This window comes from Streptomyces lushanensis (genome assembly GCF_001700515.1).
Taxonomy (GTDB): Bacteria; Actinomycetota; Actinomycetes; order Streptomycetales; family Streptomycetaceae; genus Streptomyces; species Streptomyces lushanensis.
This window is the reverse complement of sequence record NZ_MAUD01000274.1, coordinates 1-49,198: the sequence shown is the minus strand read 5'-3', so window position 1 is coordinate 49,198 and position 49,198 is coordinate 1. Positions and strand designations below refer to the sequence as shown.

Here is a 49,198-nt window from a genome sequence, read left to right as displayed (position 1 = left end):
GCCGTCGCGACGGCGGACGCGGAGCGCCTAGGGACGGGCAGCGGCCCGGCCGTGGGGGGAGACGAACAAAGACAGGAGTGCTGCGGGGCGTTCGTGTGAGCGCCGGGTGGTCGTGGTGCTGTTGAGCGGTGTGGGTGTTACCGCGACGAAACACTTGGCTGGTTGGGCCGAGACATTAGGGCGACGCATGGGGACTGTCCAGAGGTTCGGATGAAATCTCCGGAACTTTCTCATGATCCGTCAAAAGATAGGCCGAGCGGGTGAAAAGCTGGCCGGTGGCGGACGCATGAGGTGGGGCCGGTGGGGTTTGGGACCGCAAGTGAGTTCCGGGGCCCTGCCGTTGGGCCTGACGGTGCCCGCGGCCGACGCAGGGCTGAGGAACGCGGTCCGCCTGGGTCCTGTCCGGCGGATCTTCGTGGATCGGGCCGCGGCGTCCGGTGGAGGGGGTACCTCCCGTGCCGTTCAGGCCACGGGGGAGCATCGCAAGGCGGAGGATCGGCGTCGTCGACGGCCCGGCCGTACTCGGGCGACTCCGACAACGCGGCGAGGTGCCGTGCCGGGCGTCGCGGACCCGCGAAGATCCGCCGGACAGGGCCTGATCGTTCATGCCGCCGATGGCGCCTGCGCGGACGCCGCGGGTGCACGCCCCTGGGCCGAGGGAAGAAACCGCACCCGGACCGCACCCGTCACCGCCCGATGTCCGCACGGCGTCTCCGTGCGACGCCTCCGGTGCGGGTACGGGCGGATGTGAGGACGGGGGGCGACGGAAACGGGCCCGTGGCCGGCGGGATTCGCCGGCCACGGGCCTCTCTCGCTTCAGCGCAACGGCGTCGAGGGGCCCTCGGCCGCGGCCCGGGCCTCCAGATGGCGCCACATCGCCGCGACCTGGAACGAGGCCCCCAGATCGGGCAGTTCGGCCAGGTCCTCGTCGCTCACCGGGCGCAGCGGCGCGCCGGCGCCGGCCACCGCGAGGGTCGTCCGCGCCGGCGAGTCCACCGCCGGCGCGCGGGTGACGGCGGTGGCGACGGCCTCGGCGGGATCCCCGCTGCCGACGGCGACCAGCCCGTGTCCCTCGAGCACCACCACGGATCGGTCGCCGAGCGCACCCGCCATCTGTTCGGCCAGGTCACGACGGCGGATCAGCGCCGAGCGCGGCCAGACGGGTATGCCGTCGTGCGCGAGTCGCGCGGCGGGGATGTCGTACGAGCCGACCAGAGGAAGCCAGGGGAGCCCGGCGGCCGACACGGCGACGACCGCGGGCGGATGCGCGTGCACGACCGCGGTGACATCGGGCCGGGCGCGCAGGATCCCGGTGTGGATGGGCAGTTCGTTGGGCGCCGCCCAGCCGTCGGAGCGCGCGTTTCCGGCGTGGTCTCCCCGGCCCTCGGCGCCGGTCCTGCGGCCGTCGAGGTCGACCTCCTGGACGTCCTCGACGACGGTGAAGGCCAGCCCTCGTTCGTGGGGGCCTCGTCCCCGTACCAGCAGGCTTCCCGGCCCGACCCGGGCGCTGACACGGCCGAAGGATGTGCTCGACCAGACCGGTGACGGCCAGCACACGGCACGCGACGGCGACCCGCTCACGCAGTGCTTCGTATGCGACCGGTGTCAGGTCACCCGGGACCGTGTCCCCTGGCAGGGGCCGGTCGGCCGCCCCGAGGTCGGTCATCAGGCGCTCTCCCGGAACGACGGGCTGGTATTTTGGTATGACCTTAAACCATTGCCTGGAGAGCCGTCAATCGAGCGCCCGGCCGTGGGACACTGTGCGCATGCCAACCCGACCCAGGAGCCGGCCTCCGGCAGTCAAGACCGGTGGCGAGACGCCTGCCGGGCGACTTCCCGTGCCCGAAGAGCTCTTCAAAACCGTTTCCTCCAGCCGTGTCTCCCAGGTCATCGTCGATCAGATCCGGCTTCTGCTGAAGGAGGAGCGTCTGAAGCCTGGCGACCGGCTGCCCAGTGAGCGCGAGCTGTGTGTGCACTTCGGTGTCAGCCGTGTGACCGTGCGCGAGGCGCTGCGCATCCTTGAGGCGAGCGGACTCGTGGAGATCCGGGTCGGCGCCCGCGGCGGTGCGTTCGTCACCACGCCGGACGCGCGGCAGGTGGGTGAGGGCCTCGCGACCCTGCTCTCCCTGTCGCCGCTGACGGCCGCCGAGGTCACCGAGGCGCGGCTCGTCGTCGAGCTGGGAATCGTCCCGCTGATCGTCGAGCGGGCCACCCAGGAGGACCTGGACGCGCTGCGGGTGATGTGCGACGAGCACACCGAGGCGCTGGAGCGCGGTGAGTACACCATGGAGCTGTCGGCGGACTTCCACACCCGGGTCGCGGCCTGTACGCACAACGCGGCGATCAAGATGCTGGTGGAGTCCTTCCACGGCCCGCTGCTGATGAGCCTGCGGCAGGCGCAGACCGTCGAACCGCAGATGGGCCGGCTCGGCTCCAAGGAGCACCGGGACTTCGTGGAGGCCGTCGCCGCGCGCGACCTCGATGCCGCGACGGCGACCATGAACGCCCATCTCCAGCGGACGGCGTCCCGGGTCAAGGAGGAGCACGCCGAAGGTGACACCGCCGGGTGACACCGGCCCCTCCGCGCGCAGCCCCTTGCTTTTCCCCTGACCCGCTGTCCCCGCTGTTCCTGACTCCACCGGCCGATGGGCCGGACGGCGCCCCACGACGGTTCTCCGTCGTGGGGCGCCGTGCTGTTTCCGGGAGGTTCGGTTCGTTCTGGTGCCGGTCCCTCCCAGGGGTTACCACTGACCCTCGCAGGTATTATGGTTAGACCATCGAATCTGACCTACTGCGTCACACACATGCCTGCACAGCACAGGAGGACCCATGGGCAAGAAAGGGCGCGTCTTCGTCCGCGGCCTGACGTCCGAGACCTACGGTCTGGACGATTTCCGCCGGCGGCAGCTCGCGGTGGACCGCGTACGTGACGACTCCGTGGTCGTCGACGACGCCAAGGTCGGCCACTCCGGCGACAGCGAGCAGTCCCGTACCTGGTGGCGGGTCGGCCCCGGCGACGAGGACTTCCTCACCCAGACGATCCAGGTCCACTTCGTGGAACTGCCGCCGGAGTCCAGCAACCACGGACACGGCCACCAGAACGAGGCGGCCTTCTACATCCTGCGCGGGCGCGGTTACGAGATCCATGACGACCAGCGCTACGACTGGGCCAAGGACGACCTCGTCTTCGTCCACACCGACTCCGTCCACCGCCACTTCAACCCGTACGACGAGACGGCGACCGCGCTGGTCGTCAAGGCCAAGAGCACCTGGATGTTCATGGGCCTGTGGCAGCAGGGCCGCAGCGGTCCGGTCAAGCGCGAGGCCGAGTTCGGGCCGCGCGAGGAGTGGTCCTCCGTGTGGACACCGGGTGTTCTGGACCGCAAGAAGGTCATCAGTGTGTCGGACACCAAGTGGGAGAACACCCCGCTCGGCCGGGTCCGCGTGATGTCCTCGCCGGAGCGCGCCGACGCCCGGATCTTCTCCATCGACGCCTTCGAACTCGACATCGCGGCCGGCGGCCGCTCGGGCAAGTACTGGAAGATGGCCGACGAGGTCCTCTATGTCCTCGAAGGCGGCGGCTACGCCCTTCAGTGGGAGGTCGAGGCCGAGATCGCCGAGAAGTACTACGCCCGGGTCGCTCTGGAGCCGACGCGGTACGAGATCACCCAGGGCGACACGCTCTATGTGCCGCAGAACCACATCTGCCAGCTCTTCGCGGCCGACGGCACACCGCTGCGTCTTCTCTCCGCGCAGAACCGTGTGTTCAAGCACCTCGGTTACGACAACGTCCACTTCCTGGAGGACGCGCCCGGGTACACCGAGCGCTGACCGCCGGACACCGCACAACGGACAAGGCCGCGTCCCCGCCCGGGACGCGGCCTCCTCCGTTGCTCTTCCGCTCGTACGACATCCCGCCACCGGAATCTCCCCGCTCAGGTCGGGAGGCCGTCCGCCGCGCTCTCCCGCGCCGCCGCGATCAGATCGTCGGCACCGAGCAGCGACGGATCGCGTGCCGTCTCCAGCCGCAGGGCGAGCGCGCCGTGCACCGTCTTGCGTATCCGCCGCCCGTCCAGACCGGTGAGCAGTCCTGCCATGCGCCGGTGCAGCGGGCCGTCCTCGGCCAGCGGACGCAACGCGGGCCACTGGGCGGCCAGTTCACGCAGCGAGTCGGCCACGATGAGCGGAATCACCGACCCGTCCGGCAGGGCGGTCCGTACGACGAGGTCGGCACGGGAGAGAAACGCCTCGTCGACCGCCTCGGCGAAGTTCGTCGTGACGACCAGCAGCGTGCCGGGACGCTCGGCCCGCAGCGCGTCCAGACCGCTGAGCACGGCGTCCGTCGCCCGGTGGACATCGACGGGGTTGGTGTCGAACGAGGCCGCCTGTCTGCGCACGGCCAGTGCCTCCACCTCGTCCACCAGGACCAGCGTGTGCGGACGGCGGGCGGCCAGTTCCGGCAGTGTCTCGCGGAAGAGCCGGGAGACCGAACGCTGGCTCTCGCCCAGCATCTCGCTGGGGAAGGCGTGCGGATCGACCTCGACCAGCGTGGTCGCGCCGTGCGGCGCGAGTGTGCGCGCGGCGGCCTGGGCCAGCCCTTGGGCGAGGGTCGTCTTGCCGGTGCCCGGCGGTCCCGCGAGCACCACGAGGCCGTGCGGGGCCACGGCGGAGCCCGCGAGCCGCGCCCCGTGCCGGAGCACGAGGACAGCGGTCGCGAGCAGCCGTTCCTTGATCCGCGGGTCGGTGATCACCGCGTCCCACGGACCGTCGTGGTGACCGGCGGGCAGCGCGTGGATTCCCGCCACACCATGGGGCAGTGCCGCGATCACCGTGTCCGCCCTCCGCTCATGGCCAGGTGGGCCGCTGGAGCTCCGGCCACTCGACGGTCGACGGGTCACCGGCCTGCGCGTCGCGGATGTGGTCCGGCGGCTCCTCGAAGAGCACCAGCGGATCGCACAGCGCCCGCATCGTCTCCAGCAGACTGTCGAACATATGGATACGGACGACCTTGGCCGTGTGCGAGGGATCGGTGTTGATGTGCTGATGCCACAGGAAGTGGTCGACGACGATGAGATCGCCCTTCTTCCACGGATGCCGCTCACCGCCCTCGGGCTCGGTGCCCAGATAGCTCTCGCCCGAGCCCTCCACCACATAGAGCCAGGCCTCGCCCGGGTGACGGTGCATCGACTGGGTCCGGCCCGGACCGATCTCGAACATGGCCATGGTGATGCCGGAGGCCTGGTATCCGATGGCCCGGTCCAGCAGGAAGGTGGTCCGGGTGCCGCGCGGAGTGTTGCGCAGTTCGAGTTCGTCCCAGCTCGTGTGCAGCCGGCCGGAGCGACGGGCCCGCTGGTCACGGGCGAGACGGCGCAGCCGCGCGGCGTACGGGTCGGCTCCGTCGCGTCCCTCGGAGAACGGCGGGCGCGGCGGGAGCTGCGCGCAGGGAGTGTCTCCCGCGTCCTCGACGAGGGCCATTCCCATGGTCTCCAGCAGCGGTTCGCTGGAGAACGTCAGATAACGCGCCGTGGTGTCACCGGAGTTGCCGCTGCGGTGCCAGGCCCACGCCGGGAAGTGCAGCGAGTCGCCCGGCCCCCAGTCGACCCGCTCCCCGTCGATCTCGGACCAGCCCCGCCCGGCCACCACGAACACCATGGCGTCCCAGGAGTGACGGTGTGCGGTGGTCGTCGCTCCCGGGTCGATCTCATGGGCGAGGGCGTCCATGGTACGGGTGGGCCGGTCGCCGTCGGCGCCCACGTACACACCGACACGGCTGCCCCGCGAGGTGGTGTGCATCTCGACGTCCTCATGTGCGACGACGGTGCGATGGTTGGCACGCCACTCCTCGATGAACTGGGCGCGCCGGCGTTTCTGCACGTGGTAGTGGGTGACTTCGGTGGTGGTGTGCGTACTCATACTGCCTCCCGGTGGTGGGTGGGCGGTTGTCGGTGTGAACGGAGAAGAAGGCCCCGTGCGGTGGGCCTCGGACGGGTCAGGTGGTGGCGGGCCGTGCCTTGCGTACGCTGTAGTCGCGGACCGTACGGCTGCGGGCGGCGCTCAGCGCGGACACGGCGGCCGGGACCAGGCCTCCGAGCGTGAGCGCGAGCACGGGACCCGTCACACCGGCGAGGGCGCCGATCGCCGTGTCGCCGATCGCCGGACCGCCCCGGGAACACATCTGGTAGACGGCGGAGACCCGTCCGCGCAGTGTGTCCGGTGTCTCCACCTGAACGGCCGCGTGCCGGACGGTGGTCGCGAGCGCGTCCGCGGCGCCGAGGGCGAGGGCCATGACGATCGCCACCGGGAAGACCCGCGACTGCGCGAGCCCCACCACGGCGAGACCGTACGCCGCCGTGCCCCACAGCACGAGATGGCCCGACCGTGCCGTACGGACCAGCTTGAAGACCCATACGGAACCGATCAGGGCTCCCGCCGACGGCGCGGCGGAGAGCAGACCGTAACCGGTGGCCCCGACACGCAGCACGTCCTCGGCGAACGCGGGCAGCAGCACCCGGTACGCGCCGAACACGGTGGCGGCCAGATCGAGGCCCATCAGCTGCCAGACCACGGGCCTGCGGCCGATGTGGCCGACGCCCTCGCGCAGGCTCGCCGACAGCGACCGCCGCTCCTCGTCCACGGCCAGTGGCGGAACCCGCAGCACCGCGAGAACGACGACGAGCACACCGTAGGTGACGGCGTCGAAGACATAGACCGCGCCGGGCCCGCCGGCCGCGATGAGCAGACCGGCGAGCGCGGGGCCGGTGAGCACCGCCAGCTCGCGCGAGGGATTGAGCAGCGCGAAGGCGTCGACGAGCCGCTCCTTGGGCACCATCGCGGGGATGAGCGCCTGGCGGGCCGGCTGGTCGAAGGTCGCCGCCGCCGTCGCCAGCAGTGAGGAGACGACGACGGTCCGGACGGTGGCGTCGCCGGCCAGTGTGAGGACGGCGAGTCCGGCCGCGACGACCAGGGCCACGCACTGGGTGACCTGCAACAGCCGCCGCCGGTCGAGCCGGTCCGCGTAGATCCCGCCGAGCGGCGAGAGCACCAGCAGGGCGACGGCCTGCGCGAGGCCGACGAGTCCCACCTGAGCGGTGGAACCGGTGAGTTGGTAGACCTGGTAGAGATTGGCGGCGACGGCTCCCCGTGTCCCGATCTGGGACAGGACCACGCCGCCCCAATAGAGGGTGAAGTCGCGATCGCGCAGCACCTCGGGTATCGCCATACGGAAACGGGGGCCTTTCTCCGGGACGTCCCGGTCGGCTCAGTCGACGGGGACGAGCGTGACCTTGTCCGGCGCGACGCTGAGATGCACCTCGGTGCCGGGCGGGATCGACACCGTGGGGTTGGAGCGGCTGCGGATCTCCAGATCCCCGACCCCGGTGATGTGATCGATGGCGTCACCGAGGAAGGCGCGCGTACGGACCTTCCCGGACCACTCGTTGGGCACATCGCCGCGCGGTGCGGTGGAGACGTCCACGGACTCCGGGCGGATGGAGAGCAGAACCGTGTCCCCGAGTGCGGGGGTCCTCGGACACTCCCGGGCGATCAGCCGTCCCTGTGTGGTCTCGACGGCCACCTCGCCGCCCGTCACCGACACCACCCTGGCCTCGATGAAGTTGGACGTGCCGATGAACTCGGCGACGAACCGGGTGGCGGGCCTGGTGTAGATCTCGCGCGGCTTGCCGATCTGCTCGATACGGCCCTCGTTCATCACGGCTATCCGGTTGGACATCACCAGTGCCTCGGACTGGTCGTGCGTCACATAGATCGCGGTGAGGTTCAGCTCCCGCTGGAGCCGCTTGAGTTCGAACCGCATGCTCTCGCGCAGCTTGGCGTCCAGATTGGACAGCGGTTCGTCGAGCAGCATCAGCTCCGGCCGGGTGACCAGCGCGCGGGCGAGCGCGAGACGCTGCTGCTGGCCGCCGGAGAGCTTGGTGGCGGGCCGTGAGGCGTACGCGCCCAGCTCGATCACGTCGAGCACCTGATGGACGCGCTCCTCGATCTCCTTGCGTCCCGGGCGCTTGCCACGGGGCATCACGTCCAGCGGGAACGAGACGTTCTTGAAGACCGACATGTGCGGCCAGATCGCGTACGACTGGAAGACCATGCCGAAGCCGCGCCGGTTGGCCCGGAGGTTGACGCCCCTCGCGGCGTCGAACAGCACCCGGTCCCCGAGGCGGACCCGGCCGGCCGTCGGCTGCTCCAGGCCCGCGATGGAGCGCAGTGTGGTGGTCTTGCCGCAGCCGGACGGGCCGAGCAGGGTGAACAGCTCACCGTCGCGGACGTCGAAGTCAACCCCGTCGACGGCGAAGACACGCGTGCTGTCGGCGGACTTGCGGCGGCGCGCCGCGCCCGCGGACGATTCATAGCTCTTGGCGAGGGATTCGACAGTCAGCATCCCTGGTGTCCCTTCGGGCAGGTGCTAGTTCGACGAGTCGCCCTGGAGCCCGAAGCGGGCTCCCAGGCGGTAGGCGATGGAGACGAGCAGAACGAGGATCAGGACCATGCAGACACCGAGGGCGGCGAGCGTGGTGAACTGGCCGTTCTCGAACTGCTCCCAGATCAGGACCGACAGCACCTCCTTGCCGGGGCTGTAGAGCAGGATCGTGCTCGACAGTTCACGGAAGGAGACGACGAGGATGTAGACCCAGCCGGCCAGGATGCCGCTGCTCATCAGCGGCAGCAGCACACGCCGGAAGGTCTGGAACCACGAGGCGCCCGAGACCGCCGCCGACTCCTCCAGCTCCGGTGACATCTGGGCCATCGCCGAGGAGGAGTAGCGCATCCCGTACGGCAGATAGCGCGTGCAGTAGGACACCAGCAGGATCAGCAGCGTGCCGTAGATCGGCAGCGGCATCCGCAGATAGACGAAGGAGAGCGCCAGACCGAGGACGAGTCCCGGGATCACGATGGGGGTGAAGGCGACCAGGTCCAGCACCCGCCGTCCCGGAGCCTTGGTCCGCAGCACCACCCAGGAGACGACCGAGGTGAGGAGCATGACCGCCGTGGCCGCGCCGACACCGACGATGAGCGAGTTCTTCAGCGCCGTGAAGGCGAGCGGCATGTGCAGGACCTCGCTGTAGTTCTCCAGCGACATCGAGCCGAGCGTCTTGCGTGAGGGCGCCGCGTAGTACTTCAGCAGGGACGCGTAGACGAGGACCGCCACCGGCAGGACCACCGTCACCAGGAAGTACACGATCACTCCGGCGCCGACCCAGGGCCGGGCCCGCCCGAGGTCCACCGGCCGGGGCCGGAAGGCCTTGCCGGTCACCGTCTGGAAGTTGCGCGAGGAGCGCTGGAGCCAGCCGGAGAGCAGCACACCGGCCGCCGCGATGAGCAGCAGTCCGATGGCCAGCGCGCCCGCGGCGCCGTAGTCGATCGGGTAGGCCCGCAGGACGAAGTAGATCCGGCTGGTGAAGACGTAGATACCGTTCTGCAGGCCCAGCAGACCCGGCACCTCGAAGCTCTCCAGCGACTGCACGAACATCAGCAGGGAGGCCGAGATCATCGCCGGGCGCAGCAGCGGGACGGTGATCCGTCGCAGGACGGTGCTCCGCCGGGCCCCCGACATGGCCGCGGACTCCTCCAGCGAGGGGTCCATCGCCCGGAAGGCGGCGACCATGAGCAGGAAGGTGACCGGGGCCAGATGCAGTCCCTGCACCCAGATCATGCCCCACACACTGAAGATGTTCACCGGTGCGGTGCCGAAGAGCGGTTTGAAGACGAGTGTGTTGATGACACCGCTCGACGGGTCGCCGAGGAAGATCCACGAGGTCGCGTAGAGGATGCCGGGCACGATGAGCGGGACCAGCGAGGCCGCGAAGAACAGACCCTTGAAGGGCGTGTCCGTGCGTACCTGGACATAGGCCAGCACCGTACCGAGCACCAGGGCGAGCGCCGCGGAACCCAGTGCGAAGCCCAGCGAGTTGAGCATCATCGAGCCGGCCTGCGAGTTGCCTCCGTAGGCGCGCGAGAACGCGCCGAGGGAGACCCCCGTGCCGGTGCTGTTCAGAAAGGTGTCATGGACGAGATAGCCCAGCGGTACGAGGGCGAGATAGCCGACGATCACCACGGCGCCGCCGACCAGGAGCCCCTGGAAGGAGAGCAGCCGCCGCAGCAGCGCCAGGAGCCGGCCGGGAGCGGTGGGCTCGGGGGAGGGGCCCGGACCGGGTGTCTCGTGGTCGCCGCCCCGCGGGGCGGTGGCGGTGGAGGCCAGTGCCATCGCCGGTCACCGCCCCACCGTGTCGGCGCCGCGCAGCAGCGCGTCGTACTTCTTGTCCCAGACGCTGTCGTCCTTGCTCAGGCCCTCGACGTCGAACGGTACGAGGGTGAGCCCGGCGACGCTGTTGTCGCCGGGGACCTTGGTGGACGGGGTGAGCCCGAGGTCCACGAGGGTCTTCTGGCCGTCGGTGAGCAGCCAGTCGCAGAACAGCCAGGCGGCGGCCGGGTGCTGGGCGCCCTTGATCATGCCGACTCCGTTGGGCCGGGCGAAGGCGGGGATGGTGGAGACCCCGCTCGCGGGCAGATGGGTCACGGGCGCGCCGTCCTCGGCGGCTCTGCTGGTGATGTACGTGTAGTTCATCGCCTCCATCGAGGTCTGGCCCGCGGTCAGGAACTGCATCATCGTGGTGTGTCCCTTGGCGACCTTGGAGTTGGCGGCGATCGCCTTCCAGAGGGAGTCCACCTCGGCCTGTGACTTTCCGTGTTCGAGCCAGTATTTGGTGACGTTCTCGAACCAGTCGCTGTCGCTGACCTCCACGGTGATCTTGCCCCGGTACTTGGGCAGGGCCAGGTCCTCCCAGCTCGTGGGCTCGTCACCGGGCTTGATCTTCGTGGTGTTCCAGGCGGGCTGGAAGACGTTGAAACGGGTGGCCGTCCAGTGGTCGAACTTCCCGGCGGCCTCGACCTTGTCGAGTCCCGAGCCGTTGTAGTCGGCCAGATGGCCCTTGCCGGCGAGGATGACCATCTCCGCGAAGTTGGTCTCGACGACATCGGCGCCCGGCCGGCCGGCCTCCTGCTCCTGGAGTGTCCGCTGGAGGACGGTCTCCGAGTTGCCGCGGAAGACGCTGACGCGGATGCCGTACTTCTTCTCGAAGGCCTCGGCTGTCGGAGTCGCGATGTCGGCGGTCATCGAGGTGTAGAGGGACAGGGTCTTGCCCTCCTCGCCCGCCAGCTCCTCCGCCCGCGCGCGTTGCTCGGTCCTGGCCAGCCCCTTCAGCCGGCCGTAGACCTCGCCCGCGTCGCTGTTGGAGGAGCCCGGCACGCCGCCGCCGCACCCCGCGACGAGCGTCGCGGCCAGCAGACCGGACACGGAGAAGGTCAAGTTACGGGTCCTCATACGGGTGCGCTCCTGTGGAGAGGTGCAAACGGTGAGTGGGTCAGCCGGCCTTGGGAACGCCACGCAGCAGGGCGTCATAGTCGGCGCTCCACTTGGTGCCGTCCATCTCGGCGGTCTTCGAGAGGCTGTAGGTGGTGGTGCCGGCCGGGATCGGGTCCTTGAAGCCCGGGACGGAGGAGGCCGCCGGGATGCGCAGGGACTCGGCGATCGACTTCTGTCCGTCGCTGAGCACCCAGTCGGTCCACAGCAGCGCTGCGGCGGGATGCCTGGGCCGGGACATGAGGCCGACTCCGTTGGGTCGCAGGATCACTGGCTCCACCACGGGCCGCCATGCCACGGGCGCGCCCTTTTTGGCGGCCTTGTCGACGGTGTGGCTGTATACGGACAGGGCGACGGCGAACTGTCCCGCACTGAGCAGTTCGCCCTGCACCGTGTGGCCCTTGGTCACCTTGACATTGGCGGCGATCCTTTTGAAGAGGTCGTCGGCATCGGATTGGCCCATGCCCTGCTCTTCGGTGAGGTACGTGTGCATCGACGCGTACCAGTCCCAGTCGCCGATCTCGACGGACAGCTTGCCCTTCCACTTCGGATCGGCGAGGTCGGCGAAGCTCTTCGGACCCTGGCCCTCCTTGACGAGGTTGGTGTTCCAGCCGATGACGAACGCGTTGAAGCGCTCCGCGGTCCAGCCGCCGAGACCCTTCGCGGCGTCCTTCAGACCGGCCGCGGACGGTCCGGTGTAGGGCGTGAGCAGGCCTTGCTTGTCCAGCGCGCGCAGTTCGAGGTCATTGGTGTCGACGACGTCGTTCTGCGGCTTGTTGGCCTGGTTCTCCTGGGATATCCGCTGGAGGACCGTCTCGGAGTTGGCCCGGAAGGCGTTGACCTTGATGTCGGGATAGGCCTTCTTGAAGCCGTCGACCAGGTCCTGGATGTCGGTGTTCGAGGTGTACAGGTCGAGCTGCGCGCCCTCGCTCTTCGCGTCGGCGAGCAGCCGGTCGGTACGCGCCTTCCCGGTCAGGGAGGCGTAGTCGGCGTAGGGGTCGGTGGATCCGGCGGAGCCGCCGGGAGACCGGGTCGTGGGAGAGGAACCGCAACCCGTGAGGATCAGACCGGCGGCCAGAAGGCCGGCCGTAAGAGCACCATGTCGCATCGCACACTCCTGTGGCGAAGCCGGTCGCGGCCCTCATCGGCGGGCGGTGAGGCGCGGGCAGTAAGGGAGGGGACCGGACGGCGGGCTGTTCATGCGGTGAGATGTCCGAGCGTTGCCGCTTGGGTTCCTGCATGAAACACCAGGTTCGGTCTTATGGTCTAACCATGCGACATCGGTGTTACCTTATTGTTACCGACGTATTGTCGGAAGGTCGACCCGTTGACTTTCGGACACATCGCGGGCTTCTGCCAAGCCCCTTGCCGCGCCTCTGAACAGGGCTGTATCCCGCGATCGGCCCCCGGCGTCGCAAGGTCTCGGACGCACGGATCCGAGGATTCAGAGGCGCGGATCCGCGCTGAAGACCAGTGACTTGATCGTGACGGGCACCGTGTTGGACGGATGGCGCACCCGTCCGATGTCGATGTGGTCGAAGTCCCTCAGCCGCAGCCCGTCGATGACGAGGAGCGCGCCGCGGACACCGAGTTCGTCCCGGAGCAGCCTGCCGAGCGTCATGGCGACATCGCCGTCGAGCACGATGTGCACGGGCCTTCCCCGGGCGGTGCGCTCGGCCAGGGCGTCCCGCAGGCCGCGGGCGAAGGCCAGCAGCCGCCGATGGCTCGGCGGTCCGCTCCACGGCACGGCGAGAGCGATGTCGACGTCTTCGCGCACTGTGTCCACAGTGTCGAGACGGTGGCGCACGGCGGCCTCGACCGCGGCCGCGTCGACACTCTCCCCGAGCGCGAGGACCGGCCGTACGACCTGAAGGTTACGGAGCGGCAGAAGCGCGCCGGGATCGGAGAGGAAACCGGTGTTGCCGCTGAGCTGGACGCTGTACTCCGAGGCGCCGAGCGCGGTGGCACGGATGCACTCGCCCGCGGGCAGCAACGGGAAGGGCAGCGCACCGGAGTCCACCCGGCGGCGCACGGCGAGGCCGAGCGGCCGTCCGAGATCGTCGAACCCCTCGCTCTGCCGGCCGTAGACGTACTCGGCCACTCCTCCCGAGAACATCACCGCGTCGACGGCGCCGGCCGGCGCGAGCGGCGCCGTCAGGAACAGCTCCGCGACGTCCGGAGACGGAGGATCGCCGGTGACGGCCGCGACCAGCGCGTCCGCCATCGCCTCGGCGACCTTCTCCGTCTCGTCGGGACGCGCGAGATCGCCGCGCTCCCAGGAGTAGCCCGCCCTGGCCGCGTGCCGGCGGCCGGCCGGATCGAGCCGTACGACACGGCCCGCGGCGTCCATGACCTGGAGCCGCCCGCCGATGTCCAGCGCCGCGGTCGACACCACCTCGCCCCGGTCGAGCACCGCCAGTTTGGTCGTTGCGCCACCGATGTCGATCACCAGCACGCGCAGTCCGGTGTCGTACGAGACCTTCGCCGCGCCCGAGCCGTACGCGGCGAGCATGGCCTCCATGTGGTGGCCCGCGCCGGCGGTGACCAGTTCGCCGCCGCGCTCGGCCAGCAGAGCCGCGATGGCCTCGGCGTTGCGGCGGCGCAGCGCCTCCCCGGTCAGGATCACGACACCGGTGTCCATGGCTGCGGGCTCCACGGCCGCGTCGTGGTACGCGCGGTCGATGATCGAGCCCAGTGCCCCGGCGTCGATGAGCTCGTCGCTCGCGTACGGAGTCAGGGTGACGGGGGAGCGGTAGAGGGTCTCCCGGCGCACGACGATGTACCGGCTGGTCAGATCCTCGCCGATACGGCGCAGCCGGAGCCGGGAGAAGACGACCTGGGTGCCGGAGGAGCCGATGTCCATGCCGACGCTGTGCAGCAGCACGTTGTCCTGCTGCCAGATCGGGTTCTCCTCCAGCTCGCCCAGCGGCTCGTCGTCGTGCACATGATCATGGTCGGGGGCATGCGCGGAGAAGACCGCGCGTGTGTCGTCACCGTCAACGCCACTGTGGCTGTGGCTGTGTCGGGAATGGCCGTGGCTGTGCCGCGGGTGGTCGTGGTCGTGGTGATGGGCGCTGGGCGGCCCGGCGTGCCTCACGATGGTGCTCCTCGTCGTGATCGCGGCACGGCTCGGGCGGTCGAGTCCGCGCCCGTACGCGGACGTGCGGCCGGTGCCCGTGAGGGACACGGGCCGCACGCGTGGTGAAGGCCTGTCAGCCGGTGACCGGGTCCTGCGGCCCGGGCGCGAGCGTGGGCAGCTCGGCCGCGTACACCTCGTCCATCCGCGGCTCCATGCCGTGCTTGGCCAGCGCCTCCCGGAAGGTCTCGCGCACCAGCGGCGACTCGTCGGCGTAGTCGATCTGGTCGCCGCCGATGCGCCGGCTGATCCAGGCCTTCGGCACGCCCTGCGCGTTGCGCATGGAGACCACCTCGTGCTTGAAGGCGAGATAGCGGCCCGGCTCGGCGCCGGTGTTGAAGTGCTGGTGGAACCACATGTTCGGAGGCACGATCAACGAGCCGGGACCCCACTCGTAGCGCTGCGGCTCCTCGCCCTCCGGCCACATCAGGCTGTAGCCCTCGCCCGACAGAATGATCACATGGGCGCCGGGACCATGCCGGTGCCCCTTCTTGTAGGTGGCCGTCGGGAACTGCGAGATATGGCTGTTCATCGAACCCTTGGCCATCGCGAAGCGGATGTGGCCGCCTCCCGCGCCGCGCTCCTTCGCCTCGATCAGCGGAAGATTGACCGCGTCGGCGACGAAGTTGGTGTCCAGCAGGAGCCCCTTCTGCTCGCCCCTGGGGGAGAAGTAGTCCGGCTCGCCGTTGAAGCGGTCCGGGAAGTCGTGGGGTGTGTGGAAGACGAAGTCCACGTCGTCGTAGAGATTGATGACCGGAGGCATGTTCGTCGAGGAGACGAAGCGCGCGGTCTTCAGCCCGGAACCGTTGAAGTGCTGGTGATGGGCGTTGAGCGGGACGGCGAAGATCGATCCCGCCTGCCACTCGAAGGTGACCTCCGCCCCGGCGTCGTTCCACACCTTGGTCGAGCCCTGTCCGTCCAGGACGAGGATCATCTCCTCGAAGAGCTGCCGCTGCGGTGCCAGTTCACCGCCCGCGGGGATCTCGCAGACATAGCAGTCGTTCGACGTACGGGTCGCCTCGTGGTTGATGAACACACCTCGGCCGCCGCGCCGCTCCCACGGCCTCAGCTCGACCGTACGCAGATCGGGCACATAGTGGGCGGAGATGATGTCCAGTCCCTCCGCGGCGACCCAGCGCGTGTACGGGGAGTCCTTCTCGGTGGCGAACTTCGCCGCCAGCTTGTCGTCGACGATCGCGTCCTTGGCCATTACCACGGCCTTTCCTGTCGGCTTGTGTGCCACGTCGGCTCTGTGTGCCACGGAGGTGGCGGCAGAGGTCCCGACCGGCCGTGTCGCGGGAGCCGGGAAGGCGGGCCGGTGGAACCGTATCTGGATTGGTAGAACCATAAGTCCACGGTTTTTTCGTGTCAACGACCCGGGCGGATCCGAGCGCGCAGGTCAGGGCCCTGTCCCGGTCCGTCCGGCCGTCCGTGTGTCCCGCCGGCCTTCCCGCGCCACCGCACGGGCGGCCTCGGCCGCGGCGTCCGGATCGAGATAGCGGCCTCCGCGCACGACGGGCGCCAGGTGCTCGTCGAGCGTGTAGTGCAGGGGAATGCCCGTGGGGATGTTGAGTTCCATCAGTTCGTCGTGGTCCAGCCCGTCGAGATGGGCGGCCAGCGCGCGGAGCGAGTTGCTGTGCGCCACGACCAGAACGGTCCGCCCGGCGCGCAGGTCGAGGGCGATCGCCTCGTGCCAGTGGGGCAGCAGCCGGGCGCTGACATCGGCGAGGGACTCGGTCCGCGGCGCAGGCCCCGCGTTCTCCCCGCCGGGCGGGAGCGGCGGCGGGGCCAGATCGTACGACCTGCGCCAGAGCCGGAAGCGTTCCGCGCCGTACTCCCGCAGCACCTCGCTCTTGTCCCTGCCCTGAAGGGCGCCGTAGTGCCGTTCGTTGAGCCGCCAGTCGTGGGTGAGCGGCACCCGCGGGCGGCCGAGCGCCGCCAGCGCGAGTGTGCAGGTGCGCACCGAACGCCGTAGTACGGAGGTGTGCGCCACGTCCGGGAGCAGTCCGGCCGTACGCAGCGACCGGCCGGCCTCGCGCGCCTGTTCCTCGCCGTGTGACGTCAGATCCACATCGACCCAGCCGGTGAAGAGGTTTCTGGAGTTCCACTCGCTCTCGCCGTGGCGGAGCAGGATCAGGGTGTGCATGGCCCCGATTGTGACCACGCCCCCCGGTGGTCACGCCACCTTCTCGTTCACTTGCTTGTTCACCGGTCAGTGATCTGGTCTAATGGTCGGACCAAGGGCGGGATGGCTTGATGCCGCGTCCGTCGCTTCGGTAGAGACCAGCCTTGAGAGGAAGTGGACCTTGCCCAAGGTGACCTTCGTCGGCAGCGCCGGTTCCGAACACACCGTCGACGCGACGGCCGGTGATTCGGTGATGGCCGCCGCGGTCAGGAACGGCGTCCCGGGGATCGTGGCGGAGTGCGGGGGCAACTGCTCCTGTGCCACCTGCCACGTCTGGGTGCGGGAGGAGTTCGCGCCGCTGGTCGGCCCTCCGGGCGAGATGGAGGACGACCTGCTCGACATGGGCGTGTCCGACCGCAGGAGCACCAGCCGCCTCTCCTGTCAGATCCGGGTCACACCGGAACTGGACGGGCTGACCGTCGACATACCTCCCGTGCAGCCCTGACGGCGCTTTCGCGCGTCCGTGCCGCACACCGCGCCCGAGCCGCCGTGCCGGCGGTCGCACCCCACCGAGGCCATCGCGGTGCGGTTCAGTACCTGAAAGGGAAACGGCTGTGCTAAGACAAGACATCAACGAGCTCCTCACGCAGACCGGTCCCGGGACACCCATGGGGGAGCTGTTCCGGCAGTACTGGATCCCGGCGCTGCTGGCCGAGGAACTGCCGGAGAACGACTCCCCGCCCGTGCGCGTCAAGCTGCTCTCGGAGCGCATGGTCGCCTTCCGGGACAGCGAGGGACGGTACGGGCTGGTCGACGAGTTCTGCGCGCACCGGGGTGCCTCGCTGTGGTTCGGCCGCAACGAGGGATCCGGGCTGCGCTGCCCGTACCACGGCTGGAAGTACGACGTCACGGGGCAGTGTGTCGAGGTGCCCTCCGAGGCCGACAACAGCAGCTTCTGCCGGAACGTGCAGCTCACGTCGTATCCGCTGGTGAAGGTGGGCGATGTGCTGTGGACCCATATGGGGGACGCGGCCACCCGGCCCGCGCTGCCCGAGTTCGAGTTCGCCCAGGTGCCGCCGGAGCAGACGTACACCTCCAAGCGCTGGCAGCAGTGCAATTGGCTCCAGGCGTTCGAGGGGGGTATCGACTCCAGTCATGTCACGTTCCTGCACTCCGGCGGACTGAAGACCGATCCGCTGTTCCGGGGCGCCAAGGGCAACGAGTACAACATGAACGACACCAAGCCGTTCTTCGAGGTCGCCGACAGCGACGGCGGTCTCTTCGTGGGCGCCCGGCGCAATGCCGAGGAGGGCACCTACTACTGGCGCATCACACCGTGGGTGATGCCCAACTTCACCATGGTGCCGCCGCGCGGCGACCATCCGATCCACGGCCACTTCTGGGTACCGGTCGACGACGAGAACTGCTGGACCTACTCGTTCGACTACCACCCGGTCCGCCCGCTCAGCGACACCGAGCGCCAGGCCATGATCGACGGACACGGTGTGCACAGCAAGAACATCCCGGGCACCTACCGGCCCGAGGCCAATATGGACAACGACTATCTGATCGACCGCGAGGCACAGAAGCGCGGTGACACCTACTCGGGCGTCGCGGGTATCGCCATGCAGGACGCCTCGCTCCAGGAGAGCATGGGACCGATCGTGGACCGGACCAGGGAGCGTCTGGTCCCGGCCGACAGCGGGATCATCAAGGCCCGGCAGAAGCTGCGCAAGGCCGCGATAGCGCTGCGGGACCAGGGTGTGACACCGCCCGGAGTGGATCCCGCACATCACAGGGTGCGTTCGGCGGCCGTGGTGCTGCCGCAGGCCGAGTCCTTCCTCGACTCCTGCCGTGACGCGGTCAAGTCGGCTCCCGGCGTTCCGCAGTCGTCGGTCTGACATGACGGCGCCGTCGGCACATCTCAGCGAATGCGCGCGGGCGACCGCGCCGGGCGAGTCCCGGTTCCGGATCCGCGCGCCCATCGCGCCGGCCAGGGCCGCGCGGGTGATCGCCCTGGACGAGCGGGCCGAAGGGGTCGCGAACCGCCTGGCGGGCCGCGGCTGGCGGCACGCGCGCTTCTACGCGAACCGGAGCGGACGCGGCCCCGGCGGTGCGGATCCCGGCGGTGCGGGTCCCGGTGGCGAACTGCCGCTGCGGGAACTTGACGGTCCGTCCGTACGGCTCGACGAGGTGCTGACGGACACCGATGTGGTGGTCGTCCTCGCCACCGAGGACGGGGGCCGGGCCGCCGCGGCCGCGATCGGCCGGCTCTGCGGGAGGAAGGGCATCACGACCGCGGGGGTGGTGCTCGGCGACGGCTTCGAGGCTGGCGACGCCGTCGCCGCGCTGCGTCCGTACGCCCGGGTGCTGCTGCTGTCCGCGGACGAGAGCGATGTGTTCGAACTGCTCACGGCGCTCCGGGTCTAGGGCCTGTCCGCTCGTGTCCGGGCCGGGTCCTTTTCCATCCGCGCGCGTTTCATCCGTCCGACGACGACCGGGAAGACGAAGGCATCATGACCGACAAGATCAGTCCGCGCTCGCTCCAGCGGATGAAGGAGGAAGGCCGCAAGATCGTCGGTGTGGTGGCCTGGGACCACCAGATGGCACGGATCGTGGACCGGGCCGGTGTCGACCTCGTCTCGGTCGGTGACACGGTCGGGGTCAATCTGTGGGGGCACTCCAATCCCTTCGAGGTCACCATGGAGCAGATGCTCGTGGTCACCAGGGCGGTGCGCCTCGGGGTGCGCCGCGCGCTCGTCAGCGTGGACTTCCCGTTCGGTCCGCTCCAGGAGGGCACGGACAGCGCGGTCCGCGCGGCGATCCGGTTCGTCAAGGAGGCCGGCGTCGACATGGTCAAGCTGGACGGCGCCTCGGACTTCCCCGAGGCGGTCACGGCCATCACCCGCGCGGGCATTCCGGTGTTCGCGCAGTTCGGCATCACACCGCAGACCGCTCTGCGTTACGGAGTCGAGTACAGCGCGATTCCCTCCGCCGCCGACCAGGTGCCGGTGGCGATGAAGGACGCGCTGGTCGCCGAGGCCGGGCGGCTGGAGGAGGCGGGCGCCGTCCTGCTCAACTTCACCAACTCGGGCCCGGTCGTGGGCGCCGCCGTCGCCGAGGCGGTCTCCATTCCGGTCGTCGGCGGATTCGGCGGCGGCCCCTGGCTCGACGGCCGTATGCGCATGGTCAACGCGGCCATCGGCTACGCCGCCTCGTCGCTCGACGACCCGCCGGACACCTATGCGAACGTCGCCCGGATCACGCTCGACGCGATCACCGCGTACGCGGGCGACGTCCGGGCCGCGCGGCAGATCGCCGGAGGCATCTCCGTCACGCCCAGGACCTGACCTGACCTGACCGGGCAGGACAGGACAGGACAGGACAGGGCAGGACAGGGAACCACGAGAGGAACAGCGCCCATGCCCACCGCAGTCATCGACGGGATCTCCACCCGCTACGAGGTGGCCGGCTCCGGCCCTCCGCTGCTGATGTTCTCACCCGGGGGCTTCGACTCCTCGCTCGAAGGCTGGCGCGAGACCGGGATCTACCGGCGGCTGCGCCTGCTGGACCGGCTCACCGAGCGCTACACCTGCGTCACCTTCGACCGCCGTGAGTCCGGCCGCTCCGGAGGCCGGCTGGAACGGGTCTCCTGGGCCGACTACGCGGCGCAGGGTGCGGGACTCCTCGACCTTCTCGGGTTCGAGCGGGCACATCTGATGGGCGGCTGCGTCGGCTGCTCCACCGCGGCGGTGCTCGCGGTGACCCGCCCCGAGCGGGTGCTCAGCATGGTGCTCTACTCACCCGCGGGCGGGGTGAAGTACCGCATGAAGCAGCACGACCGGTTTCTGCGGCACCTGGCCCATGCCGAGCGGTACGGTACGGCCGGCGTGGCGGAACTGGCGCGGAGCACCGGCTCGGGATTCACCGCGGATCCCCGGGTGGGCCCGTGGGCGGGTGTCATCCGCCGGGACGAGGCGTTCGCCGAGCGGTACGTACGGATGGACCCGGAGCGGTACCGGGTGATGGTCACCGGCATGGCGCGGCTGCTCTTCGACCGTGACACGGTGCCGGGCCCCGAGCCCGAGGACCTGCTGACACTCGACGTCCCGGCGCTCGTGGTGCCGGGACAGGACGACTCGCACGCGCCGTCGGCCGCCCGGTATCTCCAGGAGTGCCTGCCGCTGGCCGAGTACTGGAACGTGCCCGTGACGGAGCAGACGGAGACGAGCGCACCGGCGAGAGTGCTGGAATTCCTGGCCGGGGCGGGGGAGTAGCGTCCCCGGCCGTACGCTTGCGAACCCCGCGGTCCGCCTCCGCTCAGAGCGCGAGGGCGCGGGGCGCGGGCGGTGTCAGAACGCCCGCGCCCCGCCGCCGCGTTCGATCGCCTCGATCTGGTCCAGCCGCCGCCGATGTATCCCGCCCTTGAACGGCGTCTCCAGCCACGCGGCCACGATCTCCTCCGCCGTCTCGGGCGCGAGCACCTTCGCGGCCAGCACGAGCACGTTGGAGTCGTTGTTGCCGCGCGAGATCCTGGTGCTCCACAGATCGTGGCAGAGCCCGGCCCGTACCCCGGGAAGCTTGTTGCAGACGATGGTCTCGCCCAGTCCACTGCCGCCCAGCACGATCCCCCGGTCGGCCGGCCCGTTCGTCACCTGCCAGCAGACATCGGCGCAGAGCGGCGGATAGTCCACGACCTGCTCGGCGTCCCCGTAGGCGCCGCGGTCGTCGACCGTATGGCCGTGTGCCGCCAGCCAAGCTGTGAGACGGCCTTTGAGCACCACACCGTTGTGATCCGCGGCGATGACGATGTGCATGGGTCTCTCCTTCTGCTGCGGGGCTGCTGCGGGGCTGCTGCGGGGCTGCTGTGGGGACGGCTCTGCCGGGACGGGTCGGATCGGCGCGGGTCATGCCGGGAGCGGCCGCCGCGGCGGGTCTGCGACCGGCCGTCAGGCGGTCAGATCGCGCGTGCTTTCGGCGAAGAGTTCCTCCAGCACCGGCGGCCGGTCGAGGATCCGCTGGTCCACCGCGTGACGTACGAGCGTCTCCAGCACCGCCCGGTTCGGCTCGATGCCGTACGGCAGCGGATCGGCCCCGGTCTCTTCCATGACGCGCCGGTACATCGGGTCGGCCGCGCCGGGGCTCGCCGGCGATCCGTCGCGCAGACGGCCGACGTACAGGCGTTTCGCACGGGCGAAGGCGTCGAAGATCTCCGCGCCCAGCTCCGGCCGTTCGGCGAGCAGGTCGTCCCGCACCACGACGAGATGGTTGATCGGATAGAACCCGCGCTCGCGCAGGGCCGCGAAGCCCGCTTCCTCGGGATCGGCGATCAGCGGTGACAGCCGGGACGACGTGGCGTTCACACCGATCGTGGCGGCGAGTTCGCCGTCCGTCAGCCGCTCCTCCAGCGAGCGCGGGCCCGTCATCGGTTCGACGTTCGCCGGAGGCCGGTACGCGGCCACGTGCTCGTCGCCCGACAGCACCCACCGCACCCGGTCGAGACCGACTCCGTACTCCTCGCGCAGGACCGCCCGCGCCCAGACGCCGGTGGTGACGGTGTAGCCGCGGTTCACACCGACCCGCCGGCCCTCCAGATCCTTGGGGCTCCGGATGCCCGACGCGGGATCATGGAGGATCGCGCCGTGGTGGAAGCCCCGTACGAGGAAGACGGGCAGCGCCGTGAACCGTACGCCGTGGGCCTTGGCCACCAGATAGGTGGTCAGCGCCATCTCGCTGATGTCGAACTCCAGGTCGCGGACCATGCGCCGGAAGGCGTGGACCAGTACGGGCACCTCCTCGAAGGCGAAGCGGAAGCCCCGTGGTGTCACCTCCCCGGTCCTCAGCGCCTCGTTGTTGCCCTGGGTACGGGTCACGGTCCTGAGCTGGGACACGGTCATGGTGTCTGCTCCGGCTCTCTCGTGGCGGCTCCACTCGTGATGGACTGACGGCCGAAAGGTACCATGGTCAGTCCATCAGTCCATAGAGTAGTGTGACCGCCCGACGGTCCCCGAGGGTGAGGAGAAACCATGGCGGAGCAGGTGCTGGCGGCGGTCAGGACCGCGCCGGGCACGACCGAGCTGCGTGAGTTCCCGATGCCGGACATTCCCGACGACGGGGCACTGCTCAAGGTCGAGGTCGCCGGAATCTGCGGCACGGACGTGAAGATGTACGCGAAGCCGCCGTTCGGCGATCCGGTGATCATGGGCCATGAGAACGTCGGTGTGATCGCCGCGGCCGGCCCGGTCTTCACCGCGCGCCGGGGGCTCGCCGAGGGCGACCGCGTCTTCGTCGAGCACTATGTCGGATGCTTCCGCTGCGAGTGGTGCCACCGGGGCGAGTACCGCCACTGCGAGGCCACCGACTGGCGTACCAATCCCGACGCGCGCCGCTACGGCTACACCTCGGCGGACAATCCATACCACCTCTGGGGCGGGTTCTCGCGGTATCTGTATCTGCCGTGGAACGCGGTGATCCACCGGGTGCCGGACGGTGTCTCCGCCGAACTCGCGGGCCTGGTCACGCCCTTGTCGAACGGCATCGAGTGGGCCCTGGTCACCGCGGGTGTCGGCTATGCCTCGACGGTGCTCATCCAGGGCCCCGGACAGCAGGGCCTGTCCCAGGTCGTCGCCTGCAAGCAGGCGGGCGCCGCACTGGTCATCGTCACCGGCACCACCCGGGACGCCGCGCGGCTGGCCCTGGCCAGGGAGCTCGGGGCCGACCATGTCATCGACGTCCGCGAGGAGGACGCCCTCGCCCGGGTGCTGGAGATCACCGGCGGCCGGGGCGTCGACGTGGTGCTGGACTGCACCGCCGGTGCCGGCACGGCGCCCGTACTGCTCGGTGTCGACGCGCTCAAGCGCCGGGAGGGCACGATGGTGGTCCAGGGCGAGCCGGCCGCGTTCCCCGATTTCCCGCTGAAGAAGATCACCGAGAAGTCCATCAGCGTCAGAAGCGCCCGGGGCCACAGCTACCGCTCCTGCGAACTCGCCCTGGAACAGCTGGCCTCGGGCCGCTTCCCGCTCGAGCGGCTGAGCACCCACAGCTTCGGCCTCGCCGACACCGACCGTGCCATCAGAACCGTCGGCGGTGAGTACGGCGAGGGCGTCGTCCATGTGTCCCTGCTGCCCTGGGCGGAGGCGGCGGCATGAGCATGGTGGTGCGCCATCCCCGCCGCGCGGACCGGGCGAGCGCCGACGGGCTCGCCGCGTACGGTGTGGCCACCGTGCACGAGGCGCGGTCACGCACCGGACTGCTGTCACCGGCCCTGCGCCCGGTCTACCGGGGCGCGCGTATCGCGGGCACGGCGGTGACGGTCAGTGTGCCGCCGGCGGACAACTGGATGCTCCATGTCGCGGTGGAGCAGTGCCGGGAAGGGGACGTCCTCGTCGTCGCGCCCACCTCGCCTTCCGAGGCGGGCTACTTCGGTGAACTGCTCGCCACCGCCGTCGCCGCGCGCGGTGTCCGGGGCGCGGTCATCGACGCCGGCTGCCGCGATGTGGCCGAGCTGGAGCGGATGGGCTTCCCGGTGTGGTCACGGCACATCTGCGCGTACGGCACCGTGAAGGAGACCCTGGGCGATGTCAATGTCCCGGTGGTCTGCGGCGGTCAGTGGGTGGAGCCCGGCGATGTGATCGTCGCCGACGACGACGGTGTGGTGGTCGTGCCCCGGCTCGACGCCGCCCGGGTGCTGGAGGCGTCGCGCGTACGGGAGGAGAAGGAGGCCGCCACCCGTGCCCGGTACGAACGCGGGGAACTCAGCCTCGATGTCCACGCCATGCGCGAACGGCTGGCACGCAAGGGACTGACGTATGTCGATCAGGCACCCGGCCGGGCACCCGGCGCCTGAAGCGCGGGCCGGGCGACGGGAACGAGCCGGGCGACGAGGACACGAGGACGAGGACCACACATCGATGATCATCGACTGTCACGGCCACTACACCACCACGCCGCCCGGGCACCAGCGGTTCCGCGACGCGCAACTCGCCCGGCTCCGGGACACCGCCCTGCCCCTGCCGCTGCCCGCCGTCATCGGCGACGACGAGATCAGGGAGAGCGTCGAGAACAACCAGCTCAAGGTGCTCCGGGCGCGCGGCGGTGATCTGCTGCTGTTCTCGCCCAAGGCCTCGGGGATGGAGCACCATGTGCCCGATCCGGCCACGGCCCGTGTGTGGGCACGGGTGAGCAACGACCTCGTCCACCGTGTGGTCGGTCTGTTCCCGCGGCACTTCGCGGGCGTCTGCCAGCTGCCGCAGGTGCCGGAAGGCCCGCTCGACGACTCGGTCGCGGAGCTGCGCCGATGCGTCACCGGACTCGGGTTCGTCGGCTGCAGTCTCAACCCCGACCCGTCCGGCGGCCACTGGACCTCGCCGCCGCTCACCGACCCGTACTGGTTCCCGCTCTACGAGGCGATGGTGGAGCTGGACGTCCCGGCGATGATCCATGTCTCCACCTCCCACAACCCGAACTTCCATACGCTCGGAGCCCATTACCTCAACGCGGACACCTCGGTCTTCATGCAGCTCGTCGAGGGTGATCTGTTCGCCCGCTTCCCGGGGCTCCGCTTTGTGATACCGCACGGCGGCGGCGCCGTGCCGTACCACTGGGGCCGCTACCGCGGTCTCGCCGTCCGGCTCGGCCGGCCGGATCCCGCCGAACTGCTGCGGGAGAACGTCTTCTTCGACACCTGTGTCTACCACCAGCCGGGGATCGACCTGCTGTGCCAGGTGATCGGCGCCGACAACATCCTCTTCGCGTCCGAGATGCTCGGCGCCGTCCGCGGCGTCGATCCGGAGACGGGTGTCGCCTGGGACGACACCAAACGCCTTCTCGACCGTACGGGGCTCTCCGAGCGTGAGCTCCGCAAGGTCTTCGAGGCGAACGCCAGGCGTGTCTATCCGCGACTCGACGCCCGGCTGACCGCGGAAGGCAGGTAGTCCTCCACCATGTCCCGACTGCGTCTCACCTTCGCCTGCGGCGACTACGACCGTACCCGGGCCCTGGCCGAGGGCACGGTCCGTCCCGACGGTGTCGACCTGACATATCTGCGGCTGCCCGTCGAGGAGACCTTCTTCCGGATGATGCGCCACCAGGAGTTCGAGGTGGCGGAGATGTCGCTCTCCTCGTACGTGCTCTCCCTGCGCGCGGATCCGCCTCCCTTCGTGGCGCTGCCCGTCTTCACCTCCCGGATGTTCCGGCACGGATCGCTGTACTGCCACGCCGACTCCGGGATCTCCTCGCCCGAGGACCTGCGCGGCAAACGCGTCGGCACTCCGGAGTACCAGCTCACCGCCTGTGTGTGGATGCGGGGCATTTTGGGGGACCGGCACGGGGTGCCGTTCGACTCGGTCACCCATCTCACCGGCGGCCAGGAGACGGCCGGCCGGGTGGAGAAGGCGGCCGTCGCCCTCCCGGACACGGTACGGATCAGCCGTATCCCCGAGGACAGGACGCTCTCCGCCATGCTGGCCGAGGGCGGGATCGACGCGCTGTGCACACCGCGCGTCCCGGGCCCGTTCGCCGCCGGGGACCCGCGGGTGCGGCGGGTCTTCACCGATGTCGTCTCCAGCGAGAAGGAGTACTACCGGGCGACCGGGATCTTTCCGATCATGCATGTGGTGGTGATCAGACGAGATGTCTACGACCGCTTTCCGTGGGTGGCGCAGTCGCTCACCAAGGCGCTGACCACCGCCAGGGACGAGGCGTACGCGAGTCTGTACGACACGTCGGCGCTGCGCTTCATGCTGCCGTGGCTGATTCCGCAGCTGGAGGAGGCCCGTGCCCTGCTCGGCAGGGACTACTGGTCCTACGGGATCCGGGACAACCGCGAAACCTTGGCCACCTTTCTGCGCTACCACCTTGAGCAGGGTCTCTCGGAGCGGCTGTGGACACCGGAGGAACTCTTCGCGCCGGAGTCACTGGAAGCGGCGATCATCTGACGTACGGCGTACGGCACATGGCATTTGGCGTATATCGCGCATGGATGTGACGCGGGGCCGGCCCCGTCCCCGGATCTCGGAGGACGGGGCCGGCCCTGTCGGCGCCGCCGCCGTCAGGTCGGCAGCACCACGTCCGCGCGGGCGGCCAGGAGCGACTTCAGGGAGGCCGACGTGTCGGCCGCCGCGCCGCGTTCGACGGTGGCGCCCCGGGTGAGCGCTCCGCGTACGGCCATGTAGTCGGCCGGGCTGTTGACGGCGTCGACCGCCAGGAGACGGTCCTCCCGGTAGTAGAGGACGGAGAAGCGCTCGCTGTCCGGCTCGCCGCGCACCACACAGTCGTCGTATCCGGTGGAGAGACCGGCGATCTGGAGCCTCAGATCGCCCTGGTACGACCAGAACCACGGCACCGCGCGCGGGCCCGCCGGTCTGCCGAGAAGAGTCGCCGCCGCCACCGTGGCCTGGGCCACGGCGTTCTGCACGGATTCCAGCCGTACCCTGCCGAGCCCGGTCGTCGGATGCGGCTGCACCGTACAGTCACCCGCCGCGCACACCGCCGGATCGCTGGTACGGGCGTCCGCGTCGACGACGATGCCGCCCTCGCACTCCAGTCCTATCCGCTCGGCGAGTTCGGTGCGCGGGACGGCACCGACACCCACGAGGACGAGATCGGCGGGCAGCCGTGTGCCGTCGGCCAGGTCCACGCCGGTCACCCGACCGTCCGTACCGCAGAACGCGGTCACGGCGCCCGAGAGCAGGACACGCGTCCCGCGGCGCTGGTGCGCCCGCAGATAGAACTCGGAGAGGACGGGCGCCACGGCGCGGGCGAGCAGCCGGGGCGCGGCCTCGACCACGGTGACGTCCTTGCCGAGCGCCCTGGCGACCGCCGCCGCCTCGAGCCCGATGAATCCTCCGCCCACCACCACGACTCGGGAGGCGGTCAGCAGCCGTGACCGCAGCCGGGCGGCGTCGTCACGGTCCCGCAGCACACAGATCCCGTCGAGGTCCGAGCCCGGCACCGCGAGCCGTCGTGGCGCCGAACCGACGGTGAGCGCCAGCCGGCCGAACGGCAGGGTGCGTCCGGTGGCCGTCGTGGCGACACCGGACCCGGTGGATGCGCCGGCGGTTGACGCGGGTCGCCCTCCGGCGGATCCGGCGGCCGGCAGGGACACCTCGGTCACCCGTTCACCGCAGATGAGGTCGATGCCGGCGGACTCGTAGAAGCCGGGCATCCGGAAGGCCAGCGACCCGAGGTCCGCCTCGCCCGCCAGGAACTCCTTCGACAGGGGCGGTCGCTGATACGGCGGATGCGGCTCCTCGCCGATCAGGGTGATCGGCGCCGTGTCACCCAACTGCCGCAGGGACACCGCGAGTTGCAGCCCGGCCTGACTCGCGCCGACGATCAGGGTCCCCCCGCTCACCGCGACCCCCGGGAGGTGTGCGGGAAACGCCGGGAGGAACACCGGGACGGGACCGGCATCCCGCGTTCCGTGTCCCGTCGGGGGCTGCGTCGCTGGTCTTCGGGCGGCATCGGGTGTCCTCTCCGGTCGAAGATCTCCCATTGGGGTTAAACTGTCATACCATTCTACCATCACCGTTCCATGGGTCTCCGCCCGTGCGTCCGTGGAACCGCCGGACCGTCCGGCGCGGTGTGACGCCCGTGCTTTTCGGGTGCGGCTGTCACGGGAATCACGGGAATCACGGGCTCCGGCGTGCCGGCGAGGGCCGGCACGCCGCCGGCGTCCCGAGGAGGCCGCCGGGTCCGTCACCGGTCCCGGCGACGAGAGTCGCGCGGGACGGGCTCGCGGCGCCCCACGGAGTCTTCGACGGAACGGGCGTCCCGTCCGGTGTTCCGCAGGGCCGGCCATCCGAAGGCCGGTTTCCCGAAGTCCGGCCTCCCGAGGTGGCGCGCCGTGTCATGTACGTACCTGTTCCGCGCATGGTGACCATCCAGTCGTCGTGCGGTGCCACAGGAGTTCCTGCGACACCCGCAGCGTTCCGGGACCTCGGCCGCGGAGAAAGGCCGATCGGCAGTCCCGGACAGGCTCACCGCGCTGACCTGCGTGTCCGGCGCTGTCCCGGACAGACCGTCAACGCGCGGCCGGCATCACGCCGGGGCGCCGTGCCCTCCCGTCGATCCCGGCACCCCCGGCACTCCCGCGAGAAGCCGCCCGCAGGGTTCCTCGGCCGCTTCCCGTGACGTGGGCGCCCGTACACCCCGCGCTCGTACACTGGACGCGCGGACCTCTTGAAGAAGCCGCTGGTCCGGGAGGTCGTCCCGTCCCCAGACGATGGTGGTGTCATGGCGAATCCGACGATCCTGACCGTCGACGACGATCCGGCGGTCTCCCGAGCCGTCGCCCGCGACATCCGGCGCCGGTACGGCGACCGGTACCGGGTCGTCCGCGCGGTCTCCGGAGCGGAGGCGCTCGAAGCGCTGCACGAGATCAAGCTGCGCGGTGACCGGCTCGCGGTCATGCTCGCCGACTACCGGATGCCGAAGATGAACGGCATCGAGTTCCTCGAAGAGGCGATGGACCTCTTCCCGCTCGCCCGGCGGGTGCTGCTGACGGCGTACGCGGACACCGGCGCCGCGATCGACGCGATCAATGTCGTCGATCTCGACCACTACCTGCTCAAACCGTGGAACCCGCCGGAGGAGCACCTCTACCCGGTGATCGACTCCCTGCTGGACGCCTGGGCGGCCACACCCGACCCGACGGCCACCGAGACCCGGGTGGTCGGCCACCGCTGGTCCGCGCCGTCCTTCGCCGTACGCGACTTCCTCGCCCGCAACCTGGTGCCGTACCGGTGGCTGCGGGCCGACGAACCCGAGGGCGCCCGTCTGCTGGCCGCCGCCGGGGTCACCGCGGCCGAGGTGCCCCTGGTGGTCACCGCCGACGGCACCTCCCTGGTGGCGCCCGCCGAGAAGGAACTCGCCGCGCATGTCGGACTGAGCACCATGCCCACCGCCGACTTCTACGACCTCGTGGTGGTCGGCGGCGGCCCCGCCGGGCTCGGCGCCGCCGTGTACGGCGCGTCCGAGGGGCTGCGTACGGTGCTGGTGGAGCGCGAGGCGACCGGCGGCCAGGCGGGACAGAGCAGCCGGATCGACAACTATCTGGGCTTTCCCGACGGTGTCTCCGGCTCGCAGCTCACCGGCCGGGCCCGCCGCCAGGCGCTGAAGTTCGGGGCCGAGATCCTCAGCGCCCGGGAAGTCGTCGCCCTGGAGGCGGCCGGTTCCGGCAGGGTGCTGAGGTTCGGCGGCGGCGCTTCGATCACCGCCCATACGGTGGTGCTGGCCACGGGCGTCTCGTACCGCATGCTGGCGGCGCCCAGCCTGGAGCCGTTCACGGGCGCGGGGGTGTTCTACGGTTCCGCCGTCACCGAGGCACCCACCTGCTCGGGCGACGAGGTGTACATGGTGGGCGGCGCCAACTCGGCGGGCCAGGCCGCCCTGCACTTCTCCCGCTACGCCAAGCGCGTGCACATGCTGATCCGGGGCGCCGATCTGACCCGGTCGATGTCCACGTACCTGCTCGACCAGATCGGCGCCATCGACAACATCGTCATACATCCCTGGACCGAGGTGATCGGCGGGAAGGGCGACGGTCATCTGGAGCAGTTGACGCTGCGGGACGCCCGCTCGGGCGCGGTGGACACGGTCGCCACCTCCTGGCTGTTCGTCTTCATCGGCGCGGAGCCGCGTACGGAGTGGCTGGACGGTGTGGTCGCGCGCGACGAGCGGGGGTTCGTACTCACCGGCCCCGACCTGACCGCCGACGGGGTGCGTCCGGCCGGCTGGTCGCTGCCGCGCGATCCGTACCACCTGGAGACCAGCGTGCCGGGGGTCTTCGCGGCCGGTGACGTCCGGGCCGCGTCCCTCAAGCGTGTCGCCTCGGCCGTCGGGGACGGCGCGATGGCGATCTCGCTGGTCCATCGTTACCTGGAGGCGCAATGACCGCGTCGGACCGATTGACGCCGGAGCAGGTGCGCACGCTGTTCCTGTTCGAGGCGCTCGACGACAGCCAGCTCGCCTGGCTCGCGGAGCGCGGCAGGGTGGAGCAGCGCGAGGGCGGCAGCGCCGTCTACACCGAGGGCGAACCGGCCACCTGCTTCTTCGTCCTGCTCAGCGGCGCGGTGACGCTCAACCGGCGGTTGCACGGCGACGACATCGAGGTCTCCAGGACCGACCGGCGGGGTGTCTACGGCGGCGCGACCCAGGCGTATCTGGGCGACCGCGTGGCACAGGTCTATCCGAACACCCTGCGGGCCGTCAGCGACGCGGAGTTCTTCGTGCTGCCGGCCGACGAGTTCGCCGACGCGATGCGCAACTGGTTCCCGATGGCCCTCCATCTGCTGGAGGGTCTGTTCTTCGGCACACGCGCGGCGGACACGGTGATGGGCGAGCGGGAGCGGCTGGTCGCCCTCGGCGCGCTGTCCGCCGGACTGACCCATGAGCTGAACAACCCGGCCGCGGCGGCGGTGCGGGCGACCGAGGCGCTGCGCGAACGGGTGACCGGCATGCGCCACAAGCTCGCGCTGATCGCGGACGGACGGCTGGACGGCACCCGGCTGCGCGGTCTGGTGGAGCTCCAGGACGCGGCGGTCAAACAGGCCGCCGCGGCATCCGCGCTGTCGGCGCTGGACGCCGCCGACGCCGAGGACGAACTCGGCGACTGGCTGGAGGAGCACGGGGTGGCCGGCCCCTGGGACCTCGCCCCGATCCTGGTGTCGGGAGGAGTGGGCGTGCCCTGGCTGACCATGGTCGCCGAGACGGTCGGCGACGAGCATCTGGACTCGGCCGTGCGGTGGCTCGCGTACACCATCGACTCCGAGCTCCTGATGGGCGAGATCGACGACGCCGTGACCCGGGTCTCCGACCTGGTGGGCGCGGCGAAGCAGTACTCCCAGCTCGACCGGGCGCCGCACCGCACGGTGGACGTGCACACCCTGCTCGACGCCACCCTGACCATGCTGAAGGGAAAGATCCCGGCCGGTGTCCGGGTCGTCAAGGAGTACGACCGTGAGCTGCCGTCGATCCCGGCGTTCGGCGCCGAGCTGAACCAGGTGTGGACCAACCTGATCGACAACGCGGTCGACGCCATGGGGGACCGGGGCACGCTCACCCTGCGCACTCGGCGGGCGGACGAGCGGTTGCTGGTGGAGGTGGCCGACACGGGAGCCGGTATCCCGCCCGAGATCAGGCCCCGGATCTTCGAGCCCTTTTTCACCACCAAGTCCGTGGGCGACGGCACCGGCCTCGGCCTGGACATCTCGTACCGCATCGTCGTCAACAAGCACCGCGGCGACATCAGGGTGGAGTCCCGGCCCGGCGACACCCGGTTCCAGGTCCTGCTGCCGATCACCCAGGCCCCGCCCGCGGATCTCGCGGATCCCACGGGTCCCTCCGATCTCGCGGAGGGCTGAGGCGGCGTCCCGTGTGGAACGGCGCCTTCCGCACCGGTACGGCACCGGGGTGCCGGGGGCTTCAGGTCCGGCGTCATCCGGCACCACGCAAGGCGGCCGGCCCGGCGCGCGTCGGCCGCGTCGGCGCTGCTTCCTCGGTGGCCTCGATGTTCTCGACGGCCGGACGGGCTGATCTCGCGGTCCGTCCCGCCGTCGAGCGCCGCTCGGGGTGTTCGGGGTCCTCAGGCGTGGACGCGCTTCACGGACACGACGTCGTAGTCCGTCTCCGGCGTGGGTTCCGTCACGTCGAAGCGGGCGTTGGGCAGGTAGATACGGTCCTTCCAGACGGCGGCCGTCGTGGGGACCCGGAAGTTCTCGGGGTCGGTGATCCGGGTGATGGCCGTGCCCTTCGTGCCGGCCTCGTCGAGCCGCAGCACATCGATGGCGTTCTGCCGCTGCTGTACGACGTAGAGCGTACGGCCGAGGAGGAGCAGACCGTCGCCGTTCGGCAGCAGGGTCGGGCCGATGTCCACGGTGCGCGCCACACCGGTGCGCGGATCGACCCGCATCAGACTGCCGCCGCCCGCGAAGTCGTTGACCACCAGCAGCGCCCGGCCGTCCGGCGTCGTGGTGATGCCGTTGGCGGTGATGACCGTCCCCTGGACCCAGTCGCCCGTCAGCGGCACGGTGATGACCTGGTCCGCCGGTTCACCGCGTCGGCCGAGCGGCAGTCTGTACAGGTGCGGTGCGAACGAGTCGGTGAACCAGGCGGCGCCGGGCGTCAGGAACACATCGTTGACCAGCGTGGCGCCCGTGCTCACGGTGAAGGTCTTCGTGATCCCGCCCGTACGCGGGTCGGCGACCCGGATCTCGCCGCTCGCCCCGCCGCACAGGAACAGCCTGCCCCAGGCATCGATCTTGAGCCCGGTGACAGGGTGCTCGGGACCGAGCCCCTGGATGATCACCCGACCGCGACCGGTCGCGAGGCTCGCGCGGTACACGTCGCCGCGCGCGATCGAACCGAAGTACGCGTACGGTTCCGACCCGATGGTGATGCCCTCGGGGCGGAACCCGTTCGGCAGGGGAAATCCGGCGGGCCACCGCTTCCCGGTGACCCCCGTGGCGGCTGCCGTACCGCCGAGCGGACCCAGAAGCGCCGCGCCGCCGACGGCGGCGGCTGCTCCCAACAAGCTCCGGCGTGCGAAGGAACGTTGCATGACGGGCGTCCTTCCAAGGAATGGGGTGCGTCCCTGACACCCCATCACACGCCCTGGTCACATGCCGGGATTGGCCGGATCACACACAACAGCACGACTCGATTCCATGTCCGCCACCGCGCGCCGCCCTGGACGCGTGTGTGCGACACCTGGCCGACCGGGCCCTGTCCGGCCGACGGCCCTGGCCGCGTCTCAGGAGAGACACGGCGGCGCGGGCGGGCGGGCTTCTCAGCGGCGGACCGTCCGTGGAGAGGGGACCAGGCGGACGACCGTATTGAGCAGATGGTCGATCATGTCCTGCGAGGGCTCGTCGGTGAGGTTGGCGAGCAGACGGGCCAGCGTCCTGAGCACAAGGGGCGAGCCCATGACATAGCGGTTGAGGACCGGCTGGAAACCCGAGCGGCTGAAGACGAGATCGGCGGCGGCGTTGCCGAGACGGTAGTAGCGTCCCCAGCGGCGGTTCATCTCGACCGGGTAATGACGCAACACACGCTCACGCCTCGGTCCCTGAGGAAGTGCCAGCGCCAACGCGGCGCTCTCCGCCGCGACTTCGCCGGCTTCCATGGCCTGGCCGATTCCCTCACCGTTCCACGGGCTGATCATCCCGCCCGAGTCGCCGACCAGAATCAGCCCACGGCTGTACAGCGGATGACGGTTGAAACCGAGGGGCAGGGCCGCGCTTCTGACAGGGCCGTCGGCGTTCTCGTCACGCAGCCCCCACGCCTCGGGCGTACGGGCCAGCCATTGCGTCAGAGCGGCCCGCAGATCCGCTTTTCCGTACCGCCGATGAGGCAGCGCGCCGAGCCCGACATTGACCCGGCCGTCACCCATCGGAAAGATCCAGCCGTATCCGGGCAGATAGCGGTCGCTGCCGGGAAAACGGAGATCGGCCCAGAGCTCCAGATATTCTTCCTGAGAGCGTTCGGCACTGCGGTAATAACGGCGCGCGGCCGTCGCGATCTGCCTTTTCCGGTCCCGCTCCAGGCCCATGGCGAGAGCGAGCCGGGCGGACGCGCCGTCGGCGGCGATGACGACGGGCGCGCGGTAGAGCGCCGGTTGCTCCCCGCCGGACGCCGCCGAGACGCCGATCACGCCGGTGATACGACCCGCCCGATCGGTCACGGGACGCGTCACCTTCACCCCGCTGCGCAGCCGCGCCCCCGCCGCGACCGCGTTCCTGGCCAGGATGTCGTCGAAATCGTACCGACTGCGCGAGAGGCCGAAATCGGGATAGCGCCCCAGACCGGGCCAGTCGATATGCACCCGATGGTTCCCGGCCACCCAGCGCATTCCGCGTGAACGCATCCAGCCGGGGGAGTTGATGTCGATGCCCATCCGGATGAGCTGATGGACCGCCCTCGGGGTCAGACCGTCGCCGCACACCTTTTCCCGGGGGAAGTGGGATTTCTCCAGCAGCACCACATCGACGCCCGCGCTCGCCAGATGAAAAGCGGCGGACGAACCCGCGGGTCCCGCTCCCACCACGATCACGTCGGCCTCCTCCTTCGAGGCGGCTTCCCCCGAGGCACGGCCGGGCCGTTCATCCGGTGAGGACCGGTCCGATGTCGTTTCCCTCATCGGGAACTCCCTTCCTGGGACAGCCGATGCCGCACCGAGGAAACAGACGCGGCGCTGTACGTCATCATCGGCCATGACACCTCGCCGCGCAGGCGTCCGCGTCCTTGAACCGCGAAGGCGTCGTCCGCCGGCGCCGCGGAGTGACCGGAAAAAAAATACCGAGTTGCCCGGACGTCCTGTGCAGTACGGTCCGGCCATGGTCGGTCGCGACGGCTACTTCGGCGAGCGTGTTGCGACGACGTACAGGCGATGGTCGCCCGGCTGCGCGCCAAGCCCGGCGGCGACGCGATCGGTGTGCGCCGAACTCGATCTGATGGCCCAGCCGGCCGGGCTGCGGCTGCGGCTGCGCGAGCGGTGGGAGGGGTGGACGCGGGACCCGTTGACGAGTGAGAGCGGCCGGCATGTCTCGGTCCGGGAGAAGCCCGCCGGCTGAGCACGCGCTGAGAGGGACGAGGCCGGCGGTCACCGGCGGCCACCGGCCGTTCTGCCCCTGACCGCTCATTACGCCGGGATGGCAGCGGCGCCGGGATGCCATGGCGCCGGAACGTCACTGCGCCATGACGGGCCACGTCGCCCGTCCCGGACGCCGATGCCGACACTGACGCCGCTCACCGGGATGGGCGCGCAGTCACCTCCGCCTCGGCGCGGGTGAGCGTCGCCCGGTGACCGAAGAATCCGGGCAGCCCACCGGTGTGCAGAAAGACCGTACGCCTGCCGGGAGCGATGCCGCCCGCCTCAACCGCCGCCATGAGGCCCGCCATCGCACGGCCCGTGTAGACCGGATCAAGGACGGTGCCCTCCGCACGGGCCGTACGGATCAGTGCCTCCATGACAGGTTCGGTCAGGGCTCCGTAACCCTCGCCGACCTGATCGAGCGCGATACGGAGGTCGCCCGGCGCGCAGTGTGTCCCGGTCAGGCCGGTGACCAGCGCGGACACCGTGGCGGCCGGTTCCGGTACGGCTCCGCAGTGGACACCGAGCACCCGCTCGGGGCCCAGCGCGGCGACGAGGCCCGCCATGGTCCCTCCGGAACCGAGCGCCACCACGACGGTCCGCGGATCCGCGGCCTGGGCGAGAAGTTCCCGGCCGCACTCGACATAGCCCCGGGCTCCGAGCACGCTCGAACCGCCGAAGGGAACCAGCGCCGGTACCGCGCCCCGACCGCGAAGCCGCTCGGCCTCCTCCTCGGCGCGCGCCTCCAGCTCCCGACCGCCGGCATCGCCCGCCCAGACGACCGTGGCCCCGAGGAGCCCGTCCAGCGCGAGGTTGCCCGATGCCGACGTACCCGGTGATCCGGCCAGGACGAGTACGACGTCCAGCCCCAGCCGCGCGCCCGCGGCGGCCGTCAGCCGGGCGTGGTTGCTCTGGGGCGCGCCGGTGGTGACCAGGACGGTGGCGCCCTGCTCCACCGCCGCACCGCACGTCCACTCGAGCTTCCGTACCTTGTTCCCGCCCCCGCCCAGTCCCGTCAGGTCATCACGCTTGATCCACAGGTCGTCGGCGCCGAGGCCCAGGGCGCGGGCCAGCCGCGGCATCGGCTCAAGAGGTGTGGGCCAGGTCCCGAGCGTCACGCGCCGTGCGCCTCCGCCGTTCCCGGCCGCGACCGCAGTCGTCATCCCCGCCCACCTTCCGTCCGCCGTGCCGTACGTGAAGATCAGCTTGGCAAAGCCCGGCGGCTCGGACAACCGAGGCCCGGAGAGAACCGGCGGGGACGGCCCCGGCTCGTCGAACACCGCTCAGGTGCCGCGTCCCGGGTGCGACGGGCACGCAGCCGGTGCCCGGCGTTGGCGCCGTGCCGAGGGCGGGCGCACGATGGGGACATGGACGTCCGGTCGCACGCCGGCGCGAAGGCTTCCGTCACGGTACGGCTGGTGGGCGGGCCGACCGCGCTGATCGGGATCGGCGGTCTGCGGCTGCTGACCGATCCCGCCTTCGACCCTCCCGGCCCCGTCGCCAGCGGCACCCGCACGCTGGTCAAGACCCGTGGCCCGGCCGTACCGGTGGAGGAGATCGGTACGGTCCACGCCGTGCTGCTGTCGCACGACCAGCACGCCGACAACCTCGACCGCGCCGGGCGCCGTCTGCTCGACACGGTCCCGGTGACGCTCACCACGGCCGAGGCCGCGGACCGCCTCGGCGGCCCGGCCACCGCACTGCGGCCCTGGCAACGCCTGACGCTGGACCGCCCGGACGGCGGATATGTCGAGGTCACCGGCGCTCCCGCGCAGCACGGCCCCGACGGCACGGAGGACATCACCGGACCCGTCACCGGGTTCGTCCTGACCGGCCCTGACGTCCCCACGATCTACGTCAGCGGCGACAACGCCTCCCTGGACGTCGTACGGCGGATCGCCGACCGCTTCGGGCCCCTCGACCTGGCGCTGCTGTTCGCGGGCGCCGCCCGTACCCCGCTGCTGGACGGACATCTGACGCTCACCAGCGACCAGGCGGCCCAGGCCGCCCGGATCCTCGGCGCACGTACCGTCATCCCCCTGCACACCGAGGGCTGGGAGCACTTCACCGAAGGCCCCGACGCCGTGCGCGAGGCGTTCGCCCGTCATGGCCTGGCGGACCGGCTGACCCTGCTCGCCCCCGGCGACGCGGCCACGGTCCGGCACGGCGCGGCCGGTGGCCCGTCGGCACCGGCGGACCGGCCGTAGACTCGCGGTCGTACGCATCCGAGGCCCGCCCGTCCCGACGGCACGCGGGCGCTGGAAAGGGCGCCGACGATGAAGGCGATCGACACCGGCCGGTTCTGGGAGCTGCTGCACGCCGTTCCCGTCCCGGACGACGCGGAGTCCCTCCACGGACCGGACGAGCACGGCCGGCTGCGTGACCGCAATCTGCGCCACTACCTGGAGTTGATGGCGGACATCCGGCCCACCGTCCTCCTGGTCGGTGAGGCTCCCGGATACCGTGGTCACACCGTCTCCGGCGTCCCGTTCATGAGCATGCGTCAGCTCACCGCACGTCCGGGGCTGATCACCGGTGACCCGGAGGGCGACGGCTTCGAACCGCCCGCGGCGCCGGCGTACACCTGGGAGGCGTCCTCGGCCGCCGTATGGAGCGCGCTGGCCGACTGGCGTGGCCCGCTGCCGATCTCCTGGCCGGTCTACCCCAACCACCCGCACGAGCCCGGCCGTCCCGAGTCCAACCGCACGCCCCGGGCCGCCGAGATCGCCGACGGCCTGCCCATCGTCCTCGCGCTGGCGGAGGCCTTCTCCCTCACCACGATCATCGCCGTCGGCCGCAAGTCCCAGTACGCCCTCGCGCGCAACGGTGTCCCCGCGGCAGCCGTACGCCACCCCGCCCAGGGCGGCGCCCGCGTCTTCGCCGCCCAACTGGCCGCCCTCAACCGCGGCTAGGACCGTTTCGCGCAGTCCCGCCCGGCCCGCACACCGGCCGCTTGCCGGACTCGTCCCCGTACGGCCGGTCCCTCGGCAACGCCAATTCCCCGCCTCGCGATCGCACGCGCCGCGACGACATCCAGCCACCGCCTCGCGCCGTGCGGCCGGGGACGGACTCCCGTGCGGCTCTTCTCCCACGGAAGTAAGTACCCGCACATCCCTTGACAGACCACTTCATGCCGAACCACGATCTGACATCGTTGTCATTCGGTTGCTGGTTCATCTTTCTGTGGCAGCAAGCCTGATCGGAGCTTCTGTTGATGTCTGTTCCACCCGCACAACCGTCGCGTCGCACGGTTCTCAGCACAGGCTCCACCCTGCTGGCCGGATTCGGTCTCGGCATGGTGTTTCCGGCCACCGGTCACGCGGCGACCGGGGACACTCCCGCCACAGCCCTGGCCCCGTCCAGGGGCGAGCTCGCCGCCTACCGTCCCGTGTCGGTGTCCTCCACCGACTACGCGCCCACCCCCGGCCGGTTCGTGGTGGACAGGCTCGACTCCGTCGGTGTGCGCGGCTCGGGATGGCGTGCGGGCGAGGGGGACCCGCAGTGGATCTCCGTCGACCTCCAGGCACTCTGCGAGGTCGAGTCGCTGCGTCTGACCTTCGAGGCGACGGTGGACGACCCGCCCTACGTCGACGCCCCGGGCGGCAACCCGCGCGACAGGACCACCGGCCAGGAGATCCTGTCCAGCTGCGCCGTCGTGTTCGTGATCGAGGTCTCCCGGGACGGCACGTCCTGGACGCAGGTCCACCGCAGCGACTCCGGACGGGGCGGGACCGTGGAGATCGCGCTGCCGAAGCCGGTCACCGCCCGCTGGGTGCGTATGACGGTGCACAAGCGGTCCAACGACAATCCGCTCGGCCTCAACGGTTTCCAGGTGTACGGCGCCGCGCACGGCGCCCGGCCGCGGGCCACCGGATGGACGGACTGGGGGAGCCACCGGCGTGAGGTCGAGCCGCTGAAGGTCGCCGGGGACGGGACCGTACCGCTGGAGTCCGGCTGGGACCTCACCATGGACGACTGGGCGGGCGGCGAAGGAGCCGCGCTGTCCGGGACGGACGTGGACACGAGCCGCTGGCTGCCCGCGACCGTACCGGGCACCGTGCTGGCCTCCCTCGTGGACCAGGGACACCTTCCCGATCCCGTCGCCGGACTGAACAACCTCCAGGTCCCCGAGGCGCTCTCCCGCCACGCGTGGTGGTACCGGCGCCGCTTCCGGCTCCCGCGCGGCTTCGACACGGGCCGCGGGCGGCGGCTCTGGCTGGAGTTCGACGGCGTCAACCACGAGGCCGAGATCTGGCTCGACGGCACCGAGGTGGAGACCCAGTCGTTCCCCTTCGCCCGTGGCGCGTACGACGTGACCGAGCGGCTGGCCGGGTCCGACGAGCACGCCCTCGCGGTACGGATCAGCCCGATGCCGTTCCCGGGCAGCCCGGCGGACAAGGGGCCCGAGGGCCTCGCGTGGGTGGACGCCGGCGCGACGACGATGAACCGCAACTCGCCGACCTATCTGGCCTCCTCCGGGTGGGACTGGATGCCGGCGGTACGCGACCGGGCCGCCGGGATCTGGAACCACGTGCGGCTGCGGTCCACCGGTGACGTGGTCCTCGGGGACCCGCGCGTGGACTCCGTACTGCCGGATCTGCCGGACACCCGTACCGCCGAGCTCACCGTCGTCGTCCCGGTCCGCAACGCCGCCACGGGCAGCCGGCGCGTCACGGTCTCGGCGGCCTTCGGCCGCGTCAAGGTGTCCCGGTCGGTCACGGTGCCCGGCGGCGGCTCGGCCGATGTCGTCTTCTCTCCCGCCACCGATCCGCAGCTGCGGCTGCGCGATCCGGAGCTGTGGTGGCCCAACGGCTACGGCGAGCCGAACCTCCACGAGCTCACGCTGGTCGTGTCGGCCGACGGGCGGGAGAGCGACCGGCGCACCTCCCGCTTCGGCATACGGCAGTTCGGCTACGAGTACGACATCCCGCTGACGTTCCAGTCCGCGACCGACTCGTACGCGGAGACGGTGGACTTCGCCCCGCGGACGGCCCGTTACCTCCGCGTCCTGTGCCGGACGCGCGCCACCGACTGGGGCTCGTCGATGTGGGGCCTCGCGGTCGTGGACAGCTCCCGGGCCGACATCGACCTGGCTCTCGGCCGGGAGGCCACCGCCTCCTCGGCGGACGATCCGGGCAACGCGGCGGGCAATGTGACCGACGGGAATCCGCGGACGCGCTGGTCCTCGGCGTTCGAGGACGACCAGTGGGTACAGGTGGACCTCGGCTCCGCCGTCCGTTTCGACCGGGCCGTCATCACCTGGGAGCGGGCCTACGCGAAGACGTACACGATCGAGGTGTCGGCCGACGGCGACTCGTGGACCGAGGTGAGGACGGTCGACAACTCCGCCGTGCCGCTGCCGTTCACCGGCGGCAGCGCGAGCCTGCAGAGCACCGGGTTCGCCGCTCAGAAGGCCCGCCATGTGAGGGTGCTCTGCACCAGGAGGGCGACGAGCTGGGGCTGCTCGATGTGGAGCCTGTCCGTGGTGGACGGCAACCGTCCCGGCACGGATCTGGCGCTGCGCAAGAACGCGACCGCCTCCTCCTCGGAGGACGGGAGCGGACCGGCCAACGCGGTCGACGGGAACGGCGCGACACGCTGGTCGTCGGCCTACCGGGACGGCGAGTGGATCCAGGTCGACCTCGGCGAGTCGGTCTCCTTCGACCGGGTCGCCATCGTCTGGGAGTCCGCGTACGCCAGGTCGTACACCATCCAGGTCTCCGACGACGGCGAGTCGTGGCGCGACGTGACCTCCGTCGACAACACGACCGTACCGCTGAAGATCAGTGTCAACGGGGTGCGGGTGTTCTGCCGGGGCGGCAACTGGGGCTGGGACGAACTGCTGCGGCGTATGCCGGCCGGGCGGATCGACGCGGCCGTGCGGATGCACCGGGACATGAACTTCACCATGATCCGCAACTGGGTCGGGAGCAGCAACCGCGAGGAGTTCTACGCAAGTTGCGACGAGCACGGCATCCTGGTCTGGAACGACTTCCCGAACGCCTGGGCCATGGACCCGCCGGACCACGACGCGTTCAACAGCCTCGCCCGGGACACCGTGCGGCGCTACCGGATCCACCCGAGCATCGCGGTGTGGTGCGGCGCCAACGAGGGCAATCCGCCGGAGGCGATCGACACCGGGATGCGGGAGGCGGTCACGGCCGAGGCGCCCGGTCTGCTGTACCAGAACAACTCGGCCGGCGGCATCGTCTCAGGCGGCGGCCCGTACGGCTGGGTCGAGCCCGCGCGCTACTTCTCGCCCTCGACCTTCGCCGGTGAGAGCTACGGTTTCCACACCGAGATCGGTATGCCCACGGTGTCCACGGCCGAGACGATGCGCAACCTCGTCGGCGACGGGCCGGAGTGGCCGATCGGCGGCGCGTGGCTTTACCACGACTGGAGCACCCGGGGCAATCAGGCGCCGCAGAACTACCGGGCGGCGATCGAGGAGCGGCTCGGCACCGCGCAGGGCCTGGAGGACTTCTGCCGCAAGGCGCAGTTCGTCAACTACGAGAACACCAGGGCCATGTTCGAGGCGTGGAACGCCCGCCTGTGGGAGGACGCCAGCGGTCTGATGCTGTGGATGTCGCACCCCGCCTGGTACAGCACGGTGTGGCAGACCTATGACTACGACTTCGATGTCAATGGCACCTACTACGGTGCCCGGACCGCGTGCGAGACCCTCCATGTGCAGGCCGACCCGAACGACTGGCGTGTCATGGCGGTCAACCACACACCGCGGGACATCTCCGGCGCGGTGGTCGTCGCGCGGTGCTACGGCCTCGACGGCCGCCGGATCGGCGCGGAGAAGCGCCGGCAGGCGGACCTCAAGGGCTCGGCGACCACGCCGGTGTTCACGGCCGCTTTGACGGAGGACCTGCCGGCCTTCCATCTGCTGCGGCTGAGTCTCACGGACGCGCGGGGACGTGTGCTGTCGGAGAACACCTACTGGCGCTACCGCGAACCGAAGGACATGCGGGCCCTCAACACGGTCCGCAGGACCAAGGTGTCCGTGGACCCGGGCCGGGTGACCAGGTCGGGGGAGCGCGGGGAGCTCACGGCGCGGGTGCACAACCGGGGTTCGTCGGTCGCGGCGATGGTCAGGCTCTCGCTGCGGGACGCGCGCACCGGTGAGCGGGTTCTGCCGACTCTGTACGGCGACAACTATCTGTGGCTGCTGCCCGACGAGGCCCGGACGATCACCGTGTCCTGGCCCGCCGAGGCGCTCCCGTCGGGCCGGCCCCGTCTGTCGCTGGACGGATACAACGTGGCCGCCGTCTCGGTGAACGCCTGAGGCACGGACACGCCGTAGAGGGCGTCCCGTACAGGAGCCGGGGCTCCTGTACGGGACGCCCCGGCTCCCGGCTGTCGTCCTCGGCTCCGACCGAACGGGAATTTCGCTTGGTCCTTCGGATCTGACGTCGATCAGTCAATAATTTTCAGCTCTTTGTCTTGCCCATGGACAGGCAGGTCTCTACGTTGTGTGGGGTGGCAGCGTGCGCCGGGACGCGCACACTGCCGTCCGCACTGGCACTCGCACCCCCACCACGTTCTTCGAGAGCAGCGATCCTCCCCGCACGTCCACACGCAGAGCCGATTGCGAGGAACCCCCCATGGCCGTTTCCCGACGGACCGTCATCGCGTCCGCATTGGCCGGCGCCGGAGCGGCGGCGGGCCTGGGCGCCCAGGCCCAGAGCGCGCAGGCCCTCAGCGTCCGGGACCAGGGCGCCCAGGCGGCCTCCCCGCCCGGAGATGTCGTCGGCAAGATCACCGTCGGCTACCAGGGCTGGTTCGCCTGCTCCGGCGACGGCGCGCCCATCAACGGCTGGTGGCACTGGTCGCAGAACTGGGGCCAGTCGCCGTCCCCGAGCAACACCGCCATCGTGAGCTGGCCCGACGTACGCGACTACACCCGCACCTACCGGACCGCCTATCCGGCGCTCGGCAGCGGGCAGCCGGCCACGCTGTTCTCCTCGTACGACCAGCAGACCGTCGACACGCACTTCTCGTGGATGCAGCAGTACGGCATGGACACCGCCGCCCTCCAGCGCTTCAACCCCAACGGCGGTGAGGGAGCGACGCGGGACGCCATGGCGGGGAAGGTGCGGAGCGCCGCCGAGAAGTACGGACGGAAGTTCTACATCATGTACGACGCCACCGGCTGGACGAACATGCAGCCGGAGATGAAGGCGGACTGGCTCGCGAAGATGAAGGCGCACACCGAATCGCCTGCCTACGCCCGGCAGAACGGCAAACCGGTGGTCGGCATCTGGGGCTTCGGCTTCAACGAGCCCAACAAGACATGGTCGGCCGCGGTCTGCCTGGACGTCGTCAACTGGTTCAAGGCGCAGGGCTGTTATGTGATGGGCGGAGTGCCCACACACTGGCGGAGCGGCAACGAGGACTCCCGAGCCGGATACCTCGATGTGTACCACGCCTTCGACATGCTCTCGCCGTGGATGGTCGGCCGGATCGGGAACATCGCGGGCGCCGACAACTTCTACGCCAACGTCAACACACCTGACCAGGCACACTGCGACGCCTACGGGATCGACTACCAGCCCTGTGTACTGCCCGGCGATCTCCAGTCGGGGCACCGCGCGCACGGCGACTTCATGTGGCGGCAGTTCTACAACATGTGCCGAATCGGTGTGGCGGGAATCTACATCTCGATGTTCGACGAGTTCAACGAGGGCAACCAGATCGCGAAGACCGCCGAGAACGCCTCGCAGATCCCCGCGGGTTCGGGTATCCGGGCCCTGGACGAGGACGGCACGGCGTGCTCCTCGGACTACTATCTGCGGCTCACCGGCGACGGCGGCCGGATGCTGAAGGGCCAGCTCGCCCTGACCGCGGTCCGTCCCACACCGACGGGCGGTGGCACCAACCCGCCTCAGCCCACCGGCGATCTCGCGCTCCGCAAGCCGGCGAGCGCGAGCAGCCAGACGCAGAACTACGGCGCGGGCAACGCCGTCGACGGCGACAGCGGCACCTACTGGGAGAGCGCCAACAACGCCTTCCCGCAGTGGATCCAGGTCGATCTCGGCTCCACCCAGCCGGTCAAACGGATCGTCCTGTCCCTCCCCCCGAACCCCGCCTGGAGTGCCCGCACCCAGACCCTGTCCGTCCTGGGCGCGACGGACAACAACCCCTTCTCCACCCTGATCCCCCAGGCCGGCCAGCGCTTCGACCCGGCAACCGGCAACACCGTGACGCTCCCTGTCGCCGGCAGCCCGTCGGCCCGTTACATACGGGTGCAGTTCACGGCGAACACGGGCTGGCCGGCGGGTCAGCTCTCAGGACTGAGCGTCTACGCGGACTGAACGGCGCGCCCGGGAAGCCGCGGCGCGAACGAGGGAACCAGCCGGGAGGCAGCCGGAAGGCGGTCATGGAGGGCCCGGACGTCCGGACCGGCCGGGCCACGGACCCTGTCCGGCGGTCTGCTCGGTCGTGACGGAAGCAGGGCCCGGACGATGGGTCCGGGCCCTGCTCTCTGGACGGATTACCGGTCAGTCACCGGTGTTGGTGGCCCACACGGGCCGGTTGGCGTTGTTGTAGACGACGACGTTGCCGTCGTCCTGGACGGCGAGGTAGCGGCCCTTGTGCCAGGTTCCGGCGGCCCAGAGGGGCTGGCCGGCCTTGTTGTAGACGACGAGGTTGCCGTCTTCCTGCATGACCAGGCGGTCGGCGTTGGGGTAGACGTTCGGCGCCTGCCAGGCGGGGCGGTTGTCCTTGTAGAGGACGACGTTGCCGTCGCTTTGGACACGCAGGATCGCTCGGCCGTTGCCGGAGGTCCATGCCTGGTTCTTGCCGAGGGTGGCGGGTGCGTAGAAGCGGGAGTCGGCGCGCAGGGACTCCTGGGCCCGCACGCTGTGGACGGTACGGCTGCTCGACGCGGCGTCGGCGGCGGGAACGGCGGCGAGGACGGGCAGGGCTGCGAGGGCGAGCGCGGGAAGGCCGCGCCACACGAGGTTCTTGATCACAACCCCGGATTTAGGCAGACCACAGATGCCCGCAAAAGCCCCTCAGCCGCGAACTCACCCGTATGGGTCAGTGATTTCATCGCCGAAACGACACTGCAAACACCGCGACGGACACATGATCGTATGCACGGGGGAGCCGGCCACGTATCCAGCCGAGCGGGCCGTGGAACCGGCGGCGACCGCCATCAAGGGTTATCGGCGGCGCTCGTCCGCCTCGACGAGCCGCGCGAGATGTGCCAGTGCCATCCGCGTGCCCGTCTCGTTGTCGGCGGCGGGCACAGCGTCGGGGATCCCGTCGTGCTTGATGAGGACCTCCGTGCCGCCGTCCGCGTCCGTGAGCGTGGTCGTCATCGTCATCGTGCCCTGAAGCGCGGGATCCGCGGTCTCGAACGCGAAGACCTCGATCACCTGCACATCCGGTACGAGCTTCGCGAAGTGGCCGTGGTAGGTGTCCGTATGTGAGGCCGATTTGCCGGTGCCGACCGGCGAGTCGTAGGTGAGGGAGACGCGGAACGCTCCGCCTTCGCGGGCATCGAACGCGTGCACATGACTGCTCATGCCGGCCGGCACCCGCCATGTCGCGACCGCGTCCGCGTCCAGGAGCGCCCGGTAGACGGCCGCACGCGAGGCGTTCACACGCCGGGAGACCCGCGTCGAGTACATGGAGTCACCTTAGGCCCTGTCCGGGCGAACCCGTCCGCTCAGGGTGCGGCGGCATTCTCCGCTCCGCGCCACGCAGACGTATCGGTGGACGCGTCGACGTCCGATCCACCCCCGCCCGGGGTGCCGGGCGGTTCCCCGTCACTCAGGCAGAGCCCGCTCGACCTTGCGGATTGTCCGTCCTTCGTCACACGCTGCGGTTCGTGGCGACGGCGGCGAGCGGACTCGCTCATGGCTCGGCGACGGGTCTTTGGACACCCTCCCACTCGTCACCGACACTGGAAGAAAAGCACCCATAAGGAGCAATCACGATATAGAGGACGCTGGACCATGGTCACTGACTACACACCGGGCGGCACAGCGACCGCCGACGCCCCTACCGGGCTGACCGACGGCTTCCATCTGGTCGCCGACGCGCTCAAGCTCAACGACGTCCACACCATCTACGGAGTGGTGGGCATCCCCGTCACCGATCTCGCCCGGGTCGCCCAGGCGTCCGGCATCCGCTACATCGGCTTCCGGCACGAGAGCGACGCCGGTCACGCCGCGGCGGCGGCGGGCTTCCTGACCAAGCGGCCCGGCATCTGCCTCACGGTGTCCGCCCCCGGTTTCCTCAACGGGCTCGTCGCGCTCGCGGACGCCACCACCAACTGCTTCCCGTTGATCCAGATCTCCGGGTCCAGCGAGCGGCACATCGTCGACCTCAAGCAGGGCGACTACGAGGAGCTCGACCAGCTGGCGGCGGCCAAGCCGTTCGCCAAGGCCGCCTACCGGGTCGACCGGGTCGAGGACATCGGCCGCGGTGTCGCCCGGGCGATCCGCACCGCGGTCTCCGGCCGCCCCGGCGGTGTCTACCTCGACATCCCCGCGGCGGTGCTCGGCGAGGTCGTGGACGCCGCGACGGGCGCGGCCACACTGTGGCGCGTCGTCGACCCGGCGCCGAGCCAGCTTCCCGCGCCCGAGGCGGTGGACCGCGCGATCGACCTGCTGGCCGGCGCCGAACGTCCACTGGTGGTGCTCGGCAAGGGCGCCGCGTACGCGCGGGCGGACCAGCGGATCCGGGAGCTCATCGAGACCACCGGCCTGCCCTTCCTGCCCATGTCGATGGCCAAGGGCCTGCTTCCCGACGACCACCCGCAGTCGGCGGCCGCCGCTCGCTCGCTCGCGCTGCGCCGGGCCGACGTCGTGATGCTGCTCGGCGCGCGGCTGAACTGGCTGCTGAGCCACGGCGAACCACCCCACTGGAACCCCGACGCGCGGTTCGTCCAGGTCGACATCGAGCCCACCGAGCTGGACAGCAACCAGCCCATCGCCGCTCCGCTGGTCGGAGACATCGGATCGGTGGTCGAGGCACTCCTGGAGCGGGCCAAGCCCGGCCGGATCAATGTCCCGGCGCGGTGGCGCGAGGAGCTCGCCGAGCGCTCGGCGCACAACGCCGCCACGATGGCCGAGCATCTCAGGGCCGACCCGCACCCGATGCAGTTCTACGGGGCACTGCGGGCGATACGGGACGTCCTGCACGAGCACCCCCGTGCCTACGTCGTCAACGAAGGGGCCAACGCGCTCGACTTCACCCGCAACGTGATCGACATGCAGCTGCCGCGCCACCGGCTGGACAGCGGCACCTGGGGCGTGATGGGGATCGGCATGGGATACGCGATCGCTGCCGCCGTCGAGAGCGGCGACCCGGTCGTGGCCATCGAGGGCGACAGCGCCTTCGGCTTCGGCGGTATGGAGCTGGAGACGATATGCCGCTACGAGCTGCCCGTCGTGGTCGTCATCCTCAACAACGGCGGCATCTACCGGGGCGACGGGGACAACACCGCCTCCGCCGACCCGTCGCCGACCACCCTGATGCTTCCGGCCCGCCACGACCGCCTGATCGAGGCGTTCGGCGGTCGGGGCTACCACGTGACCACGCCCGGCGAACTCACCGACGCCCTCACCGACGCGCTGGCCTCCGGCGGCCCCGCCCTCGTGGACTGTGTGATCGACCCCACCGCCGGCACCGAGAGCGGCCACCTCACCAACCTCAACCCGCAGGGCGTCGAGGCCGCGGCCACCGGTGCGCCGGCGGCCGAGCGGTGAGCGCGCCCGACGGCCCCGACACCGCACCACCACCCCACACCCGGAAGGGAACCCCATCATGACTGACCTGCCGCTCACCGGGATCAAGGTCATCGACTTCTCCGGGGTCCAGGCCGGCCCGGCCTGCGCCCAGATGCTCGCGTGGTTCGGAGCCGACGTGCTGAAGGTCGAGCGCGTCAACGGCGGAGACGTGACCCGTCACCAGTTGCGCGACGTCCCCGACGCCGACGCCCTGTACTTCACCATGCTCAACAGCAACAAGCGCTCCCTCGCGATCAACACCAAGACTCCGGAGGGCAAGGAGGTCATGGAGAAGCTGATCCGTGAGGCCGACGTGCTGGTCGAGAACTTCGCGCCGGGCGCCATGGACCGTATGGGCCTGCCCTGGGAACACATCCAGGAACTCAACCCCCGCCTGGTCTACGGCTCCGTCAAGGGCTTCAACGACGATTCGCCGTGGTCCGACGTCAAGGTCTACGAGAACGTCGCGCAGAGCGCCGGCGGCGCCGCCTCCACCACCGGCTTCTGGGACGGCCCGCCGACCGTCAGCGCCGCCGCGATCGGTGACAGCAACACCGGGATGCACCTGCTGATCGGCATCCTCACCGCTCTCCTCGCCCGCGAGCGGACCGGCACGGGACAGAAGGTGTCGGCGTCGATGCAGGACGCCGTGCTCAACCTGTGCCGGGTCAAACTGCGCGACCAGCAGCGCCTGGAGAAGGTCGGCTACCTCGAGGAGTACCCGCAGTACCCGAACGGCGAGTTCACCGACGTGGTACCCCGCGGCGGAAACGCGGGCGGCGGCGGCCAGCCCGGCTGGGTGCTCAAGTGCAAGGGCTGGCAGACCGATCCCAACGCCTACGTCTACTTCACCATCCAGGAGCAGGACTGGGACCAGACCTGCCGGGCTCTCGGCAGGCCCGAGTGGATCGACGACCCGTCGTACAAGACCGCGCAGGCCCGCCAGCCGCACATCTTCGAGATCTTCGCGGAGATCGAGAAGTGGCTGGCCGACAAGACCAAGTACGAGGCGGTGGACATCCTCCGCAGGTTCGGCGTGCCCTGCGCGCCGGTGCTCAGCATGAAGGAGATCGCCTACGATCCGGCGCTGCGCCGCAGCGGCACCGTCGCCGAGGTCGACCACCCGCAGCGCGGCACGTATCTGACGGTCGGCAGTCCGATCAAGTTCTCCGACTTCACCCCCACGATCACCGGCTCGCCTCTGCTCGGCGAGCACACGGAC

The 49,198-nt window shown here is 70.3% G+C and carries 38 protein-coding genes and 1 pseudogene; 20 read left to right on the top strand and 19 right to left on the bottom strand.

Annotation, left to right across the window (positions count from 1 at the left end; all coding sequences use genetic code 11):
• Positions 1-816 precede the first annotated feature (816 nt).
• Complete coding sequence (gene phtC / locus BFF77_RS21905; RefSeq protein ID WP_211280297.1) at positions 817-1,581, bottom strand: 3,4-dihydroxyphthalate decarboxylase; 765 nt, start codon at positions 1,579-1,581, stop codon at positions 817-819.
• Positions 1,582-1,766: 185 nt separating this feature from the next.
• Between phtC and BFF77_RS21900 the strand changes: the two genes are divergently transcribed.
• On the top strand, positions 1,767-2,570 hold the full coding sequence (locus BFF77_RS21900; protein ID WP_066952550.1) for an FCD domain-containing protein: 804 nt from the start codon (positions 1,767-1,769) through the stop codon (positions 2,568-2,570).
• 259 nt (positions 2,571-2,829) lie between these two features.
• Positions 2,830-3,831 carry a cupin domain-containing protein gene (locus tag BFF77_RS21895; protein WP_066952538.1) on the top strand — a complete coding sequence of 334 codons (1,002 nt, stop codon included), beginning with the start codon at positions 2,830-2,832 and terminating at the stop codon, positions 3,829-3,831.
• Between the two features lie 104 nt (positions 3,832-3,935).
• On the opposite strand, the gene BFF77_RS21890 is transcribed toward BFF77_RS21895, so the two are convergent.
• The 10 genes from BFF77_RS21890 to BFF77_RS21845 form a co-directional block, all read right to left on the bottom strand.
• On the bottom strand, positions 3,936-4,829 hold the full coding sequence (locus BFF77_RS21890; protein ID WP_066952536.1) for an AAA family ATPase: 894 nt from the start codon (positions 4,827-4,829) through the stop codon (positions 3,936-3,938).
• 16 nt (positions 4,830-4,845) lie between these two features.
• A complete protein-coding gene (locus BFF77_RS21885; RefSeq protein WP_066952534.1) occupies positions 4,846-5,913 on the bottom strand; it encodes a cupin domain-containing protein in 1,068 nt (355 codons plus the stop codon).
• A 76-nt stretch (positions 5,914-5,989) separates the two neighbouring features.
• Positions 5,990-7,219: an MFS transporter gene (locus tag BFF77_RS21880; RefSeq protein ID WP_066952533.1), complete on the bottom strand. Its 1,230-nt coding sequence runs from the start codon at positions 7,217-7,219 to the stop codon at positions 5,990-5,992.
• Between the two features lie 39 nt (positions 7,220-7,258).
• Positions 7,259-8,395, bottom strand: a complete 1,137-nt coding sequence (locus BFF77_RS21875) for an ABC transporter ATP-binding protein (RefSeq protein ID WP_066952531.1) — start codon at positions 8,393-8,395, stop codon at positions 7,259-7,261.
• A 24-nt stretch (positions 8,396-8,419) separates the two neighbouring features.
• A complete protein-coding gene (locus BFF77_RS21870) occupies positions 8,420-10,219 on the bottom strand; it encodes an ABC transporter permease (RefSeq protein WP_066952529.1) in 1,800 nt (599 codons plus the stop codon).
• Between the two features lie 6 nt (positions 10,220-10,225).
• On the bottom strand, positions 10,226-11,335 hold the full coding sequence (locus BFF77_RS21865; RefSeq protein WP_066952527.1) for an ABC transporter substrate-binding protein: 1,110 nt from the start codon (positions 11,333-11,335) through the stop codon (positions 10,226-10,228).
• Between the two features lie 40 nt (positions 11,336-11,375).
• On the bottom strand, positions 11,376-12,482 hold the full coding sequence (locus BFF77_RS21860; RefSeq protein WP_066952525.1) for an ABC transporter substrate-binding protein: 1,107 nt from the start codon (positions 12,480-12,482) through the stop codon (positions 11,376-11,378).
• 336 nt (positions 12,483-12,818) lie between these two features.
• Entirely contained in the window at positions 12,819-14,318 is a 1,500-nt protein-coding gene (locus BFF77_RS21855; RefSeq protein WP_245703639.1) for an ethanolamine ammonia-lyase reactivating factor EutA, read from the bottom strand.
• A gap of 268 nt (positions 14,319-14,586) precedes the next feature.
• Positions 14,587-15,753 (bottom strand): cupin domain-containing protein, encoded by a 1,167-nt coding sequence (locus BFF77_RS21850; protein ID WP_245703638.1) that lies wholly within the window; start codon positions 15,751-15,753, stop codon positions 14,587-14,589.
• 156 nt (positions 15,754-15,909) lie between these two features.
• Positions 15,910-16,656, bottom strand: coding sequence for a 2,3-bisphosphoglycerate-dependent phosphoglycerate mutase (locus BFF77_RS21845; RefSeq protein WP_066952546.1), 747 nt, complete (start codon positions 16,654-16,656; stop codon positions 15,910-15,912).
• Positions 16,657-16,825: 169 nt separating this feature from the next.
• Between BFF77_RS21845 and BFF77_RS21840 the strand changes: the two genes are divergently transcribed.
• The 5 genes from BFF77_RS21840 (at position 16,826) to BFF77_RS21820 (ending at position 20,912) form a co-directional block, all read left to right on the top strand.
• A complete protein-coding gene (locus tag BFF77_RS21840; protein ID WP_425424413.1) occupies positions 16,826-17,140 on the top strand; it encodes a 2Fe-2S iron-sulfur cluster-binding protein in 315 nt (104 codons plus the stop codon).
• Positions 17,141-17,303: 163 nt separating this feature from the next.
• Entirely contained in the window at positions 17,304-18,536 is a 1,233-nt protein-coding gene (locus BFF77_RS21835; protein ID WP_245703637.1) for an aromatic ring-hydroxylating oxygenase subunit alpha, read from the top strand.
• Between the two features lies 1 nt (position 18,537).
• Positions 18,538-19,065: a 3-methyl-2-oxobutanoate hydroxymethyltransferase gene (locus BFF77_RS21830; RefSeq protein WP_066952519.1), complete on the top strand. Its 528-nt coding sequence runs from the start codon at positions 18,538-18,540 to the stop codon at positions 19,063-19,065.
• Between the two features lie 86 nt (positions 19,066-19,151).
• A complete protein-coding gene (locus tag BFF77_RS21825) occupies positions 19,152-19,985 on the top strand; it encodes a 3-methyl-2-oxobutanoate hydroxymethyltransferase (protein WP_066952517.1) in 834 nt (277 codons plus the stop codon).
• A 72-nt stretch (positions 19,986-20,057) separates the two neighbouring features.
• The gene (locus BFF77_RS21820; protein WP_066952515.1) at positions 20,058-20,912 is read left to right on the top strand and encodes an alpha/beta fold hydrolase; all 855 of its coding nucleotides are present in this window, start codon (positions 20,058-20,060) and stop codon (positions 20,910-20,912) included.
• A 75-nt stretch (positions 20,913-20,987) separates the two neighbouring features.
• Here BFF77_RS21820 and BFF77_RS21815 read toward each other — a convergent pair whose 3' ends face one another.
• Positions 20,988-21,452: an RpiB/LacA/LacB family sugar-phosphate isomerase gene (locus BFF77_RS21815; protein WP_211280296.1), complete on the bottom strand. Its 465-nt coding sequence runs from the start codon at positions 21,450-21,452 to the stop codon at positions 20,988-20,990.
• 132 nt (positions 21,453-21,584) lie between these two features.
• Positions 21,585-22,532: a substrate-binding domain-containing protein gene (locus BFF77_RS21810; protein ID WP_066952513.1), complete on the bottom strand. Its 948-nt coding sequence runs from the start codon at positions 22,530-22,532 to the stop codon at positions 21,585-21,587.
• Positions 22,533-22,661: 129 nt separating this feature from the next.
• Between BFF77_RS21810 and BFF77_RS21805 the strand changes: the two genes are divergently transcribed.
• From BFF77_RS21805 to BFF77_RS21790, 4 genes are all read left to right on the top strand, one after another.
• Positions 22,662-23,783, top strand: coding sequence for a zinc-dependent alcohol dehydrogenase (locus tag BFF77_RS21805; protein ID WP_066952511.1), 1,122 nt, complete (start codon positions 22,662-22,664; stop codon positions 23,781-23,783).
• On the top strand, positions 23,780-24,481 hold the full coding sequence (locus tag BFF77_RS21800; RefSeq protein WP_066952509.1) for a 4-carboxy-4-hydroxy-2-oxoadipate aldolase/oxaloacetate decarboxylase: 702 nt from the start codon (positions 23,780-23,782) through the stop codon (positions 24,479-24,481). The genes BFF77_RS21805 and BFF77_RS21800 overlap by 4 nt, the downstream gene beginning before the upstream one ends.
• 64 nt (positions 24,482-24,545) lie before the next feature.
• Positions 24,546-25,568, top strand: a complete 1,023-nt coding sequence (locus BFF77_RS21795; protein WP_066952506.1) for an amidohydrolase family protein — start codon at positions 24,546-24,548, stop codon at positions 25,566-25,568.
• Positions 25,569-25,577: 9 nt separating this feature from the next.
• Positions 25,578-26,570, top strand: a complete 993-nt coding sequence (locus tag BFF77_RS21790; RefSeq protein WP_066952504.1) for a substrate-binding domain-containing protein — start codon at positions 25,578-25,580, stop codon at positions 26,568-26,570.
• Between the two features lie 113 nt (positions 26,571-26,683).
• On the opposite strand, the gene BFF77_RS21785 is transcribed toward BFF77_RS21790, so the two are convergent.
• Positions 26,684-27,988 (bottom strand): NAD(P)/FAD-dependent oxidoreductase, encoded by a 1,305-nt coding sequence (locus BFF77_RS21785; protein WP_066952544.1) that lies wholly within the window; start codon positions 27,986-27,988, stop codon positions 26,684-26,686.
• Between the two features lie 881 nt (positions 27,989-28,869).
• On the opposite strand from BFF77_RS21785, the gene BFF77_RS21780 reads away from it, so the two are divergent.
• Together BFF77_RS21780 and BFF77_RS21775 are read left to right on the top strand one after the other, a co-directional pair.
• Entirely contained in the window at positions 28,870-30,528 is a 1,659-nt protein-coding gene (locus tag BFF77_RS21780) for an NAD(P)/FAD-dependent oxidoreductase (RefSeq protein WP_079125370.1), read from the top strand.
• Positions 30,525-31,997 carry an ATP-binding protein gene (locus BFF77_RS21775; protein ID WP_066952502.1) on the top strand — a complete coding sequence of 491 codons (1,473 nt, stop codon included), beginning with the start codon at positions 30,525-30,527 and terminating at the stop codon, positions 31,995-31,997. Before BFF77_RS21780 ends, BFF77_RS21775 begins: the two co-directional genes overlap by 4 nt.
• Positions 31,998-32,218: 221 nt before the next feature.
• Here the strand turns inward: BFF77_RS21775 and BFF77_RS21770 are convergent, their stop codons facing one another.
• Together BFF77_RS21770 and BFF77_RS21765 are read right to left on the bottom strand one after the other, a co-directional pair.
• Positions 32,219-33,193 (bottom strand): SMP-30/gluconolactonase/LRE family protein, encoded by a 975-nt coding sequence (locus tag BFF77_RS21770; RefSeq protein ID WP_066952500.1) that lies wholly within the window; start codon positions 33,191-33,193, stop codon positions 32,219-32,221.
• 228 nt (positions 33,194-33,421) lie between these two features.
• Positions 33,422-34,771 carry a geranylgeranyl reductase family protein gene (locus BFF77_RS21765; RefSeq protein WP_066952498.1) on the bottom strand — a complete coding sequence of 450 codons (1,350 nt, stop codon included), beginning with the start codon at positions 34,769-34,771 and terminating at the stop codon, positions 33,422-33,424.
• Between the two features lie 298 nt (positions 34,772-35,069).
• Here BFF77_RS21765 and BFF77_RS34675 point away from each other — a divergent pair.
• Positions 35,070-35,204, top strand: a pseudogene (locus tag BFF77_RS34675) (SAM-dependent methyltransferase); the annotation flags it as partial.
• 175 nt (positions 35,205-35,379) lie between these two features.
• On the opposite strand, the gene BFF77_RS21755 reads toward BFF77_RS34675, so the two are convergent.
• Positions 35,380-36,387 (bottom strand): D-cysteine desulfhydrase family protein, encoded by a 1,008-nt coding sequence (locus BFF77_RS21755; RefSeq protein ID WP_066952540.1) that lies wholly within the window; start codon positions 36,385-36,387, stop codon positions 35,380-35,382.
• 204 nt (positions 36,388-36,591) lie between these two features.
• Here BFF77_RS21755 and BFF77_RS21750 point away from each other — a divergent pair, with 204 nt between their 5' ends.
• The 4 genes from BFF77_RS21750 to BFF77_RS21735 all read left to right on the top strand — a co-directional run bounded on the left by BFF77_RS21750 (position 36,592) and on the right by BFF77_RS21735 (position 44,547).
• Entirely contained in the window at positions 36,592-37,431 is an 840-nt protein-coding gene (locus BFF77_RS21750; protein WP_066952494.1) for an MBL fold metallo-hydrolase, read from the top strand.
• A gap of 69 nt (positions 37,432-37,500) precedes the next feature.
• Positions 37,501-38,136 carry a uracil-DNA glycosylase gene (locus BFF77_RS21745; RefSeq protein ID WP_066952492.1) on the top strand — a complete coding sequence of 212 codons (636 nt, stop codon included), beginning with the start codon at positions 37,501-37,503 and terminating at the stop codon, positions 38,134-38,136.
• A 302-nt stretch (positions 38,137-38,438) separates the two neighbouring features.
• Entirely contained in the window at positions 38,439-42,518 is a 4,080-nt protein-coding gene (locus BFF77_RS21740) for a discoidin domain-containing protein (RefSeq protein WP_066952490.1), read from the top strand.
• Positions 42,519-42,837: 319 nt separating this feature from the next.
• Positions 42,838-44,547 (top strand): glycoside hydrolase family 99 protein, encoded by a 1,710-nt coding sequence (locus tag BFF77_RS21735; protein WP_066952488.1) that lies wholly within the window; start codon positions 42,838-42,840, stop codon positions 44,545-44,547.
• Between the two features lie 186 nt (positions 44,548-44,733).
• Here BFF77_RS21735 and BFF77_RS21730 read toward each other — a convergent pair whose 3' ends face one another.
• Both BFF77_RS21730 and BFF77_RS21725 read right to left on the bottom strand, forming a co-directional pair.
• Positions 44,734-45,207: a hypothetical protein gene (locus BFF77_RS21730; protein ID WP_245703636.1), complete on the bottom strand. Its 474-nt coding sequence runs from the start codon at positions 45,205-45,207 to the stop codon at positions 44,734-44,736.
• Positions 45,208-45,399: 192 nt separating this feature from the next.
• Positions 45,400-45,870 carry an SRPBCC domain-containing protein gene (locus BFF77_RS21725; protein WP_066952484.1) on the bottom strand — a complete coding sequence of 157 codons (471 nt, stop codon included), beginning with the start codon at positions 45,868-45,870 and terminating at the stop codon, positions 45,400-45,402.
• Between the two features lie 327 nt (positions 45,871-46,197).
• On the opposite strand from BFF77_RS21725, the gene oxc reads away from it, so the two are divergent.
• Complete coding sequence (gene oxc, locus BFF77_RS21720) at positions 46,198-47,955, top strand: oxalyl-CoA decarboxylase (RefSeq protein WP_066952482.1); 1,758 nt, start codon at positions 46,198-46,200, stop codon at positions 47,953-47,955.
• 58 nt (positions 47,956-48,013) lie between these two features.
• Positions 48,014-49,198 (top strand): formyl-CoA transferase (gene frc, locus BFF77_RS21715; protein ID WP_066952480.1); only part of this gene is annotated, 1,185 nt, incomplete at its 3' end.

What these genes read in the sequence shown, in the direction of transcription:
- BFF77_RS21740 (WP_066952490.1), top strand. Translation starts at nt 38,439, where the DNA reads ATGTCTGTTCCACCCGCACAACCGTCGCGTCGCACGGTTCTCAGCACA.
- oxc (WP_066952482.1), top strand. Translation starts at nt 46,198, where the DNA reads ATGGTCACTGACTACACACCGGGCGGCACAGCGACCGCCGACGCCCCT.
- BFF77_RS21820 (WP_066952515.1), top strand. Translation starts at nt 20,058, where the DNA reads ATGCCCACCGCAGTCATCGACGGGATCTCCACCCGCTACGAGGTGGCC.
- BFF77_RS21825 (WP_066952517.1), top strand. Translation starts at nt 19,152, where the DNA reads ATGACCGACAAGATCAGTCCGCGCTCGCTCCAGCGGATGAAGGAGGAA.
- BFF77_RS21745 (WP_066952492.1), top strand. Translation starts at nt 37,501, where the DNA reads ATGAAGGCGATCGACACCGGCCGGTTCTGGGAGCTGCTGCACGCCGTT.
- BFF77_RS21870 (WP_066952529.1), bottom strand. Translation starts at nt 10,219, where the DNA reads ATGGCACTGGCCTCCACCGCCACCGCCCCGCGGGGCGGCGACCACGAG.
- BFF77_RS21815 (WP_211280296.1), bottom strand. Translation starts at nt 21,452, where the DNA reads ATGCACATCGTCATCGCCGCGGATCACAACGGTGTGGTGCTCAAAGGC.
- BFF77_RS21790 (WP_066952504.1), top strand. Translation starts at nt 25,578, where the DNA reads ATGTCCCGACTGCGTCTCACCTTCGCCTGCGGCGACTACGACCGTACC.
- BFF77_RS21750 (WP_066952494.1), top strand. Translation starts at nt 36,592, where the DNA reads ATGGACGTCCGGTCGCACGCCGGCGCGAAGGCTTCCGTCACGGTACGG.
- BFF77_RS21800 (WP_066952509.1), top strand. Translation starts at nt 23,780, where the DNA reads ATGAGCATGGTGGTGCGCCATCCCCGCCGCGCGGACCGGGCGAGCGCC.
- BFF77_RS21880 (WP_066952533.1), bottom strand. Translation starts at nt 7,219, where the DNA reads ATGGCGATACCCGAGGTGCTGCGCGATCGCGACTTCACCCTCTATTGG.
- BFF77_RS21795 (WP_066952506.1), top strand. Translation starts at nt 24,546, where the DNA reads ATGATCATCGACTGTCACGGCCACTACACCACCACGCCGCCCGGGCAC.
- BFF77_RS21805 (WP_066952511.1), top strand. Translation starts at nt 22,662, where the DNA reads ATGGCGGAGCAGGTGCTGGCGGCGGTCAGGACCGCGCCGGGCACGACC.
- BFF77_RS21765 (WP_066952498.1), bottom strand. Translation starts at nt 34,771, where the DNA reads ATGAGGGAAACGACATCGGACCGGTCCTCACCGGATGAACGGCCCGGC.
- BFF77_RS21830 (WP_066952519.1), top strand. Translation starts at nt 18,538, where the DNA reads ATGACGGCGCCGTCGGCACATCTCAGCGAATGCGCGCGGGCGACCGCG.
- BFF77_RS21780 (WP_079125370.1), top strand. Translation starts at nt 28,870, where the DNA reads ATGGCGAATCCGACGATCCTGACCGTCGACGACGATCCGGCGGTCTCC.
- BFF77_RS21770 (WP_066952500.1), bottom strand. Translation starts at nt 33,193, where the DNA reads ATGCAACGTTCCTTCGCACGCCGGAGCTTGTTGGGAGCAGCCGCCGCC.
- BFF77_RS21835 (WP_245703637.1), top strand. Translation starts at nt 17,304, where the DNA reads ATGGGGGAGCTGTTCCGGCAGTACTGGATCCCGGCGCTGCTGGCCGAG.
- BFF77_RS21875 (WP_066952531.1), bottom strand. Translation starts at nt 8,395, where the DNA reads ATGCTGACTGTCGAATCCCTCGCCAAGAGCTATGAATCGTCCGCGGGC.
- BFF77_RS21810 (WP_066952513.1), bottom strand. Translation starts at nt 22,532, where the DNA reads ATGACCGTGTCCCAGCTCAGGACCGTGACCCGTACCCAGGGCAACAAC.
- BFF77_RS21895 (WP_066952538.1), top strand. Translation starts at nt 2,830, where the DNA reads ATGGGCAAGAAAGGGCGCGTCTTCGTCCGCGGCCTGACGTCCGAGACC.
- BFF77_RS21885 (WP_066952534.1), bottom strand. Translation starts at nt 5,913, where the DNA reads ATGAGTACGCACACCACCACCGAAGTCACCCACTACCACGTGCAGAAA.
- BFF77_RS21865 (WP_066952527.1), bottom strand. Translation starts at nt 11,335, where the DNA reads ATGAGGACCCGTAACTTGACCTTCTCCGTGTCCGGTCTGCTGGCCGCG.
- BFF77_RS21900 (WP_066952550.1), top strand. Translation starts at nt 1,767, where the DNA reads ATGCCAACCCGACCCAGGAGCCGGCCTCCGGCAGTCAAGACCGGTGGC.
- BFF77_RS21845 (WP_066952546.1), bottom strand. Translation starts at nt 16,656, where the DNA reads ATGCACACCCTGATCCTGCTCCGCCACGGCGAGAGCGAGTGGAACTCC.
- BFF77_RS21725 (WP_066952484.1), bottom strand. Translation starts at nt 45,870, where the DNA reads ATGTACTCGACGCGGGTCTCCCGGCGTGTGAACGCCTCGCGTGCGGCC.
- BFF77_RS21755 (WP_066952540.1), bottom strand. Translation starts at nt 36,387, where the DNA reads ATGACGACTGCGGTCGCGGCCGGGAACGGCGGAGGCGCACGGCGCGTG.
- BFF77_RS21775 (WP_066952502.1), top strand. Translation starts at nt 30,525, where the DNA reads ATGACCGCGTCGGACCGATTGACGCCGGAGCAGGTGCGCACGCTGTTC.
- BFF77_RS21860 (WP_066952525.1), bottom strand. Translation starts at nt 12,482, where the DNA reads ATGCGACATGGTGCTCTTACGGCCGGCCTTCTGGCCGCCGGTCTGATC.
- BFF77_RS21735 (WP_066952488.1), top strand. Translation starts at nt 42,838, where the DNA reads ATGGCCGTTTCCCGACGGACCGTCATCGCGTCCGCATTGGCCGGCGCC.